The organism is Bacteroides oleiciplenus YIT 12058 (assembly GCF_000315485.1).
GTDB lineage: Bacteria > Bacteroidota > Bacteroidia > Bacteroidales > Bacteroidaceae > Bacteroides > Bacteroides oleiciplenus.
In genome coordinates, this window is record NZ_JH992943.1 from 81594 (window position 1) to 139264 (window position 57671).

Consider the following 57671-nt stretch of genomic DNA (forward strand, 5'->3'; position numbering starts at 1 on the left):
GTACTATTGCAACAAGTCCACTATTGGGGTATTAAGTATACCTAATAGCGGTCATTTGCCAAAGGACAACAATAGAAATTCCAAAATAAAGAGATAAAGAGCATTTCCTTTTTAATACAAAATGTCAAAGAACACTTGATTCTTACTTTTTACACAACCTCCAAGCCGGAGAGTGGCAATGGTCTGTAACGTTGGATGGAACAGTTTCCGGTGAGACGGGGAAATATCCTACGGCTTTCTTATGGATACCTGCTGACTGCATGCAGGTAAAAGCCATTATTGTGGGACAGCACAATATGAGTGAAGAGACCCTCTTTGAGAATCCTCTTTTCCGCAAGGAGATGCAGCAACTGGGAATCGGATTTGTCTGGATTACACCGGGAATCGACCAGCAATGGGATGTATCGAAAGGTACACAACAAATCTTTGAAAAGATGATGTCCGACTTAGCAAAAGTCAGCGGTTACAGGGAATTGAAAAATATTCCGATTGTGCCTATCGGACATTCAGCTATGGCAACCTACCCCTGGAACTTTGCAGCATGGAATCCGAAACGGACACTGGCCATCATCTCACTGCACGGTGATGCTCCCCGCACAAACTTGACCGGCTACGGACGGGAAAATCTGGAATGGGGAAGAAACCGTAACATTGATGGCATTCCCGGACTCATGATAGAAGGAGAGTATGAATGGTGGGAAGACCGCGTCACTCCCGCTCTGGCCTTCCGCATGATGTATCCGAAAAGCTGTGTCTCTTTCCTCTGCGACACAGGACGTGGACATTTTGATGTAGCAGACGAAACCGCAGCGTATATCGCTTTATTTCTGAAAAAAGCAATAGAACAAAGATTCCCGGATGAATTTTCGGAAGACGGAATTGTAAAAATGAAACCGATAAATCCAACCGATGGTTGGTTGGCAGAACGTTGGCATCCCAACCAGAAAAGACGTGCCAAAGCTGCCCCTCATTCTGCATATAAAGGTGACCGCCACGATGCTTTCTGGTATTTTGATGAGGAAATAGCTACCATTACAGAAAAGCGCTACGCAGAAAATCCGGGCAAAAAAGAGCAATATCTGAGTTTTACGCAGGATGGAAAACTTCCGAAATATGACGAGAAGCTACATGCACGCATTCAGACCACATTCCTCCCCGAAAAAGACGGAGTAACCTTTCATTTAAAAGCCGTCTTTACTGATTCTTTGCGAACCCAATTTTCGCAGGAACATGCAAACGGGGTACCGGAAATCACACGCATCTGTGGACCTGTACAGAAGGTAAATGACACTACTTTCATCGTGTCATTCTATCGTATGGGAATGGATAATCCCCGGCGTACAAACAGCATATGGCTGTTGGCCAGTAACCCAGGAGACCGAAAATACAAGAGTACAGTGCAACAACTTACTTTCAATATTCCTTATCGGAACACTGATGGAAAACGGCAGCATATCCTGTTTCCCGGTTTACCGGATGTGAACAAAGCGACAAAATCCCTGACTCTCAAGGCAAGCAGTGATTGCGGATTACCTGTCTCCTACTATATAAAAGAAGGTCCCGCCATAATACAAGGTAATCAGGTAGTACTTACCCCTATCCCACCCCGCTCCAAATTTCCGATGAAAGTCACCGTTGTAGCCTGGCAATATGGCATTGCCGGAAAAGTACAGACAGCAGAACCAGTGGAACGTATCTTTTTCATCACAGATAAGAAAGGAGGCCAAGGAGTTATCGCTTCGCTCAGGAGTTAGAGGGAGTTAAAGGCCGATAGTCCCCTTAATGCTTTCCTTTGCTTGTGAGTAGCAGGAGTATCGGCTTTTAACTCCTAAGCCTGCCCCGCGGGCGGATAGCTCCTTCTAACTCCCGATTTACTTCATATCCGCACAAAAATGAAGTAACTTTGCCAACAGACAAAAGATATTCCATATTTCCAAAAGGGCTTTTGAGTATCCATTACTCCTTATTCGTATATTACACATAGAAAACGTTCAAGTAAAAAAGTGACCCTTAAAATATAAAAGTATGAAATGTAAAAAGTTAATAGTGATAACTATTTGTTCGATAGTAGCGAGCAACCTTCTTGCCCAATCCATCTATCCCGGACAGCATGCAGGGAAAATGAAAAAAGAAACCATAGCTCCTATGCAGGTACAAAGTTTTGATTTAAAAGATATACGCCTGCTTCCGAGCCGCTTCCGCGACAACATGATGCGGGACTCTCTCTGGATGACCTCAATAGCAACCAACCGTCTGCTACACAGCTTCCGCAACAATGCAGGTGTATTTGCAGGACGTGAAGGCGGATATATGACCGTAAAGAAACTGGGCGGTTGGGAGTCTCTGGATTGCGAAATACGCGGACATACCACCGGACACCTATTATCAGCATACGCACTGATGTATGCAGCCTCCGGAAGTGAAATCTTCAAATTAAAAGGCGACAGTCTGGTCAGCGGATTGGCTGAAGTGCAGGACGCTTTGGGAAACGGATATCTCAGTGCTTATCCCGAAGAACTGATTAATCGAAATATACGTGGGACAAGTGTGTGGGCACCTTGGTATACATTGCACAAACTCTTTTCCGGCTTGATAGACCAATACCTCTATACAGACAATAAACAGGCATTGAAAGTAGTAACCCGCATGGGTGACTGGGCTTACAATAAACTGAAGCCTCTTGATGAAGAGACACGAAAGAGAATGATACGGAACGAGTTCGGCGGAGTAAACGAGTCTTTCTATAACCTCTACGCCATTACAGGAGATGAACGCTACCATTGGCTCGCCAATTTCTTCTATCACAACGATGTAATCGATCCTCTGAAAGAACAGCGCGACGATTTGGGTACGAAACACACCAATACATTCATTCCCAAGGTTCTGGCCGAAGCCCGCAACTATGAGCTGACGCAAAATGCAGAAAGCCGCACGCTGACTGATTTCTTCTGGCATACCATGATTGCCCATCACACCTTTGCCCCCGGCTGCAGCAGTGATAAAGAACACTACTTTGACCCGCAGCAATTCTCCAAACACCTCACCGGCTATACCGGAGAAACATGTTGCACATACAATATGCTGAAACTAAGCCGTCACCTGTTCTGCTGGACGGGAGATGCCTCCATAGCTGACTACTATGAACGGGCACTCTACAACCATATCTTGGGACAGCAAGACCCGGAAACCGGAATGTTCTCCTATTTCCTGCCTTTGCTATCCGGCTCACACAAAGTGTACAGTACCCAAGAGAACTCTTTCTGGTGTTGTGTAGGCAGTGGCTTTGAAAACCATGCCAAATACGGAGAAGCCATTTATTATCAGAATGAGAAAGGAATTTACGTGAATCTCTTTATCCCTTCAGAAGTAAACTGGAAAGAAAAAGGAATGACTATTCGTCAGGAAACGAACTTCCCAGCGGAAGAAACCACTATCCTGAGCATCCATGCGAAAGAGCCGGTAAAAACGACTGTTTATCTGCGCTATCCCTCATGGAGCAAGAAGGTGACAGTATCCGTTAATGGCAAGAAAGTATCTGTAAAACAAAAACCAGGATCATATATTGCCGTCACACGCCAATGGAAAGACGGAGATAAGATTGAGGCCAATTATCCAATGGAAATACAGTTGGAAACAACTCCCGATAATCCTCAAAAGGGAGCGTTAGTATATGGGCCGTTAGTATTGGCGGGTGAACTTGGCACCGAAGGAATGCAGTCTCCGGCTCCTTTCTCCAATCCTGCGCTATATAATGATTACTATACTTACGATTATCATATTCCGGCAGGATTGAATACGACATTGCAAGTAGACTTAAAACACCCGGAACGTAGCCTGCAACGTACAGGTAAAGAACTGGAGTTCAAAAATGCGGAAGGTACTATATTGAAGCCTCTGTACGATGTGCACCATCAACGTTATGTTGTATATTGGGATTTAAAAACAAAATAGATGAAAAAGAATCTTCTTACAGTTTCTCTTTGGGGAATTTATTTTTTACTCCTATCATGCCGCCCTGTCAGTAACAGGCAAGCGGCTTATGATTTTGCACCGCTCGATTCTATTATCACTGGCTGGATAGATAAAGAGTATTATCCCGGAGCAACCATTTGTGTAGTTAAGGATGATAGTATTATATTTCAGAAAGCCTATAGGAATTTTACTCCCGACACTAAAGTGTATGTTGCGTCTGCCGGAAAATGGGTAGCAGCAGCAGTCATTGGAGCAGTGGTAGACCGTACTGGCCTGAGTTGGGATGATAGTGTGGCAAAATGGATACCGGAATTTAAAAACGATATCAAAGGAAGCATCCCGCTACGGCAATTACTTTCGCATACTTCCGGTGTACGCCCGTATTTACCGGAACCTCGGGTAGACAACTATAATCATCTGGATTCATCCATGATTGAGATTCTTCCATTGGATACGGTTTTCACTCCGGGCACCCGCTTTGAATATGGCGGACTTGCCATGCAGATTGCCGGAAGGATGGCAGAAAAAGCCATGAATAAAGAATTTGAAGAACTATTCCAGGAGTTGATTGCCAAGCCTTTAGGAATGAACAATTCTCATTTCACTCCGATCAATACAGACGGCGGACATGCACCGATGCTAGGAGGAGGACTATGCACAACCTTGCACGACTATATGTGTTTCCTGAATATGATATACCATGAAGGTATGTTCAAAAGCAGGCAGATACTACAACCGGAAACTATACGAGAAATGCAAGCTGATCAAATAGGCAATGCCGAAGTCCGTCCGGGAGAATATGTAGAACGAGCTTTAGGACAACACCATACCGGTATTTATGGATTAGGAGAATGGAGGGAATTGGTAGACCCGACAACAGGTGAAGCCTATCAAATCAGTTCGCCAGGTTGGGCCGGTGCTTACCCATGGATAAACAAACGTGACCAGGTATATGGTTTCTTTATTACCCATGTACAGGGAAGTTCTCAGAAAGAAGATGGATTTTCATCTTTCTATGGAAGTCCGGTTCTATCAAAAACTGTTTCAGAAATAGTTTCCTCCATAAAGTGATCAATGCCCGTTTCAGAAGTGAAAAACGACCGGCAGCAGTTGTCGTTAATGGAAAGGGAATACCAATCGTTTACGAAAAGTCAACTATCAAGATAAAGCAATAACAAATTCCCGATTCTACCCAATTATTCTTCCATTCAATTGAGTATATTCTTCTGATAAACCGTATTTATATAAAAACAATAAGTACAAAGATTATGAAGAATATAAATTCGGCAATCATTATGCTGGCTTTCAGTTCCACTCTCCTTGCAGAAAATACAAAGGAACTGAAGCTGGCATCTCCCAATGGGACACAGGAAATCGTGTTCTATCAGAAACAAATTTCACCAACGGTGAACCAACTTTGTTACCGGGTGGACTATAAAGGGCATCCTGTCATCAACGAATCACGTGCCGGGCTGGAACTGGATAATCGCATTTGGGAAATGGCTTTAGGAGCGAGAGACCTCAAACAACCTGCATCCTGGATGGATAACCTGGAAGTGGACTCCGTAACCTATCAGCCCGAAACAAACATCACCTGGCATCCCCTTTACGGAGAGCGCAGCACAGTACGCGACCATTACAAGGCCGCTACCATCTATTTATCCAAAAAAGATAATTCCCAATACCGCCTCAACGTCGAAGTGCGCGCCTACGATGAAGGTGTTGCTTTCCGCTATTTCTTTCCCGAACATCCGAAAGCCATCTTCCACAAAGTGGTGGGCGATCTGACGGAATACACACTTCCCGAAGGCACGAAAGCATGGACGGAACAGTGGGCACAGGCTTTTTTCGAATATCTGGATATAAACGACATCAAACGTCCGGTGGAACGTGCTCTGACTATGGAACTACCTAACGGAACATGGGCTGCACTGGCTGATGCTGATATAGACGACTGGTGCCTCACCAAATATCTCGCCTCTACAGAAAAAAAGAATACGCTCACTTCTATCATGTATAGTCCCGTAGACGTAGTGACCTACTATGCTACTCCCTGGAAAATTGTGATGGCGGCAGATAAACCTGGAGAATTGCTGGAACACAATGACATTATCCAAAATTTAAATCCTCCTTGTGAGATAGCAGACGCTGCTTCCTGGGTGAAACCGGGTAAAATTATGCGTGAAACTACCATCACCACCGAAGGGGCTATTGCAACAATTGATTTCTGTGCAGCGCACAACATTCCATATATGCTTTTCGACTGGCAATGGTATATGCCCTGTACGTCGCATGACGGAGATGCTACGAAAGTAGTTCCCAAACTGGATATGCCTCGTGTAATAGCTTATGGAAAAGAAAAAGGTATAGGCATATGGGTATACGTCAATCAACATGCACTGATGAAACAAATGCGGGAGCTTTTCCCATTGCTCCGCCAATGGGGGATTGTTGGTGTGAAATCCGGATTTGTGCAATACGCCAGCCATCGCTGGGCCACATGGATGCACGATATGGTACGTCTGGCAGCAGAAAATCACCTACTAATGAATATTCACGATGAATATCGTCCGTCCGGTTTCAGCCGTACATATCCTAACCTTTTGACGCAGGAAGGAATCTGCGGAAATGAAGAATTCCCTGATGCAACCCACAATGTGACATTGCCTTTCACGCGCATGATTAACGGTGCGGCAGACTATACCATCTGTTACTACGACAAACGTCTGAAGACAACACATGCCCATCAACTGGCAGCCTCACTCGTCTTCTACAGTCCGTTGCAAACCATTTTCTGGTATGATAAGCCGTCATTCTATAACGGAGAACCGGAAATTGAGTGGTTCGAAAACCTGCAAACCGTATTCGATGATACAAAAGTATTGGACGGAACACCCGGTAAAAACATCACCATGGCACGCCGCAAAGGGCAAGAATGGTTCGTCGCAGCCCTGACAAACAATGATGGTTCTACCGAAAATATCAATCTTTCTTTTCTCGATAAAGACCAAACATACCTCGCCTATATCTACACCGATGGAGGCGAAAAGATAAAAACCAAGACGCAAGTAGCATGTACCTACCTCCTGGTAAATGGTACTCAAACGATGAAGTTCCAACTAAAGCCAAGCGGTGGCGCTGCTATACGTTTCGTCCCTATCGATGGAAAAGAAATGAAAAGATATAAGCAATACAAAGGACAACTATTATAAAAATAGATTTTCCATTGAGTGGATATAAATACTTAACCGTATTAATAAGCAATATTAGACTCTAACATGGATGAATTTAGGTAGAAGATTTTTTAAGGTAAAAAGAATTGTTTTCAGGATGTTTTATTTTAAGGTAATTAAGGATGAAAAAGATACTTCTATTTGCGACTGTACTATGTGCCGCATGCTGGCAAGCAGAGGCTCAATATGTATCCAAGGTTTGGGTGGCGGACCAAAAAGATGGCACCTACATAAACCCTGTGCTACATGCTGATTATTCCGATCCGGATGTTTGTGCTGCGGGTGAAGATTTCTACATGACAGCTTCCAGTTTCGGATGTGCTCCGGGACTCCCGATTCTGCATTCCAAAGATTTGGTAAACTGGAAATACGCAGGATATGCCCTGAAAGAGATTGAACCTGTTAGTTTTTTCAATTCTCCCCAACATGGCAAAGGTGTATGGGCACCATCTATCCGCCACCACAACGGAGAATTCTACATCTACTGGGGCGATCCCGACCACGGCATCTTTATGGTAAAAACGAAAGATCCCGCGGGAGAATGGGAAAAGCCGGTACTGGTAAAAGCTGGACGGGGAATGATAGACCCTGCCCCCCTATGGGATGAAGATGGAAAAGTTTATCTGGTACATGCATGGGCTGGAAGCCGGGCAGCTCTGAACAGCGTTGTCACTATATGCGAAATGAACACGGAAGGTACCAGGGTAATCAGTGAACCTATATTGGTATTCGATGGAAATGATGGAATGAACCACACTGTGGAAGGTCCTAAACTCTACAAACGAAATGGGTATTATTACATATTTGCACCTGCGGGAGGCGTAGCAACCGGATGGCAATTGGTGCTGCGCTCACGCAATGTGTACGGTCCTTACGAGAAAAAAATCGTCATGGCACAAGGCAATACAGATATCAATGGCCCGCATCAAGGTGCATGGGTAGATACCCCCACCGGAGAATCCTGGTTCGTCCACTTTCAGGACAAGGCAATGTATGGACGTGTAGTTCATCTGAACCCGATGAAATGGGTAAATGACTGGCCTGTGATAGGAGAAGATAAAGACGGAGACGGCTGCGGTGAACCCGTAACCCGTTATAAAAAGCCCAATGTAGGCAAAAGCTATCCCGTAGAAACACCGGTCGAAAGCGATGAATTCAACACCCGCCAATTAGGAATGCAATGGGAATGGCATGCCAACTATCAAGACACATTCGGCTTTACTTCCGACCTCGGCTTCATACGCATCTACGGACACATCCTTTCCAAAGATTTCGTGAACTTCTGGGAAGTACCCAATTTGCTATTACAAAAGTTCATGGCCGAAGAGTTCACCGCAACCACCAAATTAAAGGTATCCGCCAAAATGGATGGACAGCAATCAGGACTGATTGTCATGGGATGGGATTACTGTTATATCGGCGTTGAAAAAGAGGGAGAGAAATTTATACTGAAACAAGTGACATGCACAGATGCGGAACAAGGAACACCCGAAACAGTCACCCAGTTGGCAAATATTCCTATCAGCAAACAATTTGGCGCAGGATTGTATCCGAATTATGAAAGAGAAATTTATTTGCAGGTCAAAGTTAGTAAAGGTGGCATCTGTCACTTCTATTACAGCTTGGACGGAAAGAAATATAAAACAGCCGGTACATCTTTCACTGCACGGCAGGGAAAATGGATAGGTGCTAAAGTCGGACTATTCAGTACCGCCCCTTACGGCAAAGAAAGAGGATGGGTGGACGCCGATTGGTTTCATGTGGACAAATAAAAAGAACTAATTATATGAAAACAAAAGAATTATTAATCGGTGCATGTCTGTGCATACTTTCAGCTTGCAACATGCCCGGCAAAGGAACAGGTTTAGACGTCTATGAGGCGCTAGACTACTGCAACGATCAGGTTGAGCGTACATTGACCGAACTCAAGGGGACTGACGGCACAATCGACTATACGATGATGCCCCGCAACATTATGGACAGCCTCAACGTCTGGCATTGCAGAAAAGCGACAAAAGATGAATGGTGCAGTGGCTTCTGGCCGGGTGTGCTATGGTATGACTACGAATATACCGGCAAGGCGGCTATCAAAGAACAAGCTGAAAAGTTCACAGAACCATTGAAATTCCTGTCACAGATTCCGGCATACGACCATGATTTGGGTTTTCTAATCTTTTGTAGCTACGGCAACGGCTACCGCCTGACGAACAACCCGGAATATAAACAGGTCATTCTGGATACGGCAGATTCATTGGCTACATTGTTCAGACCGCGTGTAGGAACCATTCTTTCCTGGCCGAGAAATATAGAAATGTTCGGCGGACATAACACAATCATGGACAACATGATTAACCTGGAAATGCTTTTCTGGGCTGCCAAAAATGGCGGAAATCCATATCTGGCGGATATTGCGGTATCACATGCCGACAAAACAATGAAATATCAGTTCCGCCCAGATTACACTTCCTATCACGTAGCCGTATACGATACGCTGACGGGAGACTTTATCAAAGGAGTTACTCATCAGGGGTATGCAGACAACACCATGTGGGCACGCGGACAGGCATGGGCTATCTATGGTTATACAGTGGTCTATCGGGAAACTCTCGACCCGCGTTATCTGGACTTCGTACAGAAAGTCACGGACGTGTATCTGCAAAGATTGCCGGAAGATTATGTACCTTACTGGGATTTTGATGACCCCGGTATTCCCAACGCTCCGCGTGATGCTTCCGCTGCCTGCATTACAGCTTCAGCCTTACTGGAATTATCAACCTATTTGCCTGCAAATAAAGGTAGTGAATATAAAGATGCGGCCATAAAAATGCTGGCAAGTCTGAGTTCGGACCAATATCAATGCGGTAAAAGTAAACCTGCATTCCTCCTCCACTCTACAGGACATCTACCGGGTAATTCAGAAATAGATGCTGCCATCATCTATGCAGATTATTACTACATAGAAGCCTTGATACGACTGAAAAACTTAATCGAAAACAAGGCTGTCATATAAAGGCAACACTCTCCCCTCTTACTGTTCCAGTTTGAGGGGAAGTGTAAACCAGAAGGTAGAGCCTTTTCCCAACGTAGATTTAACTCCGATTTCGCCACCCATATTCTGAATGATAAGCTGGCAGATGGGAAGACCTAAACCGGTACCTTGCTTGAAGCTATCCAGTTTAATGAAACGCTCAAATATAAGATGGAGCTTATCTTCCGGAATCCCAGTTCCCGTATCAGTTACATAATAATAGATGTCTTTTTCACGAACTTCATAGCCATAACGAATACTACCACTTGAAGTGAATTTACTGGCATTGGTCAGGAAATTCAAAACAAGTTGTTGTAATCGATTCTGATCCGAGAAAACAAGATAGTTGTCGTGCATTCCAGGTTCAAAAATCAGTTCAACCCCATCCTGCAAGCGTGAATCTATCACTTCCTTAAGGGTTATCAAAATCTCATTCAACTCAAATTCCGAATAATGCAAGTCCAGTGCTCCGGCTTCTATCTTGGATAAATCGAGTACATCATTGATGAGTTGCAACAGAATCCCATTATTCTTCTCAATGATGCTGACATATTCCTTCTTTTCTTCTTCATCTTCTGTCATTGTCAATATGCTTGAGAAGCCAATAATGGCATTCAGCGGAGTACGGATTTCATGACTGATATTGGCAAGAAAAGCTGATTTCAGCCGATTGGATTCTTCAGCATGTTCTTTGGCAGCAATCAGTTCCCGTTCTGCTGCTTTACGTTCTGTTATAAACAATGAAGAGCCAACTACCATCAAGGGTTTGCCCTTATCATCATACTCTTCTACAAAGCCGCGTGCCTCCATCCAGTCAATATCCTGCTCCATAGCGTCGTGACGGTGAATACGAAATTCCTCCCGGAGCTCTTTGATTTTATTAGAACGTATATCCTGAAATACCTGCCGAAGGCGCTCCCTGTCTTCCTCGCAAATATGAGTCAGATAATCCTGCATACCGATAGAATAAGTCATCTCGGATATTGCCTCCTTACCCGGTTCTATCGGCGTATACGAACTATATGTAATCTCATCCGTCAGTAAATCCCATTGCCAGGGAAGCAAATCAACTACTTCCAATGCCATAGCCAGTTTAGTATGAGTAAAGCGTTGGTTCTGCTCCACTTGCTGGAGTCGTTCCAGAATTTTATTTCTCCGGAGTTGGAAAAAGAGCACAATCAACAATAAGGACACACCGCCCACTGCAATAGAAGACTGATACTTTTGCATAAAAGTAGGTGGGGCATTCAGGAAAATAGTTCCCGCCGGACAATTCTCCGGCAATAAGCCAAAGTCCACCATATAGGGATAATTGAAGATAACAACCGGCTTCGGGTCATACAAAGCAATGCCACGTGCCTGCTTCCCATCTACTATGGCGTCAATTGCTTTTACAATTCCCTCACAATACAGGTCCATGTCATAGACGCATCCCCCTATTATGTTGCCGTCTTCTTCAATACTCGATAAAGAAGCTGACAAAGCAAAAAACGGACTGGGCATAGAAGAATTGGCTATCACTTTATAAGAGTTGGCCATCAGCACCATATTGCCTGCAAACATTCGTTTGTGAAACCACGAAGCAAACAGTATTCCCGTTTCTTTCGGAGAAACCTGACGCAAAGTATCCAGCAACTGGTCGGAACTCCAACTGCCAGCAGATAGATATTTATAGCTCAAATCAGGATATTTTGTTCTGATAAACTCCCGGACTTGCTGATCGTAATCAATATCACGATCTGTCTGATCGCCAATCAATAGCAAACTTTTCATACCCGGAAGCATGCGATGTATCAGTTGTATATTCTGCGGAATAAAAGAATGTGCCTGCAAGAAAGTCATATTATATTCTTCACGTAAATCTTTCAGAGAAATCCGGTTCTGCTTCGGAACAATTTGATTATAAATATAGGTAGTATCTGGTCCCACATATTCACTTTCAGCACATACAATTAAAGACACATCTCCCCAATGCTTTCGCATATCATCCCGCAACAATAAGGGTGCATTGCCCAGCATCAATACTGCTTTCGGGGGATTTTCTCCATAGGTAGAAAACAAGTTTTCTTTATATTGTCTCAGAATTTCGGGTGTTTCAATAGTCAGAATATTCATATATTCCACTTTCATACTTATATTTCTCCGGTCATACTCTTTCTGCATAATGTGTGAAATAATAGTCTGACTCCAGGGAGCGCCTGATACATAACTGCTGATAATCAGCAAATCCGTACTAGTATTCTCCCTCTTATTCTTATCCTCAGCTGACACCGAAGAAGAGAGATATAATAAAATGATAAGGAAAAGATATTTTATATAAAGTAGTATTCTCATGATTGCATAATCTAATTTTCTAAAAAACACATAATAATAATAATTAGTTCGCCAGAAAAATATTTTCAATTCGGCAATCAATATTTTTTTCAATAAATAATTTTATATTTGCATTCGAACAATAACCACGAAAAACTATTATATATGAAGACGTTTATTTATTTATCCATGTTCATATCCGTTATAGGATGTATCAGTTCTTGCAAACAAGAAGATCAGCCCCAAGTGTTCAATGGTATTGTTTATGATGTCACAATGAGTAATATTACTCTAATAACCAGTAAAGGGGATACAGTCAATATCAGTACCATGGATGACAATACCAACAAAGTAGGTGGGGTACTGTTGGATGATAGTGTGGAAGTGACATGCGTCAAGGAAGAGATTGAAGGGAGAGAGATTCTGCAAGCCATAGAAGTGACAATCATCAAAAAGTGATATTATGGGGTGTTTTATTCAACACCCCACTCTTTTATTCCCTATTCATAAGACGTTGCTCCGCCATAGCTTCATACTTTGTTCCCGGACGTCCATAGTTAGCATATGGATAAATAGAGATGCCACCACGTGGAGTAAAGAGACCTGTCACCTCAATATACTTAGGTTTCATCAGGTTGATAAGGTCTTTCATTATAATATTCACGCAATCTTCATGAAAAGCACCATGATTTCGGAAGCTAAAAAGATAGAGCTTCAAACTTTTGCTTTCCACCATTTTAATATCAGGAATATAGCTGATACGAATTTCTGCAAAATCAGGTTGCCCGGTTATGGGACATAAACTGGTAAATTCCGGACAATTAAAACGCACCCAATAATCATTCCCGGGATGTTTGTTATCAAAAGCTTCCAATACTTCGGGAGCATAATCTTGCTTATATTCTGTTTTTCTTCCCAAAAGGGATAGTTGGTCTTTCAATTCAGTCATAACTCTACTATCATTTACTATTAAGATATTTCTCTAATCCTTCACGGCGCAACTTGCACGCAGGGCAGTGACCGCAACCATCCCCCGGGATACCATTATAACACGTCAAAGTTTCGCTGCGTATCAACTCCAGTACTCCCAACTCATCTGCCAATCTCCAGGTTTCCGCTTTATCAATCCACATCAAAGGTGTATGGATCACGAACTGTTCGTCCATAGCCAGATTCAACGTTACATTGAGAGACTTGATAAAAGCATCCCGGCAGTCAGGATATCCACTGAAGTCTGTCTGAGATACTCCTGTCACCATGTGACTGATGCCACGCTCACGGGCATACACGGCAGCGATACTCAGAAAGAACAAATTACGCCCCGGCACAAATGTATTGGGAAAACTATCGACAGGCTTCTCTTGATCCATGACCATAGTAACATCCGTGAGCGAATTATGCCCTAACTTACCGATAAAAGATACATCCATCACTTCAAAATCCACATCGGCTTTACGGGCTATTTCCCGCGCCAATTCTACCTCTTTCTCATGCTTCTGTCCATACAGGAAACTCAAAGCAACCACTTTCTTGAATTTACGCTTCGCCCAAAACAGACAAGTGGTAGAATCTTGCCCACCACTAAATACTACTAATGCAACTTCTTTATTCACAATTATTTAATTATTACTTGCACATCACCTTAAATATCTTTGATTTTCAACACATTATAGGAAATACCTTCATCGTACACATCACTACCGTCAATACGTTTAATAGCCACCACAACGCGGATAGTAACCGGAAGAATCAATACTTCATATAGGGATTTCAATACAATCTGAATACACATCATCAACAATAATTCAGGCCAGGCAATAATTCCTCCAAAAGCAACAGGAAAGAATATCAGAGAATCTGCCGTCTCCCCTACTATCGTGGACCATATGGCACGAGCCGAGAAATGCCGCCCGCCACTCGCCACTTTCATACGGCTCATAACGTAAGCATTAAGAAATGAGCCAACCAAAAAGGCCGTCAGGCTGGCCACTACAATACGTGGCGCCATGCCAAATACGAAATTGAAATGTGCTTCTCCTTCCCAGAACGGTGCAGCAGGTAAGGCCACAGCTATCAATCCCAGCATGACCACAAAAAAATTCATAGCAAATCCGCTCCAGATGATAAGACGGGCTTTGCGAAAGCCCCACACCTCGGCGATGCAATCATTAATAATATAAGAAATAGGAAAAACCAGTAGTCCTGCGGTTACGGTAATACCAAAAACCTGGATGACTTTTGTTTCAAGAAGATTGGCTGCAATCAGGCAAACATTAAACAGAATGCCTAGCAGCATAAAAGGTACAGATACTTTTTGCTTCATAATTCCTGTTTTTTACGTGGTGTTCTAGAATACACGACCGCTATCCACGGCATCATACATTTTAATTCGGATGCAAAGATACGATAAGTTTCCAAAATTGGCAAATAATATACTTTTTAACGAAAAGAAGAGAACATATAAGTCAATTCATTACCTCATCTACTTCATCTCAGAGAACAAATATAGTTAACGAACTTTAAATACTCGATAAAAAATAAGAAATAAACAAACATAAAAAGCAATATAAACCACACTAATAAACTAATAAACAACATAATACCCCTCAATTAATATATTTTTCAAAAATGCAAGCTAGTTGCATCTAAATCTTTATTTTATTCACGCAACTTTCTTAAGCAAAGAAAACGATATATAACAGTGTTTAATATACCTATTCGCTTATTTTAAATAAAGAAAATACAAATTATATTTGGAGTAGCAATACTCAGAACAATACATGGAACGATTTCTGACTCAAAATGCTGAAATACCTTATTTATAATATTAACCTTAGAAAAACAATTGCTTATGAGAAAAAAATCAATGACCTAAGACATTCTATTGTCCATCTCACTATCTAATTTATTTTAAATCCAAATTTAGCTTTAAACAAAAATCATCAAATCATGAATGAAAATCGCGCACGAGGAACACTGCATAACAAAATCCTCACAACCATTGCCATTGTAGCCTTACTAATAGGAAGCAATACCACTCTGGCAATCGAAACAAATTCAGAAGGTTTATCCGGAATTGCTGAACAATTGCAATCACAAGTTGCCAATGGTGTAGTAATAGACCAAATGGGCGAGCCCATCATTGGAGCAAGTGTTCTGGAAAAAGGAACAACCAATGGTATCATTACCAATATAGATGGTAAATTCTCGCTTTCCGTGAAAAGAGATGCTATTTTAGTAATCTCTTATATCGGTTATAAAACGCAGGAAGTAAAAGTAGCTCCAAACATGAAAATAACCTTGATAGAAGATGCCGAACTACTGGAAGAAGTTGTAGTAGTTGGTTATGGAGTTCAAAAGAAGAAGTTGGTTACTGGTGCTACTGTACAAGTTAAAGGAACCGATATTGCTAAACTAAATACAACAGATGTATTAGGAGGTTTACAAAGTCAGGCTCCCGGTATAAATATTACTTCAAACGGTGGTTTTCTTGGTCAAGGATTTAAAGTTAATATCCGCGGTCTGGGAACTAATGGAAATTATTCTCCTTTATATGTAGTAGATGGAGTAGTCAATGGTAGTATCGACGGGCTTAGTCCTGCTGATGTCGAATCTATTGACGTTTTAAAAGATGCCGCATCTGCTGCTATTTACGGTTCACGTGCCGCCAACGGAGTTATTCTTATCACTACCAAACAAGGTAAAGCTGGTAATTTTGAAGCTAGTTATGATGGCTATTACGGCATTCAGAATCTTCCCAAAATTGCTACCATGCTGAACGCTCAAGAATACATGATGATAGAGGATGAGATGCATATGATGGATGGTACCCCGCTCCTGAGTTGGGAAAAATGGCTACCAGCGGCTGATTATAAAGCCATCCAGGAAGGAACCTGGAATGGAACCAACTGGATAAAAGAGATATTAAATAATGACGCTCCTATTCAAAGCCACTCGTTAAACTTTTCTGGAGGTACTGAACGCTCGACCTTCTCTATCGGCTTTACCTATTTTAATCAAGAAGCCACCATGGGGGCACCTGGTCGTATTGCCAGTATGGACCGATATAATGCTCGTATCAACTCTAACCATATTCTTAAAAAGGTAGGAAACCTCGATGTCCTCAAGATAGGTCAGACGCTTAACTACAAGTTTCAACAAACTATGGGTTCTTTTGCCACCAGTGATATTTACTGGAATGGTACGCGTGACATGTTAACTACTACTCCATTGATGCACGCTTACAATAGCAAAGGAGATTATTACTTATATGACGATGCACAAGAAGAAGGATATGGAGAGAATACTACAAATCCAATAGCCTATATGGACTATTATACAAGTCATGCATTAAGTAAAAGCCATTACTTGCAGTCCAGCTTCTATGCAGAATTACAACCTATCAAGAATTTGCGCATCAAGTCACAATTCGGATACATTTTATCTGCTTCAAGCTATCGTTCTTATATTCCTAGCTATCGCCCATTAAGCCAAAGCCTAACCACACAAGATGACAGAGTAACCCAATCCATGTCACTCAATCACCGCTGGTCGTGGGAAAATACAGTTAGTTATAACTTCAGCATCAAGGATCACCACATTGACGCAGTAATAGGACAAAGTCTTGAGAAATATGGTATGGGCGACTCCATGAGTGCTAATGCAGAAGGATCCGAATTCTCTGATTTTGAACATGCATATTTGAGTAATATAAAATACGATGATAAAAATAAGATTAAAAGTTTAACAGGAGCCCCCGGTGCCGCAGGTCAAATGGCTTCCTTCTTTGGTCGTATAAACTACAACTACAAAGAAAAGTATATGGCAACAGCCATTATGCGTGCAGATGGCTCCTCTATTTTTGCCCGCGGCCATCGTTGGGGATACTTTCCATCTTTCTCAGCCGGATGGGTCATTACAAACGAAAGCTTCATGCCGGACCTCAACTGGATGGACTTCTTAAAGCTACGCGCATCCTGGGGACAAAATGGTAATAATGCCGTAAACACTTTTGAATATATATCACGTATTACTGCCAATAACGGTTATGGAGGTTACTCATTCGGCAACTCCATGGATCAGGTTTCTATTGGTTCCTATGCATACAAGCTGACAAATCCCGACCTTTCCTGGGAAACTCAGGAACAACTTAACATTGGTATCGATGCACGCTTTTTCAATAACTGTCTGGCACTTGAGTTTGATTGGTATAAAAGGTTAACCAAAGATTGGCTTATCACCCCGCCTGTACTTTATTCATTTGGTTCAAGCCCGGCAGCTGTTAATGGTGGAGTTATACGTAATACCGGATTTGAAATAGGTCTCCACTGGAATGACAATATAGGTAAAGACTGGAATTATGGTATCAATGTAGCTCCTGCATTCAATAAAAACAAAATTACCGAGCTTCCCAATGAAGATGGTATCCTTCATGGTCCTTCAGGCAATTTATGGAATGCATCTGACGAGTGTGCCCGTGGAGAAATAGGAAAACCTTTAGGATATTTCTATGGATATAAGAGCCTCGGCATTTTCCAAAATCAAAAGCAAATCGACGAGTATAAAGGTGCTAAAGAAAATGGAGCACAGACACAACCTGGTGATGTAATCTGGGCAGACGTTAATAATGACGGAGTTATTAATTCCGAGGATCGTACAGAAATCGGTAATCCCCACCCGGATTTCACACTTGGTTTCTCCTTCAATGTCAGTTGGAAGATGATCGACCTCTCTGTTACTACCTATGGAGCTTTCGGTCAGCAAATCTTAAAATGCTATAGGGATTATGCAAGTTCTCCATTGCAAAACTTCACTACAGACATCCTGGAGCGTTGGCATGGAGAAGGAACCTCCAACAAATTACCCCGCTTGGCAAGTACCGGTGGCAGCAATTGGTCTAAAGTATCTGATATTTATGTAGAAGACGGCGATTACCTCAAAATAAAAAACATTACCATCGGAGTTGATTTCAAGAAGATATTCAAAAAGATACCTCTGCAACAACTCAGGCTTTATGCCACAGTTCAAAACCTGTACACCTTCACCGGATACTCCGGAATGGACCCAGAAATCGGTTATGGTGGCGATTTCGGTTGGGTACAAGGTATAGATTTAGGATATTATCCTGAAGCCCGCACATGTATGATCGGTTTAAATGTCAAATTCTAATAATATGAAAATATGAAAAAGTTACTATATTTACTACCAATACTTCTGCTACTCACGTCATGTGAAGATTTCCTTGACACAAAGTTGCTGACAGAGAAAACAACCGAAAACTTTCCGGAAACAGAGAAAGATGCCAATCAGATGTTGACATCTATCTATGCAAAGCTACTATTTGAAGACCCGGAAACTTCCTCTGAGTATTATACTGCTCAATTAGCCAGTGATGACTGCTTAGGTGGCAACCTCTCCTATTCAGGTAACTGTGCTACCAACTTCTTGCTCTACCAAGGAAACCTGAATAGCAGACTTGGTATATGGGACCGTTGTTATCAGCTTATAAATCACGCAAATAATACAATCAACACCCTTGACAATGTAAAAAGCTGGTCAAGTGAAGGTGAACGCCTGCGCCATTTTGGTGAAGCTCATTTCCTCCGCGCATGGGCCTACTATGAATTAGTAAAAATATTCGGCGGTGTACCACTCCGCACCACAATCGAAGCAGTAAATCTTCCACGAGCATCCGTTGACGAAGTTTATGCCTTGATTGCATCAGATATCAAAAATGCCATTGAAATGATGCCCAACCGGATATATCCGGCAGGAAATGCCATGGCGGGTCATGCCACTAAGTACGCTGCAGAAGCACTTGCCGCACGGGTATTTTTATTCTATACCGGACGTTACGATAAAAAGACTCTGCCTCTGATGGAAGGTGAAATCACAAAGGAACAGATCATCAAATGGCTGGAAGACTGCATAAATAACTCTGGACACGCCCTTGTTTCCGATCAACGCAATCTATGGGCTTACACAAATTCCGCCACCAATAGCAGTACATCCCAGAAGCAATATGCATATGCAGTAAAACATAAACTTGCCTGGGAAGGTAATTCTTCTATTGAAACACTATTCGCCAATAAGCACAACCTGACTTCCACATGGACGTACACATGGTTCTCCAATACCTGTGCAATGTTCTACTCCCCATCGGGTGATGACGCCGACTGGAAAAATGAAAGTTATCCATTTAACTTTGGCTGGGGAGCAGGTCCGGTATCTCCCGGTATGGTACAGGATTGGAAAGAATGGTCCAATAAACAAACATTCCTGGATGGATATACTGAAGACCCTCGGATTTCCGGTTCTATCTGGTCCTACAAAGCTATGGACCCCAACAACGAAGGCAATATATTAGGCGACTTCCGGTTAGATGATTCTGAACCTGCGTATACCGTTTCTTACCGTTACTATGAGCAAACCGGATATTTCAACAAGAAATACATCAATATTAATGCGTATAATAGCAATGGAGTGCTCGAAGCTTTCGGAAAAACATTATATCCGGGCATATCCAGCCAAACGTCTCCACAGTTATTGAACATTGCCGACCTCATCCACATCCGTTTTGCAGATGTGCTGCTGATGCACTCTGAGTTGACAAGCGATGCAACAGGTCTGAATAAAGTACGCCAGCGCTCACACCTGGCTCCTATTTCATATACGTTGGACGCACTTAAGCAAGAACGCCGTTGGGAGTTTGCTTTTGAATCAATACGTTGGTGGGATATGCTCCGCTGGTCCGGACCTTCTCTGGAAGAAGCCGGGAATGCCTTAAACCGCCAGACAGGATTTGATATCATCAATGCAGCAGCTATCACACCAATGGTGAAATACGACTATAAGAAACGTTTGCAGGCAACTCAAGGTTACTGGCCCATACCCCAAATTGAAATCGACCGCTCCAATGGTATGCTGGAACAAAATCCCGGCTGGGGCCCTGAAGCACAATTCAGTGATTGGACAAAAATGTAATGCCATTTAAAATCTCAATGATATGAAAACATTAAAAGCAATACTATTATTACTCGCAGCAATGGCTATAGTCACAGCTTGCGATCCTATGGAAGATGAATCTTTACGCGATAAATACGTCACGAATGCAGGAGAGCCTATCAGTAAAGAAGAATTAACCTCTATATTATCTGTCACACAGCCTATCCCCAATCAAGATGACGCTGTAGAAGGAGATCAATATGTGGTACTCAAAAACAGTCGTCCTGAATTAGGAGGAGTCTGGCACTATGGAATCGGTACCAAAATTACCGGTAGCGACAATGATACCATCATATATGGTGCCAATGGAACCTATGAAATATACTATGAAGCAATTTCCAACGGCAAGATTGTAACCAGCGATATTTTTACCGTAAATGTAACCAATGTATTCGATGAATGGATGGGTCTCTTTACCGGAGCCAAGGACAAAGCTGATACCGATGCCGCCAAGGCATGGGGATTCCGTGAAGTGAAATGGGGTTCAGTCTGCAACATGGGAGCACATGGCGGATGGAAATATACCAGTTCAGGATATACTCCGGAATCTAATTTTGCATGGTGGGGATCAGTAAATCTTGCACAGGCAGGAGATCAGAAGATAGTATTCGAAATACAGGGAACCAAAGTGAAGACTTATGACAAGAGTGGCAATCTGATGAACGAAGGAACATTTGGTTTCGACCGTGACCAGCCGGAAACATTGGTTCAAGGCAGACTGACAACCAATATCCCTGTCATCGGAAGCAATTATGATGATCTTGGCCAGAAAAAAGGCAGCGATAATGTCTTCTGGATACTTACATTGACTGATGAATATATCACTCTATATCATCCACAAAAATATACAGGTGGAGGTGACTGGGACGACTATGGTTGGTATGTATATTATGAATCCAAAGAATAATGCCTTATGAAAAAGATAATATTTATTGCAATAGCTATTATATTGGGCCTTAGTGCCTGTCACGACGATGACTATATAACCGGTGTACCAAGTTTTGGTCCTCCGGAAGTGAACACCATGGCAGAGAAAGTAAATGGACGAGTGGCATTAGGCTATGTAACCTACTATGGTACAGCGCTTCCCGATCCTACTTACATGACGCATATCAATTATGCTTTCGCCGAACTTTATGTAAAGAGCAATGTCTATCAGAAGTTTGACTTGCAGGGTAACAGAGAACGTTTCGATCAGGTGAAGAAACTGAAGGCAAGGAATAGCGATTTAAAGATATTACTCTCTTTTACAAATAGCGTTTCCAACTCCGGTAATTCCCAGGACGGAGGTTTCTCCGCCTTGGCGAAGAGCCCGGAGATGCGCAAACAATTCGCTCAGGATTGCAAAAAGTTTGTCCAGCAAGAAGGTATCGACGGCATTGACATTGACTGGGAATTTCCCGGTATGACCTTCGGTAGCAATGCTTATGACGAACTGGTTGATGTGGAGAATTTCACTCTGTTAATGAAAGATTTGCGTGAGACGTTGGGAAGCAGCATTTTGCTGACCTATGCCGGATATTGCAAAAATAAGCAACCCCAAGGAGCAGGATGGAAATACATTGATGTAAAAGCTGTAGACCCTTATGTAGACTTCGTCAATATCATGACGTACGACCTTGTTGGAGCCCCTGGTCATCAATCACCATTGAACAAACCGAGCGCCTCCTGGGATTGCAAACGTTCCGTTGACGAATACCTGAATGCCGGTGTGCCAGCCAGCAAATTAGTTCTCGGTATCCCATTCTACGGAAGAGCCCATTTCAACAGCGGTGGTGCCATCGACTACAAAGACATCGTCAACTTGAGCGAAGGCAGCGGATATGTCATCGACAACTGGGATGCAGAAGGCAGCGTTCCATACGTCACCAAAGACGGAGTATACTATTGTGGTTATGACAATCCCAGAAGTATCGCCGCGAAAGGTGAATGGCTTTTAGGATTAGGCATGAAAGGTATGATGTTCTGGGACTACGATGGTGATGATAGCAAAGGAACATTGCGCAACGCCCTTTGGAATGCAGTGATGAAAAACGACTCGGATCCCGGATTGAATGAATTCCTGAACAATTCTGAAGGCTACAAAACACTTGTTGCCAGTTGTGAGAAGATGATTAGCAGCGGCCAGTATATGGCGGGTACGTTGATAGAAGAAACCACATCCTATCCCAATTACGAAGGATACCCGGTTAAACTATACGAATATACAACCGGTAAAGACGCTCAAACCGGCGTAGCCAAAAAAGGAATGGTGTACATGCTCAATCCCACAGCCGAAAAGCTTGCAACCTGGATTGCCACCGCAGTATGGAAAACCAAGAACAGCGCCGATACAGATGCAATGGCAACCGTACTGAAACACATACAAGGCCAATCGGGAGCTCAGTTCCCGGTGTGCGGCATTGTATATGAGGATATGAGTGGCACCGGATACTATCCTTACCTCTTCAAGGACGGCGTAACCGTATATGCAGCAGACAAATCCAAATGGGCTACCGAAGACCCAGCTCACCCCGGAAACTACAGTTGCACTGACGACCAGCTCAACTACTCTGTCAAAGTGACCAACAGCGATTTGAGTTCATATACCGGTAAATATGCCCGCATTTGCGGCACCCTTCGCGAAGAATATACAGCAAACGGCGGTACCGTTGCCGTAGGGACGAGCGATTCACAGGAAACCCGTAATCTGAAGTGGCTCGATGTTGTCCGCGATCTCTATAAGGAAGCCTGGAACTCCGGTGAGAATAAGCTCATCACAGCATGGGCCAAGGCCAATCTATAACACTCTAACTTAACACCAATACAGGAGGTTGTTCCGCTACCCGAATGATTTTGCGATCTTCATTCATAAGCGAAAAGAAATATATAAAAAAGGAACAACCTCCTTATTCCAAAAGATAACAGAAAAACATACCGATATGAATAAGCATTTCTTTTATCTTACAACATTGTTATTTATCATCAGCAGCTGCCACACGGCAGACAGAACAACGATGAATATTGAAGGAATAATTTCTTCAGAGCACAATGGGCAGATCATATATCTGGTTCCCCGTCCTCATCCTATTCCTGAGACAGTAGATTCCACTTATATCGCAAACGGCACCTTTTCCTTTTCCATTCCGGCAGATTCTTCCATCTATGATATTACTATCAGCCGGCGGGCGAATGCTTACGTACAACGCCTGCTCATCATAGCAGAAGAAGGAACGCTGCACGTCAGCATGGGCGCAAACAGTTCCGGCACCGGCACCCCACTCAACAACCAGTTGCAACATTGGAAAGAACTAATGGAAACCGCCGGGGAAAAAGCGACCCTGCTATCACAAGAAATCAATAAGCATAAAGGAAACGATGCAATTACAGCAACTTTGAAGAAACAGCGGGAAAGCATCTACGAAAGTTTTGGCGACTCTACCCTCTGCTTTATCAAACAGAATATGAATCCATTGGGAGGATACTTATTCATGACGCTCGAAAACATGTTCAACGAGCAGCAAACCGATGAATTAAAGAAACTTGGAATAGAAAAATGGAAACCCGCACCATGAAAAAACAAACAGATATCATCCTCGTCTTTCTATTCTTTATAGCCTGCTGGATATTCTTCTTTTGGCTATATCCATACCATCTGTACTATAAAGAACAGATAACCTTATGTGTACTTCAACCCGACTTCCTGCAAACTTATCTGCAAAAGCCGGCATTCCTTACAGAAATCTGCGGTGATTATCTCACCCAGTTTTTCTTGTGGACAGGAGGAGGAGGCAGCATATTAACCCTCACATTCCTGCTCACCTGGTCGGGACTCCGAATAGCATTAGCCCGGACAGGCATAACCCGCCACACATCCCTTTGGGCATTATTACCCATCATTGCCGAATGGGGCTTATCCTGCCATCTGGAATATCCGCTCTCCATGTCCCTCGGACTATTATTCAGTGTCTGGGCATTCACACTGACAACATTGAGCACATCAGCACGGACAAGGGGCATACTCCACACAATCATGCTTATTTTGCTCTATTGCACCATAGGCGCCCATTTCCTTGCATACGCCCTTTTAGCCATTGCCCATGAATGTAAACATTCCAACAGCGCTCTATTCCCCCTCTTTCTACTGATAATTTCCATCCTCATACCCATCGGAGGCAGTCACTTCTACTACCTTACCCTCAGGCAATCCTATTTCTATCCATTGATAAGCAACTACATGCTGCGCCAACCCTTTGCCTTCCTCCTTACGGAAATATTTCTGCTATTCTCCATTTTGCCGGCTTTCGTCTCCCGGCTGGATAGGCGATGGATTGCATTTCCCGCAATTCTTATCCTGAGTGCAGCCACCTTAAGCAAAGCATACAATGCTTCCGAAGAGAAAACACTTGCTTTCTCCTCCGAAGCTTACTTCGGCCATTGGGATAAAGTCCTCCAACTCAATAAGGACAATGTTCACCCCACCTATCTCAGCGCTTATTATACCAATCTCGCCTATGCCCGTCAAGGAAAGCTTTGCGATGAACTCATGCAACATTATCAACCCGCTTCATACGGCCTTCTACTGCAAATCAACGAGTCAACAGGCTACATATATAGCATGGCAAGCCCCGATGCCCTTATGGAATGCGGTGATATGGCACAAGCCCAGCATTCAGCCATGCTTGCCATGACTTTCACCCCTCATCAACGCTCCTCACGCATGATGCGGAGGCTAGCGGAAATAGCTATAATCAACGAAGATTATGCCGTAGCCCGTAAATACCTGCGCATGCTGTCCCACACATCCCTACACCGGAAATGGGCAGAAGAGCGGCTGGAAATCATCAACTCCGGACAATGTGATTCCATCCCCTACTGGATTCACAAGCGCCGGATGCTTCCGCAACAGGATACACTGTTTTCCGCCAACCAATGGCGCGCCTCACTGACTAATCTGATTGAAAACAATCCTCAGAACAAGGTGGCTGCCGATTACCTGCTATGCTTCCATCTGCTAAACAAAGATCTGGAACATTTCAAGAAGGATTACGACTGTTATTATTATCCGACTTTCGGTTTGCTCCCTCCCCGCCTCTATCAGGAAGCCTTGATAGCGTGTATGGACGAGAAAGCAAATCCACAGGAACAATTAAAGCATTATCGCATCTCTGCCCAAGTGTACAAAGACTGTTTGGAATACCTTTCCATACATGAGGAAGCCCAAGGAGACGGACGCGCTTTGGAAAAGAAATTCGGGAAAACATATTGGTTCTATTATTATTATGCACAACTGAAACCATGAAAAAAACTATCATCATACTCATAACAGCCCTGACGTTTTTCTCTTGCGGAAAACGCTCATTACAGGATTATACCGACTGTTACGTACAGCCACCCCTGTTTCCTGATTATACAGACATCACCCTGCCTTGCAACATCGCCCCCCTGAATTTCCTGTTGGAAGATGCAACAACCATCTCCGTCATCATTCGGGGAAAGAAAGAATATCGATATGACAGCCATTCACACAGGCTATGTTTCCCCATAAAACGATGGAAACACATGCTTGCGGATGAAAAAGGCGATACCTTGTCAATATCCGTCTATGCAGAGATTTCCCGGCAAAAGATACATTACAAAGATTTCTATTGGTACATTTCGCCCGACAGTATCGACCGTTATCTAAGCTACCGATTGATAGAACCGGCTTATGAAATATGGAACATGCTGCAAATCTGCGAACGCAACGTAGAGGATTTCAATACCCACCTGTTGGCCGATAACAATATTACCGACCACAGTTGTATCAACTGCCATACTTCCAATCGTGCCGCCACCCCCACCACATTCATGCACGTGCGTGGCAGCAAAGGGGGTACGGTCTACAGTCGCGACGGCCAACTACGCAAAATCAATACCAAAACAGACCGCACAGCCGGTGCCGTCTATGGAGAAATATCCCAAGACGGCCGTTTCGGCATCTTCACCACCGCCGAAATCATTCCTATCCTACACAGCTATCGCACCGAACGCCTGGAAGTTTTTGACAAATGCAGCGACCTCATCCTGATAGATTTTGAACAAGGAACCGTAACCGATAATCCCTGCATCACCGGAAAAGAATATCAGGAAACCTTTCCATGTTTCTCTGCCGATAACCACACCATCTACTTCTGCCGTGCTCCCTATCTGCCTCAACCGGACAGCACACGCCAGATGCATTATGACCTTTACTCCATCTCCTTCAATCCTCAAACCGGGCAATTGGGCGACAGTATCCATGAGGTTTTCAGAGCTTCATCCGAAGGTAAATCCGTCAGCTTCCCCAAATGCTCCCCGGACGGTAAACACCTGTTATTCTCCGTGTCCAATTATGGCACCTTCCCTATCTGGCATCCTGAAACCGATCTTTGGATGCTGGAACTCTCCACCGGAAAGATTGATAAAATGGAGCAGACCAATGGACGTTATTCCGACTCTTATCATTCCTGGAGCAGTAATTCCCACTGGATAGTGTTTGCCTCCAAACGGGATGACCGAGTTTATGGGCGCCCCTACTTTGCCCACGTGTCCGGAGATGGCAATGTAAGTAAAGCTTTCCTTCTTCCACAAGAAAATCCGGAAATGTATCTTAACACATTCAAATCTTATAATATACCAGAACTTTATAACACGGCAGAGACATACGATGCCCATGAACTACAAAAACTCTACTACCGCAAAGAGGCGGAAAACCTCCGGTATAAAGAGCAGTAACCGCCCGAAGTTGAAATCGTAAATTCGACTTTCTTCTCAACCTTTTTTCATTTAAGTTGTTCAATGGGCATTCACCAAAACCTAACTTAAATGAAGACAATCTTAAAAGTAATGTTTCTGTTATGCGGTGCCGGACTTATTCCCTCCGCAGCCAAAGCGCAAGCGAAAGTAGTTATTGATGACGAAGCCCCCAACGGAATCGTCATGGTCACCCTCGACAAAGCAGGTGACGAAATCGTTCGCATCATGAACGAATCGCAGTTCAGATATATCCACGATCCACAGGCTCCCCGTTTCCTGCTGATGGATAAGAAAGGGAAGTTTGCCCTCGGTATAGGTGGATATGTACGCGCCACAGCCGAGTATGATTTCGGGGGCATTGTGGATAATATAGATTTTATCCCCGCCGACATCCCCAATTCCAGCAAAGTGAAAAATCAGTTCCAGATGGACGCACGCACTTCCACTATCTTCCTGAAACTGGTGGGCCACACCAAACTGCTGGGTGATTTTGTGGTATATACAGCGGGTAACTTCCGGGGCGGCGACAAAGCGTTCCAATTGCGCAATGCCTACATGTCGTTCCTTAACTTTACCGTAGGTTACACGTATGGCGGCTTCATGGACCTGGCAGCCTTGCCTTCCACCATCGACTACCAAGGACCTAACGGTGCCAGCTTCTACCGTGCCACCCAACTTGCTTACACGTACAAAGGCCTGAAGAATTGGCGTTTTCACGCTTCTATAGAAGTACCAAGCGTAGACGGCACTACCAACGACCAGCTTACAGTTGCCCAGCAACGCATGCCGGACTTCACAGCTTACGCCCAGTACGGCTGGGGAACAAACAGTCATCTCCGTGTAGGCGGCCTGGTACGTAGCATGACTTATACCAGCACACTCAGCGACAAAGCATCCGACGTGACCGGATGGGGTGTACAGGCATCCACTTCTTTCAATCTTAGTAAGAAATGGGAAATTTTCGGGCAAGCCACTTACGGAAAAGGTATCGGACAATATCTGAATGACATCAGCAACCTGAATGTGGACATTGTTCCCGACCCGGAAAAAGAGGGTAAGATGCAGGCATTACCCATGTTGGGATGGTTTGCCGGAGCACAATATAACATCTGCCCGAAGGTGTTCGTATCCGGAACTTACAGTATGTCACGGCTTTATTCTGAGAATGGTTATCCTAACGACCAACCAAGCAGCTACCGTTACGGACAGTATCTTGTAGCGAATGTATTTTGGAATGTAACTCCCAATATGCAGGTAGGGGCGGAATACTTACGTGGCTGGCGCACGGATTTCAGTAACTCTACGCATCATGCCAACCGAATGAATCTGTTGGTGCAGTATTCGTTCTAAGATAAAGTATTGATTAAAATAGCAAAAGAAACAAGAATGGTGCAAATCATCTAATAGTATAGTTACTAAGAGATTTGCACCATTCTTTTGTCTTTCTTTTCTCTTTAAACACTCAATGTTTGGGGATTCCGACGAACATCCCATACTGCGGCAATTTCCACAGTTTGAGTTTCTTCGAGCACCCTATAGATTAGTTTATAATTGTGCACAACAAGGGAACGATAAACCTCTACCTGATCTTCTAAAGATGATTCCAAAGGACCACCGTAAGGGTTCTTAGCTAAAAAAGCTGCCCCCTCAGTCATTTTCCTATAAATACTAAGAGCATCTTTTTTATCTTTTTGTGCCAGAAATTCATAGCAATTATCAGCATGGATGGTTGCTATAGGTAACCATTTCAACTTCATCAATGCAGGAATTTACGTCGCATCATTTCCTCATTACTTATACCCAGTCCTAAACGAGATTCTTCCCGCGACTTCCTCAGCTCCTCCTTCAGCTCCTCCACCGTAAACTGACAGGGAGCATTCCGGTAATCATATTCTTCCTCCTCCTGCATCAGGCGCAAGGCATAGTCCCGTATTTCCTGTACGATTCTTGGATTCTCAATCTGCATTACAAACTGCACAGTTTCCACTTTCAGGCTATTTAAATCAAGTCCATAAGCTGCAGCAGGTTCATTCACCGTTTGCTCTTGCTCTTCGGAATCAGGATATTTTTTCATAATCGCTCCTTTCTTTGATATTCTAACAACAAAAGTACATAATATTATCCGCAAAAGTTCTTCGTTTCCCTTAAAAGTTTTCTTGAAAAGAAATATCCGGGATATACTTTATGACAAAGCCGCCCCAAGTATAATATACCTGAAGCGGCCCTACATATATAATAAGTAATTATGAAATCAGAAACTGTAATCGATGCTAAGACCGAACACCTTGTTAGTACGGCTATATACATTCGTACCGCTCAATCCGGTGCCATTATAATTCTGAGAAGTTTTCGTATAATCTTCATAGGTTGTCCACATATAGCCCACATTCAGATTCGCTTTTTCACTCAACTTCAACTTTGCTCCAAAGCCCAAAGTATAAGAATCGCAAGAGAAGCTGGTGTCGCTCTGATAGTCGTTAGACAATCCATAGTCTGTAATCTGACCACCGAAACTCACAGTCAGACGCTTGATTACATCCCATTCAATACCTGCCAGATACTCGTTTGTTCCCTTCGTCAGATGCTTCTGCTTGCCGCCGGCCATTCCCGCACTCTTATCATCAAAGAAGTGATACTCTACAGATGCACGCAACACCGGAAGAAATTCATAAGCAGCAGCTACAGATAGCATGGAAGGTATATCATTGGGAGTATTCACACCATGTTTGTAATCCGCCAATTCACTTTCAGCAGCACCAATCATACGAAGCGAGTTCTCTTTAGTGGAATTTTCAATATTCAGGCTAGTCTTGAACTCATATTTTGCACCAATGTTCAGCTTGCCCAACTTGGCATCCAAGCCGATAACCGGAGTAAATCCCCATCCGGTCTGGTCACAATCCAAGTCTATACCGATAAGTTCCGTGCCAACAGGAATCGTTCCTCCGGCAGGAGAAGGCAAATCTACAGCAGCACTGGCCTTCAATGCACCCTGGTAGCCACCAGTGAAGTAGTTCATGCGGCCACCCGCAAAAGCAGAAAGCCAGTCCGTTACCTTATAAGTCAAGCCCAACTGTACAGAGTAAATGTACTGTTTGCCATCCATGTAGCTTTTCAACGAATAGGCATTGCTCGGAATTTTTTGGGCTCCCAATCCGCCTATCACCATAGCATCGAACATGGGAAGACCGTCGTCAAACGAGGCCTTTCCCCCACCACCAGTAATGCCGAAAAAGCCGGAAAGTGTCCAGTCGCCCATCTTATAAGCAGCAAACAAACTGGGAATGACAGGCGCAGATGCCTTACCCTCATAATACTTATTCAGCCCCAAACCTTCGCATGAAGCATCAATATTTCTTGTTTGGAAAGCACTCTGAATACTCAAAGACATATGAAAACCGTCATTCGGCAAAAAGGCTAAACCTGCCGGATTAGACAATGCACCGTCTATTTCAGTTGTAGCACCACGAGATAACATACGGAGAAAAGCGGCATGCTGATTTGTATTTGTCAGCAGTCCTCCTGCAAAAGTTGAAGTTGAAACGATTAGCATCATAAAGCTAATCAAGCTAATTTTTCTCATCTAAATATTTTTTAATTGTTAGCGGGCGCAAAGGTACAATAATATTGCACATCAGAAAGTATTTTGTGCAGAAAGATGCATTACAGGCAAAATTTAATTGAAAAAAGAAACAGTTTCTAATGAAACGAATAAAGAAAAGACATGGGTGATGTATAACAGAACCGGAAAGAGATAATCTCGTAATCATAAACAACGAATCATAATCTCGCAACCAACTAATCTCAAACATGCAAGAAACTAATCTCTGCGCTGCGATGAACTAATATTTTCCTTGCATCTAATTATTCATACATCAATTGTGTTTGTTTCTTACAATAGATATATTTGTTTCTTACAATAACTGTTGTAAGAAACTTTAATAGTTATAGTATGAATAATTAGATGCAAGGAAAATATTAGTTCATCGCAGCGCAGAGATTAGTTTCTTGCAAGGACAGAATTAGTCTGCCACAAGTGTGGAATTGGCAGGGTAAGACTATCCGTCCCCCCCTGCACCTTCTGAACCTTATCATTCACACACGTGTTATTTATACTATATATACTAAATTCTAAAAACTTCAGAAATCATGGCATACACAATTGCTTTTTTCGGCACCAAGCCCTATGACGAGGCTTCGTTCAATGAGAAGAATAAAGAGTACGATTTTGAACTCCGTTATTATAAAGGACACCTGAACAAACACAACGTGATACTGACACAGGGTGTGGATGCCGTCTGCATATTCGTAAATGACACGGCAGACGCGGACGTGCTGCGTATGATGGCCGATAACGGCGTAAAATTACTGGCATTGCGTTGTGCCGGATACAACAATGTAGACTTGAAAGCAGCAGCCGAATGTGGCATCACGGTGGTACGTGTCCCCGCCTACTCGCCCTATGCCGTAGCTGAATATACCGTTGCCCTCATGCTTTCGCTAAATCGTAAAATTCCTCGTGCCACTTGGCGCACCCGTGACGGTAATTTCTCCCTTCATGGATTGCTCGGCTTCGACATGTACGGAAAAACAGTCGGCATCATCGGCACCGGAAAGATTGCAAAGAAACTCATCATGATTCTGCGCGGCTTCGGAATGAATATTCTGGCTTACGACTTATATCCAGACTATAACTTTGCCCGCGAACACCAGGTAGTATATACCACACTGGACGAACTTTACCACAGTTCGGACATCATTTCCCTGCACTGCCCCCTCACCGAGCAGACCAAATATCTCATCAACGACTACTCCATCAGCAAGATGAAGGACGGCGTAATGATTATAAATACCGGACGTGGACAACTGATACACACCAATGCCCTGATAGAAGGCTTGAAAAACAAGAAAATCGGTTCCGCCGGACTGGATGTGTATGAAGAGGAAAGTGAATACTTCTACGAAGATCAGTCGGACCACATCATCGATGACGACGTACTGGCACGCCTGCTTTCGTTCAATAATGTCATTGTAACTTCCCATCAAGCATTCTTCACCCGGGAAGCATTAGGAAACATTGCTTCGACTACATTGCAGAACATCCGGGAGTTTGCAAGTGGAAAAGCTTTGGAGAATGAAGTAAAAATATAGAATTAACAATTCTGTATAAGTAATAAATAAACAGTAACATCTGGTTATAAACTTTTTCACAACCAGTTTGTTACCTATACATATCAACCATTTAAAAGAAAGGAATAAATTATGAAAAAAGTAATAGACAAAGCAGAAAGCCGTGGACGTGCTCTATATGACTGGCTCGACAGCCACCATACTTTCAGCTTCGACACATACTATAACCCACGCCGTATGAACTTCGGCGCCTTGCGTGTGCTGAACGATGACCGCGTAGCTCCGGGCAAAGGTTTCGGCACCCATCCTCATAAAAATATGGAAATCATTTCCATCCCGTTGAAAGGAAAGCTGAAACATGGCGACAGCCAGAAGAACAGTCGTACCATCACTGTGGGCGACATACAGACCATGAGTGCAGGCACCGGTATTTACCACAGCGAAATGAACGGCAGCGATACCGAACCGGTAGACTTCCTGCAAATCTGGGTAATGCCGGAGAAGCTGAATACAGCACCTGCTTATCAAGACTATGACATCCGCCCATTGCTACGCAAGAATGAAATGACGCTGATTGTTTCGCCGGACGGTGATGCTCCTGCCAAAATGCTGCAGCAAGCATGGTTCTCTATCGGTGAAATAGAGGCTGGAAAGAAGATAGGCTACCACATGCACCAGTCTCACGCAGGTGTGTACATCTTCGTCATCGAAGGTGAAGTGAAAGTAGACGACACCGTACTATCACGCCGTGACGGCATGGGCGTATACGACACCAATAGCTTTGAGTTGGAGACGCTGAAAGACTCGCACATTCTGCTGATAGAAGTGCCGATGTAAGTCTTTTAGATAAAAATAACAGCTAAAAGCCAAGGTTTGTGTAGTGTTTTTCGTAATATTGCGCTATAATTAAACCTGTGCATGAAACTTGATTACATTTACCATAGCGGCTTCGCGATTGAAGCGGACGGAGTGACGGTCATTATCGATTACTATAAAGATTCCTCTGAAACGGAATATAATAAAGGTATCGTCCATGACTATCTGCTGGGAAAACCGGGAGAACTATATGTGCTCTCTTCCCACTTTCACCCCGACCACTTTAATCGCGAAGTTCTTTTATGGAAGGCCGAACGCCCGGACATTCACTACATCTTCTCCAAAGACATCCTGAAACACCGCCGCGCCGCGCGTGAGGATGCCACTTATATTAATAAAGGTGATGTGTACGAAGACCAGAATATCCGTATTGAAGCATTCGGTTCCACGGATGTGGGAATCTCGTTGCTGATTGACCTGCAAGGCGTACGGCTGTTTCATGCCGGAGACTTGAACAACTGGCATTGGAGCGAAGAGTCCACCCCGCAGGAAATCCGGAAAGCGGAAGGCGACTTCCTTGCCGAGGTGAAATGCCTCCAACAGGCCGCCCCTTCGGTAGACGTAGCCATGTTTCCTGTGGACAACCGCATCGGAAAAGATTATATGAGAGGTGCGGAACAATTCGTGGAACGGATAAAAACCGCTATATTTGTACCTATGCATTTCAGCGAGGAATACCAGGGCGGGAATGCTTTCCGGATATTTGCCGAAAGCAAAGGTTGCCGTTTCTTGTCCATAACCCACAGGGGCGAAAGTTTCGATATAACTCAATAAAACATACCTATTATGAAAAATTTGACACAATTTCTTTTAGTACTGTTATGCGTCTGTCTGCCGGCTACCGTGTTTGCGGACCAGAATAAAGACAAAGATGACGACAGCAAGTATCTGGCGGGTGCAGTGCCCGAAGTAGACGGGAAAGTAGTATTCACCAAAGAATTCAGTATTCCCGGCATGTCTCAGGAAGAAATCTTCAAACGCATGCAGAACTGGATGGAAGCACGGTTGAAAAAGAATGAAAACACCAGTCGTGTAGTCTATACCAACCTCGAAGAAGGACAAATTGTAGGTACAGGCGATGAATGGATTGTATTCAGTTCAAGTGCACTCTCACTGGACCGTACAAAAATTCTCTATCAGATTTCCGTGGTTTGTGCACCCGAAAAGTGTACAATGGAAGTAGAAAAAATCCGCTACAACTACCGTGAAGGAAAAGAAAAATATACGGCGGAAGAATGGATTGTAGACAAGTATGCACTAAACAAAGCTAAAACCAAATTAGTGCGCGGCCTTGCCAAATGGCGCAGAAAAACAGTTGACTTTGTAGATGATCTTGCTACGGGGGCAGCCGAAGCCCTGAGTGCTTCCACCGCTAAGAAAGCAACTGAGGCAGTTCAAGCGGAAGAGAAGAAAGAGGAAAAGAGTGTTATCAACTCTGGTCCGATAGTAATTGCACCTAAAACAGCAGTTGAAGTGAAAGCTCCGGCAGAAACGACAAAAACAACAGTGATTCCTGCCACCCCACTTACTCCTGCCACTCCTGCCGCTTCAAACGCAGTGTCTGGTTACAAGGAAGTAGCTCCCGACCAATTACCGACTAATGCCATCCAGATGGGTGCAGGCAAGTTAGTACTCGTAATCGGCTCGGATGCATTCAACATGACCATGATGACGGCTAATGCCGGTGGTTCATTAGGTAAATCATCTGGTAAACCCGTTATATTCAGCTTCCTCTCTCCTGATCAGCCTTACGAACAAATGGAGAAAGCCGAAACTTATACCGTGCGCTTCTATCCGGCCAATCAGACAGAACCGTCTGTTGTTCTTGAATGTAAGAAGATGCCTTCACAAGCTCCTATGGATGGTCAGCCACGCATGTATGTGGGTGAGATTGTGAAAGCATTCGTAAAATAGTGATTAATGGTTAGTGATTAGTGATTAATTACTATGCAGCATAAAGGCGCAGTTCAATTAATCACTAATCACTAATCACCAATCACTGACCACTAACCACTAATCACTAAATTACATGGAAATAAAAAGTAAATTTGACCACTTCAATATCAATGTCACTGACTTGGAACGCAGCATTGCTTTCTATGAAAAGGCATTGGGACTGAAAGAACATCATCGCAAAGAAGCCTCAGACGGTTCTTTTACGCTGGTTTATCTGACGGACGGCAGCACAGGTTTCCTACTGGAGCTGACATGCCTCAAAGAGCATCCGCAAGCTTATGAACTCGGAGAGAACGAAAGCCATCTATGCTTTCGCGTAGCAGGTGATTATGATGCTATCCACCAATATCACAAAGAGATGGGATGGGTATGTTTCGAAAACACATCTATGGGATTATACTTCATTCACGACCCGGATGATTACTGGATTGAAGTTCTTCCGGCAAAATAGGAATAAAAAGTGATAGGGCGATAAAGTGACGGGCATACATCCCTTTACCACTCTATCACCCTATCACTCTTTATTTATGACGATTCGCCCTTTTCTTCCGTATATCCGCCTTCATTTTGGCAGCACCGGAACCATGTTTTCCGGTAACATACGATTTTTTCTTGGCTTTAGTCTTTACCTTTCCATCTTCCTTTGGTTTGTCTTTTTTTCCTTTAAAGACAATACCGCCCATCATTGCATCTTCTACACTCATATACTCGGTTTCTTTTTATTATTATTCTTAAGCCAGCACAAAGATAGTTTTTTTCTGCTAATGGATGGCATTTTTCGTATCTTTGCGACAATTTTTAAAGACTGAATAGAATGAATACTGCTCTGCTTTCCACTGACAAAGACCCGATGGGGGCTGCCATTGCTGATTATTTTAAACGACATAAGGCTGACCGCCTACGAGTTTTTTCTTCACAATTTGATGAGGACGAAATACCGGTTAAAGAATTATTCCGTACGGAAAAGCAAATGCCCGTTCTGGAACGGAGTGCCCTACAATTGGCTACAGGCAAAATTCTGGATGTGGGTGCCGGAAGCGGTTGCCACAGTCTCGCCTTGCAGGAAGCGGGTAAAGACGTGCATGCCATTGATATTTCACCCCTCTCAGTAGAGGTAATGCTGCAACGAGGTGTTCGACACGCTACCTTGACCAATTTGTTCGACGAACACTTCTATGAGTCTTACGACACGATATTAATGCTGATGAATGGTTCGGGCATCATCGGAAAATTGGAAAATCTGCCTGCTTTCTTCAGAAGGATGAAGCAACTGCTTCGTCCAAGTGGCTGTATTCTTATGGATTCCAGCGATTTACGCTATCTATTTGAAGAAGAGGATGGAAGTTTTGTTATCGACCTGGCAGGAGATTATTATGGAGAAGTAGATTTCCAGATGCAATATAAGGATGTTCAGGGAGAGTCGTTCAACTGGCTTTACATTGATTTCCAAACTCTCAGTCTTTATGCTGCCGAGAATGGCTTCCGAGCAGAATTACTAAAAGAGGGAAAACACTATGATTATTTAGCCAAGTTGACCTTAAAATAAGGTCAACTTGGATTGTTGGTTCTTTATTTCTTTGCCAGCATTTCGTCTATCTTCTTCACCAGTGCGGCAAATTCTGTCTCATTGTACAAGCGGGTAAGCATCACAATGCGGCCATCCTTGTCAATAAGCACATTGCGGGTGATTCCAGCTTTACGCAGCGCATATTTGGCAAATATATCTGCACCGGGATCCAAGCCCAACGGATAAGTAATGCCGGTTGATTTACCGAATGCAATCACTTTATCCAGCGGTTCATCACGGTCTATTCCGATAAGGGCGAAACCGGAGTTGTCTTTATGTTTCAACCAAATATCCTTTTCAATGAAAGGCATCTCCTTACGACAAACACCACACCAACTGGCCGTGAACTGCAACATCACCACCTTACCACGAAGCTCGGAGAGGGTGACTTGCTTACCATCTGTCAGGGTAATGGTAAAATCGGGAGCCATCTCCCCTACTTTCACTATGTAACCGACATCATCGGCAGCAGCTTCCTGCGCTTTGCCCGACAGGCTACAAATAGCGAACAGGATAAAAATCAGACTTTGTACTGTTTTCATTAATCATCTATTTTTTAAGTTTTACTCAAAACGGAAACAATAACGGGAGCACAAATATCATCACAATTCCCATAATTATCTGTAAAGGCAAACCAACTTTAACATAATCCATGAATGTATAACGTCCCGCCTGCATCACCAGCGCATTGGGTGGAGTAGAGAACGGAGAAGCAAAACACATACTTGCTGCCACGGTAACGGCAAACAGGAATGGAAAAGGACTCAACTCCAACTGTATGGCAGACTGGAGAGCAATCGGAGCCAGAAGTACCGCCGTAGCCGTATTACTGATAAACATAGTCATCAGCGAAGTAGTGAAGTAAATACCTGCCAACAGCACATATGGTCCATAACTACCAAGCCCGTTCACCAATGATTTAGAGACTAAATCGGATGCTCCGGTCTTTTCCAGAGCCAACGACATAGGCATCATGGCAGCAATCAGTACGATACTTTCCCAGTTGATAGTCTTATATGCTGCCTCAACATTGCGGAAACAGCCGGTAAGTACCATCAGCAGTCCTGCAATCATCACCGCCGTTACGGGAGCAACAGGAATGAAATCGAACATCATCATTACCACCATTCCCAGCATAATAAGCGCAGCAACAGGTGCTTTATGATTAAGTGTCACTTTTGCAGCCTCAGCCAGCGGTTGACCAAGTACTACCCAATCCGAAGGGTCATCATTCAGCCGGGCTATATTCTCCCAAGTACCCTGCACCAGCAATACATCTCCCGAATGCATTTTCTCATCTTTCAGATTCTTTAGGATATACTGGCGTTTGCGCTGAATACCCAGAATGTTCACACCGAACTTCTCGCGGAAACCAGAATCTTTCACCGGTTTGTTCACCAGATTAGATGCAGGCATCAATACGATTTCAGCAATACCGATTTCAGTGAATTCCAGTTCTTCACTCTTAGATTCCACTGCGCCTTCCGCCGTATGTGTATCCAGCAACTTCAATGCATTTTCTTCAGCAAGACGTTTCACATTGGAAAAGTCGCCCAGCACATAGAGAATATCATTCTCCTGAATAACCGTATTAGCAGCAGCCATCTCCTGGCTCATCGTCTTGAAGAAATGACGGCGGGAAGAAGAAGATTGGCGGCGAACTTCCATAATTCCCGCATTATAGCGCTGCGGGATGTTCAATTCTTGTATGGTTTTTCCGGCTAAAGGAGATTTGCTTTCCACTTGCACCCTGCATAAGTTCTGGAACAATTGGTATTCTCCTGCCAATTCTTTCAGTGATTTATTCTTTTTCCCTTTACGAGTTTTATCTCCCTTCTTTGTTAGAAACATCTTGCTCAACGGGATTAACACTATCAACCCGACAGTTACGCAAACCAGTCCCACAGGGGTAAATGAAAAGAAAGTAAGTGGCGCATATCCCGCAGAGGTCAGTGCTTCTTGGATAACAAGGTTAGGCGGTGTACCAATCAACGTCATCATACCACCCATACTACTGGCAAATGCGAGCGGCATCAGCAAGCGGCTGACATTGATTTGTGAACTCATAGCCATACTGACTACGATAGGAAGCATCAAAGCCACTGTTCCGGTATTGCTGACAAAGGCACCGATAAAGGCTGTCACCAATATAATAAGAACAAAAAGTTTCAACTCACTGTCACCGGCCAATTTCAGGATACGACTGCTTATCATCTTCGCCAATCCTGTCTGGAAGATAGCGCCGCCCACAACAAACAGCCCGATCATCATTATCACTACGGAGTTGGAAAAGCCCGTCAGTGCCTCCTCCGGTGTCAGGATACCGGATACTATTAATAACACTAGTGCACAAAGTGCCACTAAATCTGAGCGTACTTTGCCACTCATGAAAAATATCGCAGAAAGAAATAAAATAATGAGGGTAATATACATATAGATATAAAATTTGTCTATTTATAAACACTTCAACACCATTTTTTGTTCTATGAGGTTGCAAATATCACAAAAATCAGAACGATAGACAAGAGGATGAATCCTTTTTGAACTAAATAAACGACAAATATCTCACTAAATTCATAATAAAAGCTGGATTATTAACAATATATTCATACCTTTGAATCCGGGAACAATAGTATAGGCTTACCTCTTTTATCAGTTAAATTCTATAACAATAATGGGAAACGACAACACAATTACAGGCACTTTCAACGGAACAGTTCACTTGGAATACCTGCCATGTATTAATTATGCAATGATCCACAATCACGTGCCTTCATGCAATTTCTGCGAACTAATGAATAACGATGAGGTTGACTGGAACCACATCAAAGTTTCGATAGACGGAGAACTGATTAAGCATTCGGAAAGTATTTTGGAGATAATCCCCAAGGGACAAAACGTACAAATCAATAGTCTGGAAATATTCCCCGAAAACAGAAAACTGATAGAACTGACAGAAGGCATCGACACCCACTTCAACCTGACCATTACCATTTCAGATGAAATAGCTCATCAACAGACATTCCCCATCAAACTGATGGCTTACGACCAATGGACCGGTGCCAGTATTATGCCCGAACTTTTAGTTACTTTTGTCACTCCCAATCACCCTATACTTTCAAGAATAAGCGTAAAGGCTTCACAGTTTCTTGAGAAATGGACGGGCAGCTCTGCCTTAGATGAATACCAGACACAAAATCCCAATCGTGTGCGGGCGCAGGTGGCTGCCATCTATGAAGCTCTACGATCTGAATCTTTGATATATTCTACGGTTCCAGCCAGTTTTGAAACGATGGGACAACGTATCCGTCTGGTGGACAATGTACTCACCAGTAAATTGGGCACGTGCATAGATCTGACTTTACTTTATGCTTCTTGTCTGGAAGCAAATGGTATTCATCCCCTTCTTGTTTTATTGAAAGGGCATATATTCGTAGGTGCATGGCTGACAGAAGATATCTATCACCAGACTGTGGGAGACGATGCTTCTTTCCTACTAAAAGGAAGCGCAAACGGCATTAGCGATATTGTATTGGTAGAAACGACTGCACTTACATCTTCTCAGAATATCTCGTTTGAAGAAGCGGTAACGACAGCTCAAAGGGAACTCAAAGAAGAGAGTAACTTTGAACTGTTCATTGATGTATATAGATGCAGGCTCGATAAAATCCGCCCATTACCACAGCGCATAAATCATAACGGTGAGTGGCAAATAGAAAACAATGGGATAGAGCATGAAAATGCAACCAGAAAAGTAAATCAGTTGGACCGGTACGAAATAAAGCTGGATGACAGCAAGGATGAGATTACCAAGCAGGTTATTTGGGAAAGGAAGTTGCTGGACTTCTCCCTGCGCAATAACCTGATTAATATCAGGCTTGGCAGAAGGGTCATACCTTTCATCTCTTTTGCCATCGACCATCTGGAGGACCACCTGCAAGCCGGAGAGAATTATCAGATATTAGCCAGCCCTACCAAAAGTAAAATAGAACCCGGTGAAACAGGATTGTATGATTCTTCACTCTGGAAAGAGAGCCTGGAAGAGCTAGTAATCAGTGAACTGAAAAACAAAAAGATTCGCTCCTATCTGACCGAAAGCGAGCTACAAAACTCACTCAAATTCGTATATCGAACTTCACGGACTGCCATTGAAGAAAATGGTGCCAATTCATTGTTTTTAGTCTTAGGTGTCCTAAAATGGTATGAATCCACTAAGAGCGTGAAACCTCGCTTTGCTCCTATCCTGCTACTGCCGGTAGACATCATACGACGTGGTGGTACAAGCGGATATATCATCCGCACAAGGGATGAAGAGATTATACTGAACATAACGCTGGTAGAATTATTAAAGCAACAATTTGGGGTAAATCTCTCCGGACTTAACCCATTGCCGAAAGACGACAGCGGCGTAGATCTAAAAAAAATATTTGCTGCGATTCGTACCTGCATCCGCAACATGAAAGGCTGGGATGTAGTAGAAGAATCTATGTTAGGGTTATTCTCATTCAACAAGTTTGTCATGTGGAATGACATCCACAGCAATGCGGATAAGTTAAAAGAGAATCCCATTATAGCCAGCCTGATGGAAAACCGTATCCAATGGCAGGATACGACTCCGGAAGTTGATGCCAGAGAAATAGACAAAAATTGCAAACCTATCAACTTTTCCATTCCTGTCGATGTGGATTCTTCTCAACTGGAAGCCGTCATAGAATCAGGAGAAGGGAAGAGTTTTATACTGCACGGTCCTCCGGGAACCGGAAAATCCCAGACTATCACCAATATGATAGCAAATGCCTTGTACAAAGGAAAACGCGTACTATTTGTTGCAGAAAAAATGGCAGCACTTTCTGTAGTACAAAACCGTCTGACCAGAATAGGATTAAGCCCATTCTGTTTGGAACTACATTCCAATAAGGTTACTAAATCTCATTTCCTGGCTCAGCTTCAAAAAGCCATAGAAGCTATTCATATCCAATCTCCGGTTGAGTTTGAAAGTACTTCCACACAATTGTTTGAGCGGAGAAGAAAGCTGATTGATTACATGGAAGCATTGCATCATCCTCATGCGTCCGGCTTTTCTCTTTATGACTGCATTACAAATTATCTGTCTATACAAGGGGATGAACTCTCAATTGACTTTTCCCTATTGAATGGCATCACAAAAGATAAACTTACAGCATTTTGCGAGAAGATACAGGAATTGGATACAGTTTTCCTGATAACAGGACATCCACAGGAACATCCATTAAAAGGATTAGAACCGTACAATACTTCCTTAGAAAATTGCCAAAAGTTGCAAAATGGATTCAGACATCTCATAGATTTATTCAATCTGATTACAGCCAATAGAAAATCTCTTTCAAACAATCTGGGAATCTCAATACCGGATAGTTGGGAAGGAATCAACTGGATGAGTAAAATAAGTGATTTACTACTTTCAATTCCATATCTGAACAAATCATTATTAGAGATAAGCGGAAATGCCAACCTGATAGAAGAGTGGAAAGATATTATCCTGTCAGGTCGTGAACGAGACCGGATGCAAACAGAACTGGGCAAAAACTATGCACCGCAAATTCTTCAAGAGAACGTATTCATCCTCCAACAAGAATGGAAAGCAATTGAGATGAAGTGGTTCTTACCGAAATTCTTCGCAAAACGTTCCTACCTCAAGAAACTAAGACTTTACAATACGAGTTTACAGGCAGCACAAATACCCGGGCTTTTAGAAAGGCTTGATGCTTATCAAAAAAATAATAAAATAGTCCAGGAACAGTCTTCCGAATTATCATCCTTCTTTGGTTTCTTTGGAAAAAAGAATAAGGAGAGATGGGATGATATTGCTTCCATATTAGAAAGTCTGCCGATGATTTACAGCGCTTTAATGGATTTTGCTGAGATAATCCAACAGCCGTTCACAGAAGTCCTTAATCAATTTACAAGTAAGGTTAGCATTGATTGGAACACACTTCAACAGTCTAATGAAGATGCATTCAGACAATCCATCAATACCATCAATGAACTGAATGCAGTTCTTAATGGACTGAAAGACCTATGCTACATGCAAATGCCTGACAACGACCTCGAAATGAAATTACCAGTCCTCCTTAACACATGGCTGGCACATTTCAATCTGATTAAAGATTGGGGACAATGGTGCATCCGCAAGAAAGAACTAGAGTCCCAACATCTTTCCGAAGTAATCAACTATATCACCGATAAACACAAAACAGGATTAGAAGCGGCAGATGCATATATGAAAGGTGTTTATCATCAATTAGCAATAAAGACCGTTGATGCAGATGAGACTTTGCGACTTTTCAACGGATTGCTGTTTGAGGAAATGATTAATAAGTATAAGCTGCTGACTACAGAATTTCAGGAATTGAGTAAAAAAGAGCTATATTGCAGATTGGCAGCAAAGATACCTTCCCTGACAATGGAAGCTGCATCCAGCTCCGAGATAGGAATCCTGAAAAGAAATATCTCCAATGGAGGACGTGGTACGTCCATCCGAAGAATCATAGACCAAATACCAACCTTGCTGCCCAAACTGTGTCCATGCATGTTGATGAGTCCGATATCAGTAGCGCAATATATTGATCTGGATGCAGAGAAGTTCGACCTTGTCATCTTTGATGAAGCTTCCCAGATGCCTACCAGTGAAGCTGTCGGTGCGATAGCCCGGGGTAAAGCATTGGTTGTGGTAGGCGACCCCAAACAAATGCCGCCAACAAGTTTCTTTTCCTCTTCACAAGTCGACGAGGAAGAAGCTGAATTTGATGATATGGAGAGTATCTTGGATGATTGTATCTCACTGTCAATTCCATCCCGCTATCTAACCTGGCATTACCGTAGTAAACACGAAAGTCTGATTGCTTTCAGCAATTCCCAATATTACAATGGGAAATTATATACTTTCCCTTCCGTAGACGACAGGGTCTCAAAAGTACGCTTAGTTCAGGTCAATGGTTCGTATGACAAAGGACGTACACGCAGTAACCATGCAGAAGCAGAAGCGATTGTGAAGGAAATACTGCATCGTTTGCAAACACCGGAACTCTCCGAAAGAAGCATAGGTGTAGTGTCTTTCAGCCAGGTACAACAGAATCTGATAGAAGACATGTTGATAGAGGAATTGAACAAATATCCGGAATTAGAAGAAAAAGCTTTCCAAAGTAATGAACCTATCTTCATTAAGAATCTGGAGAATGTGCAAGGTGATGAACGGGATATCATACTTTTCTCTATAGGATACGGGCCAGACAAGAATGGCAATGTCTCTATGAATTTCGGTCCGCTGAACAATCAAGGTGGTGAGCGCCGTCTGAATGTGGCCGTATCCCGTGCCCGCTATGAAATGATTATCTTCTCTACCTTGCGTTCTGAGCAAATAGATTTGAAACGTACCAAGTCCAGAGGCGTGGAAGGATTAAAGAAATTCCTGGAATTTGCAGAACGTGGCACCTCTCCTATTCCGGCAGTCCAACTTCAGAATCAAAAACAAAGTGATTTAATAACTCTGATAGCGCAAGAACTTACTCAGCGCGGTTATAAAGTGGACACTCTGGTAGGACGTTCAAACTTTAAGGTTGATTTGGCTATTGTAAACCCGGAGCAGCCGGATACATATATCTTAGGAATATTGTGTGACGGCAAAAATTATTATGAAACCAAAACCACCAGAGACCGTGAGATTGTGCAACCCAACGTCTTGCAGATGCTTCACTGGAATGTCATGCGTGTATGGTCCGTCGATTGGTTTGAGCATAAAGAGAATGTAGTGGAACGCATTATCAAAAAGCTGGAGGATGTAAAGAAAGTAAAAGTAGAAGAACAATCTCCCCTTCCAATACAGCCTGCTGTTCTGAAAACATTCAGCATAGAAAATGAACCTGTTGTAGAATTAGTGAACAGCCGCGAGAAAGAATATGTTTTTGCTGATTTGCCAGAAATAAGCTATAGTACGGATATTGACAAGGTAATGACCTCATCCTATCAGGTAAAAAGGCAACTTGAGCAAATTGTACGAATTGAACAGCCTATAACGAATACCTTGTTATATAAAAGAATCTTGCGCATCTGGAAATTGACAAGAGTGACCACCCGGTTACAAGGATTCATTGACGATCTTCTCAAAGATGTATATAAAGATCCCTTATCGGGAAATTCTATTATCTACTGGGAAAGCGAAGAGAAGGCAAAAAACGCTGACTTTTACCGCATCAATTCCAAACGTGACATTCTGGACATTCCTGTTTTAGAGGTAATGAGTGCCGCCCGCTATGCTATAGAACAACAGATTTCCATGCCGATAGAAGACTTAAAACGGCTGACTTCCCAGCTTCTGGGTTTCAGCAGAAAAGGAGCAAATTTAGATATGGTGACGGAACAGGCTATACAAATTCTGATTAATAGAGGAATATTCAAGTGTACAGATGGAATGGTATCCATGAACAATTAAAGTTCATGGACGCACTACCCCCAGATACGTCTATGACAATTTATAAAAGCTGAGAAATTCAACTCAGTATGGTTTAAAACAAAAAATCCGAAACCTTTAAGATTTCGGATTTCTCATCGAGGTTCCTGGCGGATTCGAACCGCCGTACACGGTTTTGCAGACCGCTGACTAAGCCACTCATCCAAGGAACCGTCTTTTTTGTTTGCGGTTGCAAAGGTAGTACATTTTTTGAATATACCAACTATCCGCAGCATTTTTTCTTCTTTTCTTTTTTAGCGACACTGCACTCTGCACGCTTCTCGTCCATCAATCGCTTTAATTCACAACCGGTTACGCAATTAGCACACGGATTACCATTTTCTTTTGTCCGGCGAAGAAAAGTATAAATACCCCAACCGATCCGAACAATACACAATAGTAACAGAATTGCCACTACCCATTGTTGCCAGTTCATCATACAAATAATCCTCCTATTTTATATATAGCAAATGCCATCACCCATGCAAGCAGCGAGGTGTACACTGCAGTAAACAGTGCCCATTTCCAGCTACCGGATTCTTGCTTGATAGCCACAATCGTAGCAATACACGGGAAATATATAAGTACGAATACCATATAGCAGAAGGCTACCAGTGGCGTGATGGGAATACGTTCGGCAAGACTTACCACATCGGCTTCCGCATCATTCGTATAAAGTACTCCCAGCGTACTTACCACCAATTCTTTGGCTCCTACACCCGAAAGTATGCCAATACCCAGTTTCCAGTCAAAGCCCAACGGTTCAATAACCGGTTCCATCGCTTTTCCTATCTGTCCGATGTAAGAATTTTCCTGCTGCTCGGCAACAGTCTCATACGCATCATGGTCAGGATAATAGCCCAATGCCCATATCACGATAGAAGCTATCATGATAATGCCTCCCATCTTGCGGAGATATTGCGCCCCCTTCTCCCACGTATGCCGGAAAATGGCTTTGGCAGTCGGCAGGCGATAAGGCGGAAGCTCCATAACGAACGGAGTATCATCTCCCTTTACCAGAAAACGACTGAACAAACGTGCCAGCAACACCGCCAGCAGAATACCTATCGAGTATATAAGCAACAATATCAGACTGCCATTGTTCGGGAAGAATGCGCCTACCAGCAATAAATAAATCGGCAAGCGGGCACTACATGACATCAATGGATTGACGAGCATAGTAATCAAGCGACTCTTGCGGTTTTCAATGGTACGTGAAGCCATAATGGCAGGAACATTGCATCCGAAGCCCATAATCAAAGGGATAAAGGATTTACCATGCAACCCCATCTTATGCATAATCTTATCCATAATAAACGCTGCGCGTGCCATATAACCGGAATCTTCCATCAACGAGATGCAGAAGTAAAGAATAAGAATATTCGGCAAGAAGACAATAACACCACCCACACCGCCTACAATACCGTCTACCAGCAAATCTTTCAGCGGACCATCTGACATATTATCACGTATAAGGTTTCCAAGAACCTCCACCAGCCATTCAATGCCCATCATCGGATATTCGCCAAGCACGAATGTCCCTTCAAACATGAGGTACATAAAGAGAAAGAAAATAGGAAATCCCCAGAAACGATGCGTCACGATAGAATCTATCACACGGGTCGTGTGCTCCTTATCCAAATGATTATCCACAAAAGTTTCTTTAAGAGCACCGGAGATAAAACCATACTTGGCATCGGTAATTGCCTGGTCGCAATCCTCATTCAGCACTTCACGGATACGATGACTCTCCTGATCTCGGACAACCATGATTTCTTTGCCATTAGGTAAAGCTTTGATTAATTTTTCTACATCAGGATCATTTTCCAACAGCTTGATAGCCAGAAAACGAGTAGAGTATTTATGCCTGATATCCTCATTCTCACTGATAATATGCTTTACTTCTTCAATGCTACGTTCCAGTTCCGGTCCATGATTAATGTGAATATGGCGATAAAAACCATGATGGCTTCCTTCTTCTTTATGAGCACCAGCGCTATAGCCAGGCACAAATTCCTTATGCCATTCCCGCAAATCTTTTAAAACTTCAGTACGTACATTCTCTTTTTGGTCCAGGAAGTCGGCACCTTCGTAAATGCTGATAACAACATGGAAAAGATCCTCGATACCTTTACCTGTGCGTGAGACTGTGGGCACCATAGGAACACCGAACAATTGGCTGAGTGTCATATAATCCAACGTATTACCACTGGCCTCCAATTCGTCGTACATATTGAGGGCCATCACCATGCGCACATTCATATCAATCAGTTGGGTGGTGAGGTAAAGATTACGTTCCAGATTGGAAGAATCTACTACATTGATAACGATGTCCGGCGTCTCATTGATAATGTGATGGCGGACATACATTTCTTCGGGACTATAAGCCGATAACGAATACGTACCGGGCAAGTCGACAATGCGGAATTGATAACCCTGAAAATTAAAATAACCTTCCTTTGCATCCACTGTTACACCGCTATAGTTGCCGACGTGCTCATGTGAACCGGAAGCAATATTGAACAGAGAAGTTTTTCCACAATTAGGATTACCTACCAAAGCGACATTGATGGTACGGCGTTTGCCAAGGGCGATGCGTTTCAGTACTTCGTCACCCGGGTAAATATCTTCGCTCATTCCGGGGTGATAATCTTGCTTCGTCGCTTGTTCTTTCGCTTCCTGTTCGCTGATAATTTCAATCATCCCTGCTTCCTGACGACGCAGAGAGATTTCATAACCCATTACTTTATATTTGATAGGGTCTTTCAACGGGGCATTCAGCAAAACTTCCACAGTTTTGCCTTTGATGAAACCCATCTCTACAATTCGTTTACGGAAACCGCCGTGTCCCAGTACTTTAACGATTACACCTTTTTCTCCTGTTTTTAATTCGGACAAACGCATAGTCTTCTCTCTTTCATTAATTTTGGTGCAAAGATAAATGTTTTGCTTGTAGCGCACAAATTATTTAGATTGTTTTTAAATAAGGGATAAAAAAGGGCATGTTTCCAAAAGATAATTACTGGGAATAATCGAATAAAATGTATCTTTGCGGCATGAACAAGAAAAAGATAGCGCAATATATTGAGCAGGAAAAGCTTTTCACCTTGAAAGATAAAATCTTGGTGACACTGAGTGGCGGAGCGGACTCAGTAGCATTATTGCATCTGCTTCTTGATATGGGATACACCTGTGAAGCAGCGCATTGCAACTTTCATCTGCGGGGTGACGAGTCGGACCGGGATGAGACATTTGTCCGCCAACTCTGCCTGCAACTGGAAATCCCGTTACATATCCGGCATTTCCGGACTACGGAAGAAGCCACCCAGCGACACATCTCCATCGAAATGGCAGCACGGGAATTGCGTTATGCTTGGTTTGAAGAACTCCGCCTGAAACAAAGGGCCGATGTCATCGCCGTAGCTCATCACAAAGACGACAGTGTAGAAACCCTCCTGCTAAACCTTATCCGCGGAACAGGTATCAACGGGTTACTGGGCATTCGTCCCAAAAACGGAAATATTGTCCGTCCTTTGCTATGCATCGATCGGAAAGAAATAACAGAATATCTGCAAGAAATCGGACAACCTTACATAACAGATAGCACCAACCTGCAAGATGAATACACCCGCAACAAAATACGCCTCAACCTTCTACCCCTGATGCAAGAAATCAATCCTTCGGTAAAGGAGAGCCTTCTCCGCACCGCAAAACATCTGAATGATGCAGCCCTATTATATAAAAGAGGTATAGAAGAAGGAAAGCAAAAGGTGCAGACCGGACAAGGCATTCTGATACAAGCCCTACTTGAGGAACCCGCCCCGGAAACTTTATTGTTTGAGATTTTATCTCCGTTGGGATTCAATGGCACCCAAATAAAAGATATATTCGCCTCTCTGAATGGACAGCCGGGAAAAATATTTCTCAGCAAAGAATGGCGCGTCATCAAAGACCGGACATTATTGTTGATAGCCCCTATCTGTTCTGCTGATTCTTCAACCATATTATCTCCAGACGATGGTGCCCTCCCCTTCCAACTCACGATGGAAGAACGGGAACTCACAAACGACTTCGTCATTCCGCGCGACCGGAATACAGCTTGCTTCGATGCAGATAAATTAGAATCCCTCACCGTAAGACGTTGCCGCCAAGGCGACAGCTTCATCCCCTTCGGCATGACAGGGCGAAAGAAAGTCAGCGATTACCTTACAGACCGTAAATTCTCCCTTTCACGCAAAGAGCAGCAATGGGTGCTTTGTAGCGGCAACCACATTATCTGGCTGATAGGCGAACGCACCGACAACCGTTTCAGGATAGATGAGAATACCCGCAGGATAATCATAGTGAAATTTATCCCGTAAGACCAGCCATACCACCCCCTCTCCCTGCAATAGTTTAATACCGAAATAGCGAAAACTAATTCGTTCCACCATGGGGTACTTTTCGTTCCCTCATAAGGTTCTTTTCGTCCCTACATAAGGGAACGAAAAGTACCCCATGGTGGAACGAATTAATATTCACATAAAAAAAGGTTATCTCCCGCATGAACAGGAAATAACCATCTATAGAAAATCAATTAATTATTTAAAGAATAATTCTCGCTTCCTTCTGCCGTCCAAAACAGTCCGAAAGCAACACAGCAAATGGAGTATCATACGTCCGCGCCTTGAATGGACATCCTTTGACGCAAGCACAGCACTTAATACATTTCTCTGCAATCGTATTGCACTCGTCACCTTTTACAATAGCTCCTGACGGACAATGAGCCGCACAAATACCGCAATGCGTACACAGTTCAGCATCCACTTCCGGCACACGTGGCAAAGGCACTCCACTCTTACGTAGTTTTATCACCCGCCGCAAAAACTTAAAAAGTGGCAAGAAAGGCTGACGGGGACGTTGAATACGGTTCACATCTACCGGATACAAATGTTCCATATCCGTAGCCGCATTAATTTTCGTCCGTAACTTTGCACCAAACTCCTCCGCATACTGCAAATCGTTCGCATCTGGACGCCCTGCAGCAACCGGATGTTGCTCCGTACTATAAGAATGCTCTCCCACAAACGTTGCCCCTGCAACCACTTTGAAGCCCTTGGCAGAAGCAAATGCATCCAACTCCACCAAAGCCTTCTCATAAGCACGGTTACCATATACCACTACCAGCACTACCGGGGATCCCGATGTACGAACTCCTTGCAAGCGTTCCATAGCCAAAGGAGCCACTTTGCCACCATATACCGGAACTGCAACTATGGTCAATGTATCCTCTGCAATATCCACTTCGGCAGCATGCAATGTTAAATCAGTCGTAATTATATTTGTTAGCCCTGTTCCGCGAACAATTGCCTCGCCAACTTGTTTAGAGGTACGAGTGGGCGAGAAACAGATGAGATGAACTTCGTTTATATCCATAATTTTACGCACTTTTTCTTAGTTTATCAAGCAAAGATAAAGTTTTAAAATTAAAAAAAAGACGAATTGTTTATGAAACCAAAAATATTTATTACCTTTGTGCCGTTGAAACAATCTGCAACTCCTAAGTGCGGGTAGTTAATCAGATTTCCGGTTCAATAATAAATATCCCATAACCATAGTATTTTAAATAAAAAGGTATATTTGCCACGTTGCTTGTGACGACAACCGCAGCTGTGTGAGCATATCTGTCCAATAACAAAAGAAATATTAAATCATTCACATATATACTGTATGTATAATATCATTCAATTGAACGACAAAAATTTGTCGGAACTTCAAACTATTGCCCAAGAACTGGGTATCAAAAAAACAGACTCACTAAAAAAAGAAGAACTTGTTTACAAGATACTTGATGAACAAGCCATCGCAGGTGCTACCAAGAAGGTTGCCGCTGAAAAGCTGAAAGAAGAGCGTAAAGTAGACAGACAAGAGAAACGTACCCGCGTAACCGTGAAAAAAGAGAGTACTGACAAAGTTTTCACCGCCAATAAAAACGGTGATCTCACCAAGGCAAAAGCTGAGGCTACAGCCGCATCCGCCAAGGTAAGGCCAATAACAGAGGCAGCAAAAACACCGGCAGCAGAAAAAGCTCCTGAAGTAACCGTAACCGCCACTCCCGAAAAGGCCGAAGATTCTACCACCCCGAAGCGTAAGCCGGGACGTCCGCGCAAAGCCAAATCAGAAGAAAAAACGCCCGCGCCGATTGTAAAAGAAGAGCCCCAGAAAACAGAACCGGAGCTAAGTTTTGAAGCCGAAACGCCCAAAACATCAACATCTAAAATACCAGCTCCGAAAGTGGTAGCGCCGCAAGTAGTAAAAAAAGTCGTAGTGGAAGATAGTCCTATTCTGTCAGAACCCGAAGACGACTTTATTCCCATCGAAGACCTGCCGACCGAAAAAGTGGAACTTCCTTCTGAACTTCTCGGTAAATTCGAAGCTACCAAAGCTGAAACTCCTGCAGTGGCACCCATAACAGAACCTGCACCTGCAATGGCACAACGCCCACGTCTTCGTCCTCGTGACAACAATAACAATACTCCTTACAATAATAACAATCGCAATAACAACCAACGCCCTGTGCAACAGCAGCGTCCTGTGCAGCCACAAAACGGTGGTGAAAACTATGCTCCTGTCCCAGAACGCAGAACTGTGATTGAACGTGAAAAAGTATACGAATTCGATGATATCCTGACCGGAACCGGTGTACTGGAAATTATGCAGGACGGTTACGGTTTCCTTCGTTCTTCCGATTATAATTACCTCTCCTCACCGGACGATATTTATGTATCACAATCACAAATCAAACTCTTCGGCCTGAAAACCGGCGATGTTGTAGATGGTGTTATTCGTCCGCCGAAAGAAGGAGAAAAATATTTCCCATTGGTAAAAGTGGAGAAAATAAACGGACGTGACCCAGCCTTCGTGCGCGACCGTGTACCTTTCGAACATCTTACCCCACTGTTCCCCGATGAGAAGTTCAGACTGTGCAAAGGTGGCTATTCCGACTCAATGTCTGCCCGCGTAGTCGACCTCTTCGCTCCTATCGGTAAAGGTCAGCGTGCACTAATTGTGGCACAGCCCAAGACCGGTAAGACCATCTTGATGAAAGACATCGCTAACGCTATTGCAGCAAACCACCCAGAAGTTTACATGATTATGTTGCTCATCGATGAGCGCCCCGAAGAAGTAACCGACATGGCACGCACCGTAAATGCTGAAGTTATCGCTTCTACTTTCGACGAGCCTGCCGAACGTCACGTAAAGATCGCCGGCATCGTACTGGAAAAAGCAAAAAGACTGGTGGAATGTGGTCATGATGTAGTTATCTTCCTTGATTCTATCACCCGTTTGGCACGTGCTTACAACACGGTTTCCCCAGCTTCCGGTAAAGTACTTTCCGGTGGTGTGGACGCTAACGCGCTGCATAAGCCCAAACGATTCTTCGGCGCTGCCCGTAACATTGAGAATGGCGGCTCACTCACCATTCTGGCTACTGCGTTGATTGACACCGGTTCTAAGATGGATGAAGTTATCTTCGAAGAATTTAAGGGTACAGGTAACATGGAGTTGCAGCTCGACCGCAATTTGTCCAACAAGCGTATCTACCCTGCCGTCAACATTGTTGCTTCCAGCACTCGCCGCGACGACCTGTTGCAGGACAAGCAAACGCTGGACCGCATGTGGATACTCCGCAAATACCTGGCCGACATGAACCCGATAGAAGCTATGGACTTCGTGAAGGATCGCATGGAAAAGACCAGAGACAACGACGAATTCCTATTGAGCATGAACAGCTAAGACTATCCTCTTACAATATCGTACAAAAGCTTTCAATTACGTTCAAAAATGTAATTGGAAGCTTTTTTATTTCCCCCTTTTCCCTACATTTGCCTGTCTAACTTGAACAAAAAATTCTGAAACCATGAAGAAGACCTTTTATTCTACAATGGGACTGACTCTATGCAGTCTCCCCATGTGGGCACAGCAATCACCCAATTTTCTTATTGTACAATGCGACCATCTAACACAACGCGTAGTAGGTGCCTACGGTAATGGCGATAGTTGCACGCCGCCCATCGATAGCATCGCTGCCCAAGGTGTAGTTTTCGCCAATGCTTATGTGGGATGTCCCCTGAGTCAACCCTCACGCGCAGCCTTGTGGAGCGGTCTGATGCCACACCAGAACAACGTACGTTCTAATTCAGCCGAACACATCAATCCTCTGCTACCGGAAAATATTCCCACACTGGGAAGCATTTTTTCCGCCAACGGATACCAAGCCGTTCATTTCGGGAAAACACATGATATGGGAGCTTTAAGAGGGTTCAGCCATAAGGAACCTGACGCCAAACCTTTTACAGATCCGGAATTTCCCGTAAACAACGATAGTTTCCTTGACGTAGGTACATGTGAAGATGCCGTAAGCTATCTGAGCAATCCAGGTAAAGAACCGTTTATTTGTGTGGTAGACTTCCAGAACCCGCACAATATTTGCGGATACGTAGGTGAAAATAAAGGAGAACATATCGACAAGCCTATCAGTGCCCCATTACCCAACCTACCGGAAAATTTCGAAGTGAAAGACTGGAATGCACTACCCGTACCCATTCAATACATTTGTTGCAGCCACCGCCGCATGATGCAGGCCGCACATTGGAATGAAGAGAATTATCGCCACTACATCGCCGCCTTCAGGCACTACACGAAGATAGTTTCCAAACAGATAGAACAGGTTCTTCAGGCTCTATACTCCACCCCCGCAGGTAGAAATACCATCATTGTTTTCCTGGCAGATCACGGCGATGGAATGGGTTCACATCGCATGGTGACCAAGCAAGTCAGCTTTTATGATGAAGTGACCAATGTTCCTTTCATCATTGCAGGCCCGGGCATACAGAAACGCGAAAAACCGATAGACAATCTGCTGACACAGCCCACTCTTGACCTGTTGCCTACCCTTTGTGAACTGGCCGGACTACCCGCTCCGGCAGATAAACCGGGAATCAGCCTCGCTCCTCTACTGAGAGGAAAAGAGCAGACGCAGAAACATCCGTACGTTACATCTGAATGGCACAGCGAATACGAAGTAATCGTCAGTCCCGGACGTATGATACGCAGTCCCCGCTACAAATATACCCACTATCTGGAAGGTAACGGTGAAGAATTATATGATATGGAAAAAGATAAAGGAGAACAACATAACCTTGCTTATGACCCGGCATACACCAAGATTCTTAATGAACACCGCGCTTTGTTAGACGACTACATCCAACGAACAAAAGATGATTATCGCAACCTAAAAACAGAAGCAGACAAAAGATGGAGAAGTCACACTCCCGGATATCCGCATCACGAAGGCCCTTGCTCGCGAGATATCACCAATCGGAAATAAAACATCAAAATGCAAAAAGGACGAGACATTTTCGGATATCTCGTCCTTTTTAGTTACTTTTGTCGCAAATAATCAAATAAATATCGGAATAAACAAGGTGAGGCTCAGTAAAACGATAATATTATTGTTGTTGATGTTCTTTTGCGGTACTTCCTACATCCTCTCTGCAAACCAGGATTCGGAAGATAAGCGTATACCCCTTGTTGAACAATTAATGGATAATAACTTAGGCTATTCCCTGGAAGCAAAGTTAAGCGATATTCTCCGGTGGGAAGACGAACTGGCAGAGATATACCGGAAGAAAAAGGATTATAAACGTATGTTCCTCATACACCAAATGGCCGCCTATGCCCTTGCAGCCGATGGGCAAATCAGTGAAGCATTGGAGAAAGCGAACAACATTTTACGGCAAGCCACGCAAATGAGATATGATACCGGAATAGCCATAGCTCACTATGCAATAGGAGATACTTACCTCAGTGCCAACATGATTAATGAAGCCATTGAAGAGTATGAGACAGCCATGAATAAGCTGAATAAAATCCCCGACTCCGGAAAACTCAAGGAAAGAGTATTAATCCAGTTAGCCCCTACTCTCGTCAGATTGAAACGTATGCCCGAGGCTCAAGCTTATTTGGAGCAGATGGAACAGGTGAATGACGACCACCACAGTCGTTTTATGGAGAATATTTTTCAAGCCTATTATTATCTTTATGCAAACAATCCGGACAAAGCCCGAGAGTATATTCAAGAGGCTGAAGAGTGGTATGAATATTACCCATTCTATTTCCACAGTTCCATCCTGAAATATATACAGGCCGAATATGCCAAAAGTACAGGGAATGACGAACAAGCTATAGAGCTATATAACGAACTAACAGACCACACCAACGGTGCCAATACCTACAACAAGTATCTGAAGATGAAAAATGCGTTGGCATATCTGTACACCCAACGAGGAAAGCCCAAAGAAGCATGTACAGCATATCAGGACATCAATGCCGCCCGCGACTCTATCAATGCCCGCAATTACTCCTCTCAAATCAACCTTTTGCGAACCATATATCAGGTGGACCGCCTTGAAATGAACAATCAAAGCCAACGCAACCAGTTACTTTCCTATTCCATCATAGGCTGCATACTTATCTTAGCCATATCTTCCGTATCAGTGTTTTATATTCGTAAAATCAATAGGCGGCTGGCCAACTCCCAGCTCAGACTGGAGAAAGCACGACAGGCAGCAGAAAATTCCATCCGTACCAAAAGTCTTTTCCTGTCGAATATGAGCCACGAGATAAGGACACCACTGAATGCTCTATCGGGATTTTCCGGCATTCTGACCGACGCCAATATCGATGCTGCAACCCGCCAACAGTGCAATGAAATTATTCAGCAGAACTCTGATTTATTATTAAAACTGATAGATGATGTTGTAGACCTTTCAAGTCTGGAAATAGGTAAGATGCAATTTCACTTTGCTAATAATGATGCCGTATTCATCTGCCGTAATGTTGTAGACACCGTAGAAAAAATAAAGCAGACAGCTGCTTCCGTACTGTTCGACACTTCTTTAGAGAAACTCGAAATATATACGGATGAAGCACGCCTCCAGCAGTTACTCATCAATCTACTGATTAATGCAACCAAATTCACTACAGAAGGCAGTATCACCCTGTCACTTGATATGCAAACGGAAGAAACAGCTATATTTACCGTAACCGATACAGGCTGTGGTATAGCTCCGGAAAAGCAAGGACAGATATTTAACCGCTTTGAGAAGCTGAATGAAAATGCACAAGGTAGCGGATTAGGACTTTCTATTTGCCAGTTAATAGTGGAACGCTTCGGTGGCAAAATATGGATCGACCCCGAATACAAGAACGGATCCCGCTTCCAATTCACCCATCCCGTTCATTCTGTCAACAGAAAGGAGAGTATGGTATGAAACGGATTTTATTCATACTTGTCTTTGCACTACAATGCGTGTTTGTTTCCGCAACTGCACATTCCACTGCTGCGGACAGCTTATTGAATGAGTTACATGCACTTCCCCATGATTCTACCCGGCTTAAGTTACTGGAAAAGCTTGTACTCACAGAACAAAACTCCCCACATTACATAGAATATGCAGAGGAAATGTTCAAAGAGGCACAACTTCAAAAGAATGACAAATATAAAGCCAGCGGCACTTACTACAAACTGTTACATTACTATAATCAGAATGAGGCGGACAGCGTCAGCAAGCTGGTGAACTACCTGTTGCCCATTGCCGAACGCATGCAATATTGGCAGATGTATTTCAATGCACAAAAATTGCTCATTTATACCTATATTTATAAGGAGAAATATGAGTATGCAATCAATGAGGCTTTGAAGATGCAGGAAAAGGCGGAAGCACTGGACAATGCAGGCGGACGCGTGATTGCCTATCTGTGTTTGGCAAATGCATACCACGAAACCAACCGCAAACAAGAAGAAGGAGAAGTTCTGCAAAAGGCTCATGAACTCTTCTCAGAACCCATACACACCAGTACTCAGATAAATGTATTGGGACAACTCATTCTATACAGTAAAGGTCAGAATGACTACAAAAGCCTGAAAGCTTATCTGGAGCAGAATATCCGGCTAATAGATGATTTACTGAAACAATATCCTGACATGTACGATTCGTATTTCAACCTTTTCTTATTCTCTGAAATATTTCATGCCCAATATTATATTGGTATAGAGAAAGCGGATTCCGCAAAATATCATATAGAAAAGGCACAGAATTACATAACTCCGCAAAGTTACCTTCCATACATTGCCATGTATCAGGATGCCCGTGCAGAGTATTACCGCTACATGAAAGATTACCAAACCGCACTTGCATATACTGATTCAGTTTTAATAAAGATGAAAGAATTTGATTCCGGTCAGATGGACTATGCCAAACAACTGGCCCGCAAAGCTGATATCCTGCAAGAAATGGGCAAACATCA

Annotated in this window: 40 protein-coding genes and 1 tRNA gene (1 of these 41 only partly in view); 27 read left to right on the forward strand and 14 right to left on the reverse strand. The window is 43.4% G+C overall.

Features of this window, described 5'->3' with window-relative positions; genetic code table 11:
* Positions 1 to 191 precede the first annotated feature (191 nt).
* The 6 genes from HMPREF9447_RS16875 to HMPREF9447_RS16900 all read left to right on the forward strand — a co-directional run bounded on the left by HMPREF9447_RS16875 (position 192) and on the right by HMPREF9447_RS16900 (position 10215).
* Positions 192 to 1754, forward strand: coding sequence for a hypothetical protein (locus HMPREF9447_RS16875; RefSeq protein WP_052315211.1), 1563 nt, complete (start codon positions 192 to 194; stop codon positions 1752 to 1754).
* A 271-nt stretch (positions 1755 to 2025) separates the two neighbouring features.
* Positions 2026 to 3951, forward strand: a complete 1926-nt coding sequence (locus HMPREF9447_RS16880) for a glycoside hydrolase family 127 protein (protein ID WP_009130967.1) — start codon at positions 2026 to 2028, stop codon at positions 3949 to 3951.
* Positions 3952 to 5043: a serine hydrolase domain-containing protein gene (locus HMPREF9447_RS16885; RefSeq protein ID WP_009130968.1), complete on the forward strand. Its 1092-nt coding sequence runs from the start codon at positions 3952 to 3954 to the stop codon at positions 5041 to 5043. It abuts the gene before it with no gap.
* A 197-nt stretch (positions 5044 to 5240) separates the two neighbouring features.
* Positions 5241 to 7184 (forward strand): glycoside hydrolase family 97 protein, encoded by a 1944-nt coding sequence (locus HMPREF9447_RS16890; RefSeq protein WP_009130969.1) that lies wholly within the window; start codon positions 5241 to 5243, stop codon positions 7182 to 7184.
* 143 nt (positions 7185 to 7327) lie between these two features.
* The gene (locus HMPREF9447_RS16895; RefSeq protein WP_009130970.1) at positions 7328 to 8977 is read left to right on the forward strand and encodes a glycoside hydrolase family 43 protein; all 1650 of its coding nucleotides are present in this window, start codon (positions 7328 to 7330) and stop codon (positions 8975 to 8977) included.
* Between the two features lie 14 nt (positions 8978 to 8991).
* Entirely contained in the window at positions 8992 to 10215 is a 1224-nt protein-coding gene (locus tag HMPREF9447_RS16900) for a glycoside hydrolase family 88 protein (protein WP_009130971.1), read from the forward strand.
* Positions 10216 to 10233: 18 nt separating this feature from the next.
* On the opposite strand, the gene HMPREF9447_RS16905 is transcribed toward HMPREF9447_RS16900, so the two are convergent.
* A complete protein-coding gene (locus HMPREF9447_RS16905; protein WP_044138418.1) occupies positions 10234 to 12567 on the reverse strand; it encodes a sensor histidine kinase in 2334 nt (777 codons plus the stop codon).
* Positions 12568 to 12711: 144 nt separating this feature from the next.
* On the opposite strand from HMPREF9447_RS16905, the gene HMPREF9447_RS16910 reads away from it, so the two are divergent.
* Positions 12712 to 13005, forward strand: a complete 294-nt coding sequence (locus HMPREF9447_RS16910; RefSeq protein ID WP_044138319.1) for a hypothetical protein — start codon at positions 12712 to 12714, stop codon at positions 13003 to 13005.
* 34 nt (positions 13006 to 13039) lie between these two features.
* Here the strand turns inward: HMPREF9447_RS16910 and queF are convergent, their stop codons facing one another.
* From queF to HMPREF9447_RS16925, 3 genes are read right to left on the reverse strand one after another with little or no spacing between them, the layout of a single operon-like run.
* Positions 13040 to 13495 (reverse strand): preQ(1) synthase, encoded by a 456-nt coding sequence (queF, locus tag HMPREF9447_RS16915; RefSeq protein ID WP_009130974.1) that lies wholly within the window; start codon positions 13493 to 13495, stop codon positions 13040 to 13042.
* A 10-nt stretch (positions 13496 to 13505) separates the two neighbouring features.
* Positions 13506 to 14159 carry a 7-cyano-7-deazaguanine synthase QueC gene (gene queC, locus HMPREF9447_RS16920; protein ID WP_009130975.1) on the reverse strand — a complete coding sequence of 218 codons (654 nt, stop codon included), beginning with the start codon at positions 14157 to 14159 and terminating at the stop codon, positions 13506 to 13508.
* Positions 14160 to 14188: 29 nt separating this feature from the next.
* Positions 14189 to 14869 carry a queuosine precursor transporter gene (locus tag HMPREF9447_RS16925; protein WP_009130976.1) on the reverse strand — a complete coding sequence of 227 codons (681 nt, stop codon included), beginning with the start codon at positions 14867 to 14869 and terminating at the stop codon, positions 14189 to 14191.
* A 626-nt stretch (positions 14870 to 15495) separates the two neighbouring features.
* Here HMPREF9447_RS16925 and HMPREF9447_RS16930 point away from each other — a divergent pair.
* The 8 genes from HMPREF9447_RS16930 (at position 15496) to HMPREF9447_RS16965 (ending at position 28656) form a co-directional block, all read left to right on the forward strand.
* Entirely contained in the window at positions 15496 to 18714 is a 3219-nt protein-coding gene (locus tag HMPREF9447_RS16930) for a SusC/RagA family TonB-linked outer membrane protein (protein ID WP_009130978.1), read from the forward strand.
* 12 nt (positions 18715 to 18726) lie between these two features.
* Entirely contained in the window at positions 18727 to 20529 is a 1803-nt protein-coding gene (locus HMPREF9447_RS16935) for a RagB/SusD family nutrient uptake outer membrane protein (RefSeq protein ID WP_009130979.1), read from the forward strand.
* 22 nt (positions 20530 to 20551) lie between these two features.
* Positions 20552 to 21457 (forward strand): hypothetical protein, encoded by a 906-nt coding sequence (locus HMPREF9447_RS16940; protein WP_009130980.1) that lies wholly within the window; start codon positions 20552 to 20554, stop codon positions 21455 to 21457.
* A gap of 6 nt (positions 21458 to 21463) precedes the next feature.
* Positions 21464 to 23335, forward strand: coding sequence for a glycosyl hydrolase family 18 protein (locus HMPREF9447_RS16945; RefSeq protein WP_009130981.1), 1872 nt, complete (start codon positions 21464 to 21466; stop codon positions 23333 to 23335).
* 136 nt (positions 23336 to 23471) lie between these two features.
* On the forward strand, positions 23472 to 24104 hold the full coding sequence (locus HMPREF9447_RS16950) for a DUF4369 domain-containing protein (protein WP_009130982.1): 633 nt from the start codon (positions 23472 to 23474) through the stop codon (positions 24102 to 24104).
* Positions 24101 to 25831 carry a DUF6057 family protein gene (locus tag HMPREF9447_RS16955; RefSeq protein WP_009130983.1) on the forward strand — a complete coding sequence of 577 codons (1731 nt, stop codon included), beginning with the start codon at positions 24101 to 24103 and terminating at the stop codon, positions 25829 to 25831. The genes HMPREF9447_RS16950 and HMPREF9447_RS16955 overlap by 4 nt, the downstream gene beginning before the upstream one ends.
* Entirely contained in the window at positions 25828 to 27285 is a 1458-nt protein-coding gene (locus HMPREF9447_RS16960) for a TolB family protein (protein WP_009130984.1), read from the forward strand. The genes HMPREF9447_RS16955 and HMPREF9447_RS16960 overlap by 4 nt, the downstream gene beginning before the upstream one ends.
* Before the next feature lie 90 nt (positions 27286 to 27375).
* Positions 27376 to 28656: a DcaP family trimeric outer membrane transporter gene (locus HMPREF9447_RS16965; RefSeq protein ID WP_044138320.1), complete on the forward strand. Its 1281-nt coding sequence runs from the start codon at positions 27376 to 27378 to the stop codon at positions 28654 to 28656.
* Between the two features lie 104 nt (positions 28657 to 28760).
* On the opposite strand, the gene HMPREF9447_RS16970 is transcribed toward HMPREF9447_RS16965, so the two are convergent.
* The 3 genes from HMPREF9447_RS16970 to HMPREF9447_RS16980 form a co-directional block, all read right to left on the reverse strand.
* Positions 28761 to 29063, reverse strand: coding sequence for a type II toxin-antitoxin system RelE/ParE family toxin (locus HMPREF9447_RS16970; RefSeq protein WP_009130986.1), 303 nt, complete (start codon positions 29061 to 29063; stop codon positions 28761 to 28763).
* The gene (locus HMPREF9447_RS16975) at positions 29063 to 29380 is read right to left on the reverse strand and encodes a hypothetical protein (RefSeq protein ID WP_009130987.1); all 318 of its coding nucleotides are present in this window, start codon (positions 29378 to 29380) and stop codon (positions 29063 to 29065) included. Before HMPREF9447_RS16975 ends, HMPREF9447_RS16970 begins: the two co-directional genes overlap by 1 nt.
* Before the next feature lie 177 nt (positions 29381 to 29557).
* Positions 29558 to 30889 (reverse strand): OmpP1/FadL family transporter, encoded by a 1332-nt coding sequence (locus HMPREF9447_RS16980; RefSeq protein ID WP_009130988.1) that lies wholly within the window; start codon positions 30887 to 30889, stop codon positions 29558 to 29560.
* 566 nt (positions 30890 to 31455) lie between these two features.
* Between HMPREF9447_RS16980 and HMPREF9447_RS16985 the strand changes: the two genes are divergently transcribed.
* The 5 genes from HMPREF9447_RS16985 (at position 31456) to HMPREF9447_RS17005 (ending at position 35719) form a co-directional block, all read left to right on the forward strand.
* Positions 31456 to 32457 (forward strand): 2-hydroxyacid dehydrogenase, encoded by a 1002-nt coding sequence (locus HMPREF9447_RS16985; protein WP_009130989.1) that lies wholly within the window; start codon positions 31456 to 31458, stop codon positions 32455 to 32457.
* 111 nt (positions 32458 to 32568) lie between these two features.
* Positions 32569 to 33273, forward strand: a complete 705-nt coding sequence (locus tag HMPREF9447_RS16990; RefSeq protein ID WP_009130990.1) for a pirin family protein — start codon at positions 32569 to 32571, stop codon at positions 33271 to 33273.
* Between the two features lie 81 nt (positions 33274 to 33354).
* On the forward strand, positions 33355 to 34086 hold the full coding sequence (locus HMPREF9447_RS16995) for an MBL fold metallo-hydrolase (protein ID WP_009130991.1): 732 nt from the start codon (positions 33355 to 33357) through the stop codon (positions 34084 to 34086).
* A gap of 12 nt (positions 34087 to 34098) precedes the next feature.
* Positions 34099 to 35226, forward strand: coding sequence for a DUF4468 domain-containing protein (locus HMPREF9447_RS17000; protein ID WP_009130992.1), 1128 nt, complete (start codon positions 34099 to 34101; stop codon positions 35224 to 35226).
* A gap of 115 nt (positions 35227 to 35341) precedes the next feature.
* The gene (locus HMPREF9447_RS17005) at positions 35342 to 35719 is read left to right on the forward strand and encodes a VOC family protein (protein ID WP_009130993.1); all 378 of its coding nucleotides are present in this window, start codon (positions 35342 to 35344) and stop codon (positions 35717 to 35719) included.
* Positions 35720 to 35789: 70 nt separating this feature from the next.
* Here HMPREF9447_RS17005 and HMPREF9447_RS17010 read toward each other — a convergent pair whose 3' ends face one another.
* Positions 35790 to 35972, reverse strand: coding sequence for a hypothetical protein (locus HMPREF9447_RS17010; RefSeq protein ID WP_009130994.1), 183 nt, complete (start codon positions 35970 to 35972; stop codon positions 35790 to 35792).
* Between the two features lie 110 nt (positions 35973 to 36082).
* Between HMPREF9447_RS17010 and HMPREF9447_RS17015 the strand changes: the two genes are divergently transcribed.
* Positions 36083 to 36814, forward strand: a complete 732-nt coding sequence (locus tag HMPREF9447_RS17015; protein WP_009130995.1) for a class I SAM-dependent methyltransferase — start codon at positions 36083 to 36085, stop codon at positions 36812 to 36814.
* A gap of 23 nt (positions 36815 to 36837) precedes the next feature.
* On the opposite strand, the gene HMPREF9447_RS17020 is transcribed toward HMPREF9447_RS17015, so the two are convergent.
* The gene (locus tag HMPREF9447_RS17020) at positions 36838 to 37377 is read right to left on the reverse strand and encodes a TlpA family protein disulfide reductase (protein WP_009130996.1); all 540 of its coding nucleotides are present in this window, start codon (positions 37375 to 37377) and stop codon (positions 36838 to 36840) included.
* Positions 37378 to 37402: 25 nt separating this feature from the next.
* Positions 37403 to 39268 (reverse strand): SLC13 family permease, encoded by a 1866-nt coding sequence (locus HMPREF9447_RS17025; protein ID WP_009130997.1) that lies wholly within the window; start codon positions 39266 to 39268, stop codon positions 37403 to 37405.
* Positions 39269 to 39509: 241 nt separating this feature from the next.
* Here HMPREF9447_RS17025 and HMPREF9447_RS17030 point away from each other — a divergent pair, with 241 nt between their 5' ends.
* Entirely contained in the window at positions 39510 to 45302 is a 5793-nt protein-coding gene (locus tag HMPREF9447_RS17030) for a DUF3320 domain-containing protein (RefSeq protein ID WP_009130998.1), read from the forward strand.
* A 119-nt stretch (positions 45303 to 45421) separates the two neighbouring features.
* Here the strand turns inward: HMPREF9447_RS17030 and HMPREF9447_RS17035 are convergent.
* From HMPREF9447_RS17035 to feoB, 3 genes are all read right to left on the reverse strand, one after another.
* Positions 45422 to 45493 (reverse strand) — tRNA-Cys (locus tag HMPREF9447_RS17035).
* Positions 45494 to 45543: 50 nt separating this feature from the next.
* On the reverse strand, positions 45544 to 45759 hold the full coding sequence (locus HMPREF9447_RS17040; RefSeq protein WP_009130999.1) for a hypothetical protein: 216 nt from the start codon (positions 45757 to 45759) through the stop codon (positions 45544 to 45546).
* Positions 45756 to 48224, reverse strand: coding sequence for a ferrous iron transport protein B (gene feoB, locus HMPREF9447_RS17045; protein WP_044138321.1), 2469 nt, complete (start codon positions 48222 to 48224; stop codon positions 45756 to 45758). Before feoB ends, HMPREF9447_RS17040 begins: the two co-directional genes overlap by 4 nt.
* A 152-nt stretch (positions 48225 to 48376) precedes the next feature.
* Here feoB and tilS point away from each other — a divergent pair, with 152 nt between their 5' ends.
* Positions 48377 to 49681 (forward strand): tRNA lysidine(34) synthetase TilS, encoded by a 1305-nt coding sequence (gene tilS / locus HMPREF9447_RS17050; protein ID WP_044138420.1) that lies wholly within the window; start codon positions 48377 to 48379, stop codon positions 49679 to 49681.
* A gap of 223 nt (positions 49682 to 49904) precedes the next feature.
* Here the strand turns inward: tilS and HMPREF9447_RS17055 are convergent, their stop codons facing one another.
* On the reverse strand, positions 49905 to 50735 hold the full coding sequence (locus tag HMPREF9447_RS17055; RefSeq protein WP_009131002.1) for a 4Fe-4S binding protein: 831 nt from the start codon (positions 50733 to 50735) through the stop codon (positions 49905 to 49907).
* Between the two features lie 294 nt (positions 50736 to 51029).
* Between HMPREF9447_RS17055 and rho the strand changes: the two genes are divergently transcribed.
* The 4 genes from rho to HMPREF9447_RS17075 form a co-directional block, all read left to right on the forward strand.
* On the forward strand, positions 51030 to 53096 hold the full coding sequence (rho, locus tag HMPREF9447_RS17060) for a transcription termination factor Rho (protein ID WP_009131003.1): 2067 nt from the start codon (positions 51030 to 51032) through the stop codon (positions 53094 to 53096).
* A 124-nt stretch (positions 53097 to 53220) separates the two neighbouring features.
* A complete protein-coding gene (locus HMPREF9447_RS17065; RefSeq protein ID WP_009131004.1) occupies positions 53221 to 54690 on the forward strand; it encodes a sulfatase family protein in 1470 nt (489 codons plus the stop codon).
* Positions 54691 to 54823: 133 nt separating this feature from the next.
* Positions 54824 to 56635, forward strand: coding sequence for a tetratricopeptide repeat-containing sensor histidine kinase (locus tag HMPREF9447_RS17070; protein ID WP_044138322.1), 1812 nt, complete (start codon positions 54824 to 54826; stop codon positions 56633 to 56635).
* Positions 56632 to 57671: the 5' portion of an ATP-binding protein gene (locus tag HMPREF9447_RS17075; RefSeq protein WP_009131006.1), read on the forward strand. Its footprint extends 916 nt past the window's final position; the window shows 1040 of its 1956 coding nt (coding positions 1–1040); it begins with the start codon at positions 56632 to 56634; its stop codon lies beyond the right edge, outside the window. Before HMPREF9447_RS17070 ends, HMPREF9447_RS17075 begins: the two co-directional genes overlap by 4 nt.

Bases quoted from the DNA above. Each gene is read 5' to 3' on its own strand.
- HMPREF9447_RS16905 (WP_044138418.1), bottom strand. From the start codon at position 12,567: ATGAGAATACTACTTTATATAAAATATCTTTTCCTTATCATTTTATTA.
- HMPREF9447_RS16945 (WP_009130981.1), top strand. From the start codon at position 21,464: ATGAAAAAGATAATATTTATTGCAATAGCTATTATATTGGGCCTTAGT.
- HMPREF9447_RS16895 (WP_009130970.1), top strand. From the start codon at position 7,328: ATGAAAAAGATACTTCTATTTGCGACTGTACTATGTGCCGCATGCTGG.
- HMPREF9447_RS16965 (WP_044138320.1), top strand. From the start codon at position 27,376: ATGAAGACAATCTTAAAAGTAATGTTTCTGTTATGCGGTGCCGGACTT.
- HMPREF9447_RS16900 (WP_009130971.1), top strand. From the start codon at position 8,992: ATGAAAACAAAAGAATTATTAATCGGTGCATGTCTGTGCATACTTTCA.
- HMPREF9447_RS17025 (WP_009130997.1), bottom strand. From the start codon at position 39,268: ATGTATATTACCCTCATTATTTTATTTCTTTCTGCGATATTTTTCATG.
- HMPREF9447_RS17000 (WP_009130992.1), top strand. From the start codon at position 34,099: ATGAAAAATTTGACACAATTTCTTTTAGTACTGTTATGCGTCTGTCTG.
- feoB (WP_044138321.1), bottom strand. From the start codon at position 48,224: ATGCGTTTGTCCGAATTAAAAACAGGAGAAAAAGGTGTAATCGTTAAA.
- HMPREF9447_RS16925 (WP_009130976.1), bottom strand. From the start codon at position 14,869: ATGAAGCAAAAAGTATCTGTACCTTTTATGCTGCTAGGCATTCTGTTT.
- HMPREF9447_RS16980 (WP_009130988.1), bottom strand. From the start codon at position 30,889: ATGAGAAAAATTAGCTTGATTAGCTTTATGATGCTAATCGTTTCAACT.
- rho (WP_009131003.1), top strand. From the start codon at position 51,030: ATGTATAATATCATTCAATTGAACGACAAAAATTTGTCGGAACTTCAA.
- HMPREF9447_RS16970 (WP_009130986.1), bottom strand. From the start codon at position 29,063: ATGAAGTTGAAATGGTTACCTATAGCAACCATCCATGCTGATAATTGC.
- HMPREF9447_RS16950 (WP_009130982.1), top strand. From the start codon at position 23,472: ATGAATAAGCATTTCTTTTATCTTACAACATTGTTATTTATCATCAGC.
- HMPREF9447_RS16960 (WP_009130984.1), top strand. From the start codon at position 25,828: ATGAAAAAAACTATCATCATACTCATAACAGCCCTGACGTTTTTCTCT.
- HMPREF9447_RS17055 (WP_009131002.1), bottom strand. From the start codon at position 50,735: ATGGATATAAACGAAGTTCATCTCATCTGTTTCTCGCCCACTCGTACC.
- HMPREF9447_RS16995 (WP_009130991.1), top strand. From the start codon at position 33,355: ATGAAACTTGATTACATTTACCATAGCGGCTTCGCGATTGAAGCGGAC.
- HMPREF9447_RS16935 (WP_009130979.1), top strand. From the start codon at position 18,727: ATGAAAAAGTTACTATATTTACTACCAATACTTCTGCTACTCACGTCA.
- HMPREF9447_RS17010 (WP_009130994.1), bottom strand. From the start codon at position 35,972: ATGAGTGTAGAAGATGCAATGATGGGCGGTATTGTCTTTAAAGGAAAA.
- HMPREF9447_RS16940 (WP_009130980.1), top strand. From the start codon at position 20,552: ATGAAAACATTAAAAGCAATACTATTATTACTCGCAGCAATGGCTATA.
- queF (WP_009130974.1), bottom strand. From the start codon at position 13,495: ATGACTGAATTGAAAGACCAACTATCCCTTTTGGGAAGAAAAACAGAA.
- HMPREF9447_RS17015 (WP_009130995.1), top strand. From the start codon at position 36,083: ATGAATACTGCTCTGCTTTCCACTGACAAAGACCCGATGGGGGCTGCC.
- HMPREF9447_RS17065 (WP_009131004.1), top strand. From the start codon at position 53,221: ATGAAGAAGACCTTTTATTCTACAATGGGACTGACTCTATGCAGTCTC.
- HMPREF9447_RS16990 (WP_009130990.1), top strand. From the start codon at position 32,569: ATGAAAAAAGTAATAGACAAAGCAGAAAGCCGTGGACGTGCTCTATAT.
- HMPREF9447_RS17040 (WP_009130999.1), bottom strand. From the start codon at position 45,759: ATGATGAACTGGCAACAATGGGTAGTGGCAATTCTGTTACTATTGTGT.
- HMPREF9447_RS17070 (WP_044138322.1), top strand. From the start codon at position 54,824: ATGTTCTTTTGCGGTACTTCCTACATCCTCTCTGCAAACCAGGATTCG.
- HMPREF9447_RS17030 (WP_009130998.1), top strand. From the start codon at position 39,510: ATGGGAAACGACAACACAATTACAGGCACTTTCAACGGAACAGTTCAC.
- HMPREF9447_RS17005 (WP_009130993.1), top strand. From the start codon at position 35,342: ATGGAAATAAAAAGTAAATTTGACCACTTCAATATCAATGTCACTGAC.
- HMPREF9447_RS16880 (WP_009130967.1), top strand. From the start codon at position 2,026: ATGAAATGTAAAAAGTTAATAGTGATAACTATTTGTTCGATAGTAGCG.
- HMPREF9447_RS16890 (WP_009130969.1), top strand. From the start codon at position 5,241: ATGAAGAATATAAATTCGGCAATCATTATGCTGGCTTTCAGTTCCACT.
- HMPREF9447_RS16930 (WP_009130978.1), top strand. From the start codon at position 15,496: ATGAATGAAAATCGCGCACGAGGAACACTGCATAACAAAATCCTCACA.
- tilS (WP_044138420.1), top strand. From the start codon at position 48,377: ATGAACAAGAAAAAGATAGCGCAATATATTGAGCAGGAAAAGCTTTTC.
- HMPREF9447_RS16955 (WP_009130983.1), top strand. From the start codon at position 24,101: ATGAAAAAACAAACAGATATCATCCTCGTCTTTCTATTCTTTATAGCC.
- HMPREF9447_RS16910 (WP_044138319.1), top strand. From the start codon at position 12,712: ATGAAGACGTTTATTTATTTATCCATGTTCATATCCGTTATAGGATGT.
- HMPREF9447_RS17020 (WP_009130996.1), bottom strand. From the start codon at position 37,377: ATGAAAACAGTACAAAGTCTGATTTTTATCCTGTTCGCTATTTGTAGC.
- HMPREF9447_RS16885 (WP_009130968.1), top strand. From the start codon at position 3,952: ATGAAAAAGAATCTTCTTACAGTTTCTCTTTGGGGAATTTATTTTTTA.
- HMPREF9447_RS16975 (WP_009130987.1), bottom strand. From the start codon at position 29,380: ATGAAAAAATATCCTGATTCCGAAGAGCAAGAGCAAACGGTGAATGAA.
- HMPREF9447_RS16985 (WP_009130989.1), top strand. From the start codon at position 31,456: ATGGCATACACAATTGCTTTTTTCGGCACCAAGCCCTATGACGAGGCT.